The organism is Priestia sp. FSL H7-0729, assembly GCF_038005685.1.
In the GTDB taxonomy this organism is placed as follows: domain Bacteria; phylum Bacillota; class Bacilli; order Paenibacillales; family Paenibacillaceae; genus Paenibacillus.
The window spans coordinates 1-55,350 of the sequence record NZ_JBBOTQ010000020.1; the positions used below are offsets into that span (position 1 = coordinate 1).

The window sequence follows — 55,350 nt, forward strand, 5'->3', positions numbered from 1 at the left end:
CCAATAAAGTATTGAAAAGAGCGATAAGCTCATTTTGAATCTGACGAGATTAAAATCTCTTTTGTGCTCCAGCCGATCCAAGCCAAGGCTTGTTTCAAACTTTCGCGTTCATTCTGCAAGCAGAATGTTTACTCACTCGTTGTTCAGTTTTCAAAGATCAAACATTCAATTTAGTGCTGTTTTTCATGTTGTCGTCGTTTCAGCGGCGACTTTTATAATATATCATGTTGAAGTTCTCTTTGCAAGCATTTTATTTCGATTATTTTCAATCGATTCATTTTCATGCTTGTTTTAGCGAACCGCTCATAAAAAAGGAACGAAAATTAATTTACCATATGAATTTAGAAAGGTCAACCCTTTTTCGACAAAAAGTATGACCCCCATCAACATTTTCACACTTTCATGATTCAGAGGTACAGCCCCCGCTATTAAGAGCCGCACCTCACTTCAACAACTGTGAATCGAATATATGACCAGCTTCAGCATTAAGGCTTCGACTTTTTCAGCTTCCCACCTCTTGCATACTTGGACAACTCTTTTGGCGGGGCAAAGCGTGCATACATACGGAACACAGTCTTATATCGGCTCGCGATAGCATATTTGATCTCTTGGTCAAGACGATTATCACTTAGATCGAAAAGCATCTCATCTAGTTCTTTACGCAGCACATAGTCTAGTTCTTTGCATTCCTTCTCGTTAAACAACATACCCAGCATTAGAGTTCTCCTTTTTGTGCATAGCCTCTTTATCACACACTTACACAAGTTTCATACAGTCCCCGTGCAATCGCTTTTTGTGGGTGCTACTGGAACCTGTTTTATTGTTATGGTCAACTTTCTGAATATTTATGAATGCCAACAATCACAAAATTTTATCCTCTCACCAGAGTATACGTAAGTGTGCTTTCAATGATTGCTGCAACAAGAAGCAAGATAACAACCCAGAAGGAAGCTGTTAACGTCCTGTTCATGAATGCTCTCCACCGGATACCCAACGTATTTCGTTTGTCACTTCCAAGTTGTACAAGACTTTTAATTACCAGACCACCAAACTTCAATCCAAATGCGCAAGCAATAATAATGACGGGAATCTCAATAATGCCATGCGGAAGCAAGCCTTTAACCACAATATCATAGAAGCTCGCTCCATAATTCATGGTGGTGTGCACTACAAACCCAAGAACCATCCCATTGATCAGCAGGAAGATGACTGGCAGAATACCGAAGAATATACCGGCATAGATGACAAGCACACTTTTGATCGCATTATTGAAAAAGATAAACAGGAAGAAATTCCATTGCACATTGCCCCCCTGCTCCAGCCGTTCACTGACTTCACGTAATCCTCCAATTTGATTCAACAACAACTCTTCCAGTGGCCCTGTACTTACCCATCCTGCCCCTATTCCAACGGCAAACAATACCACAGCCCATATTAATGCATTGCGAATGGAACCAAGATCTTTAAGAAATGTACTGAATTTTAACATAATAACCTCCTGTAGAATCTAAAATGATGGACAAACAAGGTGCCGTTAAGAATAACTGGGGAGTACGAGCATACATTGGAGAGTAAACAAGCATTTCTTATGGGAGAGGGGCGCTTATTGAAATGAACTCGTTCTATGTATTTAGCGGCAAAAAGATTAAACGGTACCTGATTGTCCTCGTTGCTGCCATCTTTGCGATCGGTATTATTTATCTGGAGAGAGGCAATGTCTCCGTATTCTCGGAGGAAGCACCATCAGCCGTCTACAGCGTTCCAACAGAGAAGAAGGTAATTGCACTTACCTTTGACATTAGCTGGGGAGATAAACGAACAGAGCCGATTCTGAAAGTTCTTCAAGAGAATAAGGTGCAGAAGGCAACCTTTTTCCTTTCCTCCCCTTGGAGCAAGACACACCCCGAAATTGTTACTGCCATCAAAGAGGCAGGATATGAAATTGGCAGCCATGGTCACAGACATGAGAACTACAGCAGCCTGACCGAGGAAGAAATTCGCAAAGAAATTTCGACAGCTCATAGCATTTTAACCGATTTAACGGGAAAAGAACCGAAATTACTGCGTCTGCCCAACGGGGACTTTGACAAGCGTGTGCTTCAGGTAGCCAATAGTCTGAATTATCAGGTTGTTCAGTGGGATACCGACTCTTTGGATTGGAAAAACCCCGGTGTACAGACCATTGTTGATCGCGTAGTAAGCAAAGCACATCCAGGAGACATCGTACTGCTGCATGCAAGCGATTCTTCTAAACAAACTCATGAGGCACTTCCAGTCATTATCGACAAATTAAAAAATCAGGGCTATGAATTCGTAACCGTATCTGAATTGCTTAACCATTCCAGTGTCGAGGGTAAGGAAGTTCGTGATCAAGCCATCGGTCAGTAATTGGAAAATTGCTCATGGCTACAGCTCCAGTACGAATGTACAGAGTGTAAAAGTTGAAAAGAGCTAACCAGGTTAGCTCTTTTTGGTATGTTTTATACTAAACGAAAGTTATGCTCGACTTTCTTGCAACTGTTCGGCCTCTCCACTTACGCTACGCTTTGTCGATACATCCACCAGCCTATGCAATATCAGCATTTGGTATGCATTACATAAGAGCAAGGGAACCACAATAAATATGGTTGCAGCATTTACATCAATACGTAATACACCGATCGTCTCCACAATGGTGACGGCAATCATGAAAAAGAGTGTAGGTACAAGCGCGGAGATATGCGTCAGCTTTACTTTAACGTAAGCGGTAACAATTGCAGCTGCCAAAATAATGATACCTAACACTATATCCGATATACGCTCCCGGTCTCCCCCAACAAACAGACGTAAAAACATCACGTCAAACAGGGCTAACACCGTTAATACAACTTGCACGATCTGCCAACCGCGCTTTGGGAATACACCTTTACCCATGTAATTCAATATCAGATATGCAAAGAAACCCATTTGTGAATACACGCTGATCATAACCCCTGATCCAAATAGGATCAAAAGATAAAGAAGAAAATCATTCAATCCATTTGTTTTCTCCCCGTTCACCAGCATCATAATCAATCCTGTACCTAATGCTCCCGCGGCCCCAATAAGCAAGGCTGTCCAAAACAGGAAAAACCATTTACGTAAATTCAAATGTTTTCCACCCCCGAGTGTTTATTTTACCAACCTTCTCAGCAAAAAACCATCATTGCTCAACATATTTCGCCCTTTCCCATCACATACTACATCCAGTATCTAATCAAGGAGGGATTGTAAACATGAAACGGCCTTTGTGGCAGCTATGCTGTGTCGTACTGGGGCTATCCGTCATGCTTGCCGGCTGCGGTTCAGATCAGAGTTCTTCGCCTCCTCAGGGCAGTTATAAAGAGATGAAAACAATGGTTGTAGATATTTTGAAAAGTGATGAAGGCAAGAAAGCAGTGGAAGAAGCTCTTACAGGTCAAAGCTCATCCAGCGGAAGCAGCGGTTCAGAAGAAGGTGGCGGTTCGGGTGGTGCTTCGGGATCCATTGGTATGAAAATGTTAATGCCTGTGCAATCTTCGGAACAAATACGTATTGCAGTAAAAGATACCATTACAGCTCCTGAATATAAGAAGGAATTCGAAAAAATCATGACCGATCCGCAGTTTGCAGGTGAATTTGCCAAAGTGATTAACGCACAAAGTAAACAACTTCATATGCAACTGATTAAAGATCCCACCTATCAAAAGTCTGTTGAAGCCATCATGAAGTCACCTGAAGTATCCAAGATGTTCATGGATATGACGAAGACTCCGGATTATCGTAAACAGACGATGACTGTCATGCAGGAAGTGATGCAAAACCCATTGTTCCGCATGGAAGTACTCACTTTGCTCAAGAAGGTAGTTCAGGACGAGTTGCAACCCAAAGTAGAAAGTGGGGGTAAACAAGAGCAAGAGCAAGGCGGACAGCAAGACGGCCAAGGTGGTAGTGATGGCGGAGATGGTGGAAGCAGTGGAGATTCGGGCGACGGCGGATCTTAAAGAAGGTGTTAATAGGCACCACACATACTGAAAAGCCTGCATCCAAGTGGACGCAGGCTTTACTTGTAGATAACACTTATAACATTAGAATTTGGATTCAATGGACCGGGCCACTTCATCATAGATAGCCCCGATACGTGAATCTGCTTTGTAGACAGAAGGTGAGAAATCTGGCTCGGAAGGATGATTATCCGGCGTGCCTAATGGAATCTGGGCAAGCAAGCTTGTATGCAGACTTTCCGCAAGTCTTCCCCCGCCTCCACGACCAAAGACATAATCCTTCTCACCGCAACTGCCACACTCATAATAAGCCATGTTCTCAACCACACCAAGTAACTCATGATCAGTCTGAATAGCCATTGCACCCGCACGTGCTGCAACAAAAGCTGCTGTTGCATGCGGCGTAGTAACGATAATTTCCTTGCTCTGTGGCAACATCTGATGCACATCCAAAGCGACATCTCCCGTACCTGGTGGCAAATCCAATAACACATAATCCAACTCGCCCCACTGGACATCCGTAAAGAATTGACGCAGCATCCGACCGAGCATGGGTCCTCGCCAGATCACTGGATTGTTTTCCCGAATGAAGAAGCCCATCGACATGACTTTGACTCCGAAACGTTCAACCGGTTGGATAACACCATCTTCAACAACCGGATATTCTTCAATCCCCATCATATCAGGTACGCTGAAGCCATAGATATCCGCATCAATTAAGCCCACTTTTTTGCCTTGACGTGCCAAGGCTGCAGCGAGATTAACGGTTACCGTTGATTTACCAACGCCACCTTTACCGCTGGCCACTGCAATAAAACGAACACCTGATTCGGGACTTAACAGCTTATGTCCATCCAGGCCCGCTGCGTGTCCTTTTACGAGCACTTCGTCCCGATCCGGCTCTTCATCGGGTTGTCCCATATTCAGGCTCTCACGATCATGCTCAGAAGCTGCACGCACACGAATATGTACATCCTTAAGTCCGTGCTGGGACAACAGATTACGCGCTGCATCACTCAAGGCTGTTGTATTCTCAGATCGGTTTTCCAGTGTCACTATGGTCAGAGCCACATGATTTTCTTTCACCATAATATCTCGAACCCATTCAAGTTCGGTCAGACCTACTCCCAATTGTGGTTCTTGTAATGGCCGTAATAGTTCAAGTACCTGTTCTCTTGATAACATCAGACAGCACCTCAGCTTTATCTATTGGCATGTAATTAGGTATGCTGATCCAATTATATCATTACCTTTCTTATTCTGACTAACTTTTAGGCCGTTCTCCTGAGGAATATCTGAGAATCCCATTATAGATCGAAGCAGCTACCTTACGTTGATACGCTTCGTCAGCAAGCATACGTGCCTCTTCCGGATGAGAAAGGAAACCCACTTCTACCAGCGCTGAGGGGATCTTCAGAGCCTGTAACAGATAAACCGTATTCACCGTTTTGGCGATTCGATCTGTATTCTCCAGATTACGAACCATCTCTTGTTGAAGCAGATTAGCCAAACCTTCGTTATCCGGATGGTTAGGTGTATAGAAAACCTGCGCTCCACTCCATCGGTTGGATGGAACACTGTTCATGTGAATGCTGATAAAGAGATCTGCTTGTTTATCCTCTATGCGACGTACTCTTTGTTTCAGATCTTCCGTCTTGCGTTTGGAATATCCCTTGGTGTCCGATTCTGCCAAATCGGTGTCTATCTCTCGTGTCATAACCACTAGGGCCCCTGCCTGTTGCAAATAATCTCTCACATACAAGGCGATAGACAGGTTGATATCTTTTTCAATAACTCCCTGCTTACTTACGGCACCTCCATCTGGACCTCCGTGTCCTGCATCAATGGCAATGACTTTACCCGCCATCGGCAAACTCCAATAACCTGATGTCTTTGCGGAAGGCAGTTCATAGGACATTACCGCCACTAACATGGCCAACAGACAGAGGCTCAGCATGACCCTTTTGATTGTTTTTAACCTAATCCAGACTACAAAGTGCTTCCCCATATTTTTACGCATAAAAAAACCACCTCGTCCCTATAAATGACTCTAATCATCTATATGGGACAAGATGGACAAATATAACCGTTAGGACCGGACTTGCTCTGCCATTCCTTCAATCAGTACCTCAGCTACCTCAGGACGTGTAAATTCAGGTGGAAGGCACTGTCCGTCACGGAGCAACCCGTGTACTTTGGTGCCGGAAAGCGCCATATGCGAACCATCGCATGGAAAATAGCTTCTCGTGGGCCTGCATACCGCATAGCAGCAGGGAACACGCCAAAGAACGCACCAAAACCTCAACACCAATCAGATCCAAATCGGATATCGTCCAGTTCTTAATACGAAAAAGGATAAGTTCTTAATGTCTTACAACAATTGCTCCCTCCTTGTACGGTACGTTGAACCAGCGTACCTCCATGAGGCAGAATCGATGTCATCTTGACAGCTCCTTGTATATCTATTATTTATGAAGTCCACATTCCGTTTTATCATTACCAGACCAGCGTCCAGCACGAGGGTCTTCACCAGGCATAACCTGACGTGTACAATGCTCACAACCAATACTCGGGTAGTTCTGGTCATGAAGAGGGTTATATACAACGTTATTGTCGCGGATATATTGCCATACATCCTCCGTCGTCCAGTGTGCAATTGGATTAAATTTCATCAGGCCAAATTTAGAATCATATTCAACCTTCTTGGAGTTAGCACGAGTTGGTGCTTGATCTCTACGAATACCTGTAATCCATGCATCATATTGAGAAAGAATACGTGTTAACGGTTCAACTTTACGAATGTTACAGCACCCATTGGGATCAGACTTCCACAACTCTTCACCGTGTTGAGCTGCCTGCTCTTCCGGAGTAATCTTAGGTGAAACGCGCACAAATTCGAGATTGTAGTTCTCCTGCATCTTGTCACGTGTTTCGTATGTTTCTTTGAAGTGAAAATCAGTATCCAGATAAAAAATATCTGTCGATGGGCTGATCTTCTGCAACATATCTACAAGTACAACATCTTCTGCTCCAAAGCTACAAGCAAAAGTAATATTAGGAAATGTTTCAATTGCATACCGAATAATATTCTCTGGACTGGCATGTTCCAGTTCCTCTGCCTTCGTCCGTGCCAATTCTTCTTTCTCCAACAAGTTCATCTGTGATTTTCCCCCATTCTGCATTTCAATGAAACTCAAAGCCGACTAATCTAATATGAATTATGTTAAGTATAAATCTTTCATTGCGGCTGTCAATGCCTGACATATGGTAAAATAAATCCGTTTTTACTTATTGTTGATCATTGCTCGCACACAATATTTTGGTCTAATTTATCCCTCTCTCTCTAAATGAGATAAAAACAATGATGTTGATCCAGATCATTAGGCAATTAAAAATACATCTCTTAGCCTTGAAAACCATGGCTGTTGCTGGGTTTGGACAGTTCATGGCGATAATAACTGCATCAACAAATCACTGATCGATTGAAAGTGAAGGAAGAACTGAAGAAGTTTTATGAGAGTAGGGTTGCGACAATCAGCCAAAGATATGTAAGATACTTTTATCAATTCCATAAGAAATACTGATAAGGTTGGCAGCTAAGAAAAAATTGCTAATACAATAAGTCGAGTGCATTTAAAAATCCAGCTTGAGCTATAATAGATGATTTTGTAGGGAAGTATTATGGAACGCATGGTGAGCGATGGATAAGGGCAAATCAATGATCTAAACGAATAGAGAGGTTAAATGAGATGCATTAACGCTTATAATATAGCACTGTACTGAATTACATCATAAGAAAATATAGGTGCACTGAAGGGGTAATGTACAAGCATGAGAAGAGACATGAGGAATATGGAAGCTCTTGCACACAGATCTAAAGTCTCAGACTGAATAGTCATGTATATATAAAAAAGCCTTTGACCGAGGCCAAAGGCTTTTAATATTAACGTTTGGAGAACTGAGGTGCGCGACGAGCCGCTTTAAGACCGTATTTCTTACGCTCTTTCATACGTGGGTCACGAGTCAGGAATCCTGCTTTTTTCAGGGATGCACGGTATTCCGGATCTGCTTTAAGCAGAGCGCGGGAGATACCATGACGGATTGCGCCGGCTTGACCGGAGATTCCGCCACCATGAGCAATAACAAGAACGTCATAGTTGTTCAGCGTTTCTGTCAAGTTCAGTGGTTGTTTTACGATCAGTTTGAGTGTTTCCAAACCGAAGTATTCATTAATATCACGTTTATTGATGACAATGCGTCCTTCACCCGGTACAAGGCGAACACGTGCTACCGAATGTTTACGACGACCTGTCCCATAGTATTGTACTTGTGCCATGAAACTGTCCTCCTTTTAATTAACCGCGAAGTTCGTAAACTTCTGGTTTTTGTGCTGCATGTGGATGCTCAGTGCCTCTGTACGCTTTAAGTCTCAACTTCATTTTCTCGCCCATGCGAGTTTTTGGAAGCATACCGCGAACAGCCAATTCCAACATACGCTCAGGTTTGTTTTTAACCATCTCTTCAGCTGTAGTTACTTTCAAACCACCTGGGTGCATGGAGTGACGGTAGTATTTTTTACCTTGCATTTTCTTACCAGTCAATACGATTTTCTCAGCATTGATGATAACAACGAAATCGCCAGTGTCCACATGTGGAGTGAATTGTGGCTTGTGTTTGCCGCGAATCAAAGCAGCTGCTTCGCTCGCCAAACGTCCGAGGGTTTTGCCTTCAGCATCAATGATGTGCCATTGGCGCTCAACTTCGTTAGGCTTCGCCATGTACGTAGTACGCATGAAAAGTTCCTCCTTAAAATGTTCAAAATCATCATTTTCATTTATCTTCGTTCGTTAAGTTATAACTTTAGGTGTTGATGGATTGTAAATTTGATGTGAACCTCTTAATTGGGGCTGTGGGAAAGCCATTAAGAAAACACAACTTTTATATTACATGATAGGCGATTAAATCGCAAGTGTTAATTAAGCTTCACTCACCATATTTAATCTTTTTTGTATTCAAGATCCCAGAGCATTAAACCACAGCTAACTGCAGTAGGTCCTGCAGCAGATCGATTACATGCAGCAATCATATTCGGTACATCAGAGGCTTTCCGTTTGCCCTCTCCGATCTCCAGCAGTGTTCCTACAATAATACGAACCATATGCTGCAAAAAGCCGTTACCACTCACATAAATGTGAATGACACCCTGATCACGCGGATGGTCCCTGCACATTGATCGGTCCACTTCAACCCATGCTTCGTATACCGAACGGACATGATTTTCTTTCTGAGACTTGCGTGAAGCAAAAGAAGTAAAATCATACGTCCCTATGAAATGTCGTAAGCCCTCCTGCATTGCCATAATATCAAGCTTCGCATGATGATGATACTGCAGCCTTCTGTTGAATACATCCGGAAATTGATTCGCATTGACTGTATAACGATACGTTTTCTTTTTCGCTGCATAGCGAGAATGAAAATCAGCCGAAACTTCAATCGCATCAATAACGATAATATCAGAGGGTAATCTCGAGTTGAGTGCAATACACCAACGTTCAATCGGGATCTGGGACTCCGTAGGAAAATTGAAGATCTGTCTGCGAGCGTGAACGCCTGCATCTGTTCGGCCTGAACCTGTAATCTTAACAGACTCACCGGTCAAAGCACGAATTGCATCTTCAAGATGGTCCTGAATGGTATTCCCACCAGGTTGTACTTGGAAGCCGTAATAGGCAGTGCCATCATAAGTTAACGTCATACATAAGTTCCGCATTATTACCACACCTTTGTTCCATACTATACATATCCCTATCCCGAACAGCAAAAGAAGCCCCTTACGGAGCTTCTATTACAGCACGAATTCCGAAATGAAGAGAAAAAAAGGGTTAATCCAGAATCGCTGATTCTGTCCCCTTTCCTCATCTCATCTGTTTTACGCGCGGTCTACCAGTTCCAAGTAAACCATTGGAGCTGCGTCACCACGACGAGGTCCCAGTTTCAAGATACGAGTGTATCCACCTGGACGCTCAGCGTAACGACCGGACAATTCGCTAAACAGTTTTTGGATTGCATCTTGCTCACCATCGATAGTTTCGCGGCGAACATAAGCTGCCACTTGGCGACGGGCATGAAGATCTCCCTTTTTCGCTTTAGTGATCAGTTTTTCAGCAATAGAGCGAACCTCTTTTGCTTTCGCTTCAGTTGTCTGAATGCGTTCGTATAAGAACAGGTCGGTTACCAGGTCACGGAACAAAGCTTTACGTGCGCTGGAATTACGGCCCAACTTTTGGTATGCCATTGTTTTCCCTCCTTCACTTCAAGCACTCGGCTGTCTATTCTTCTGTACGGAGTCCCAAACCAAGTTCCTCAAGCTTCTCTTGAACTTCTTCCAAAGACTTGCGTCCGAGGTTACGGACTTTCATCATGTCTTCTTCCGTTTTCGTAGTCAGCTCTTGCACGGTATTAATACCGGCACGTTTGAGGCAGTTGTAGGAACGAACAGAGAGATCCAGCTCTTCGATCGTCATTTCGAGTACTTTTTCTTTTTTGTCTTCTTCTTTTTCGACCATGATCTCTGCATCTTTCGCTTCGTCTGTAAGACCCACGAAGAGCATCAGATGCTCAGTCAAAATTTTAGCGCCGAGGCTTACAGCCTCTTCAGGACGAATACTTCCATCAGTCCAAACTTCCAACGTGAGCTTGTCATAGTTGGTCACTTGACCGACACGCGTATTTTCCACAGCGTAGTTAACGCGACTGATCGGGGTGAAGATGGAATCGACTGGGATGACGCCGATCGGCTGGTCATCGCGTTTATTCCGATCTGCCTGGACGTAGCCGCGACCGCGATTGGCAAAAATACGCATGTGAAGTCTCGAACCTGGTCCGAGCGTAGCAATGTGAAGATCCGGGTTAAGGATTTCCACATCGGAGTCAGCACGGATATCTCCAGCCGTAATTGCTCCTTCGCCTTCAGCATCAATCTCGAGCACTTTCTCCTCATCCGAATGAATCTTAAGCGACAAAGCTTTCAGGTTAAGAATAACCTCCGTAACATCTTCCATTACGCCAGGAACTGTAGCAAATTCATGCAGAACGCCATCGATTTGAACCGAAGACACTGCCGCACCCGGCAGTGACGAGAGCAAGATTCGGCGAAGCGAGTTTCCAAGCGTCGTACCGTATCCGCGCTCAAGCGGTTCTACTACGAATTTCCCATAGGTGCCATCATCGTTGACGTCTACCGTCTCAATTTTCGGCTTTTCGATTTCAATCACTGCAATACCCCTCCTTCAAAACGTCGGTCCTCTATGAAACATTTACCTTCTCTTGCGAAAACATGTAGTAGTATGCCTAAACAACCATTATTAGCAGATTGTGCCGGAAATATACCACACGCAGGGGCAAATCTCATTAGACACGACGACGTTTTGGAGGACGGCATCCGTTATGCGGGACTGGAGTTACGTCTTTGATCAGGTTAACTTCAAGACCAGCAGCTTGCAAAGAGCGGATCGCTGCTTCACGGCCTGCGCCTGGTCCTTTAACCATAACCTCAACGGCTTTCATCCCATGTTCCATTGCAGCTTTGGCAGCAGTCTCAGCAGCCATTTGTGCAGCAAACGGAGTCGATTTACGGGAACCTCTGAATCCGAGGCCGCCTGAGCTTGCCCACGAAATTGCATTTCCGTGAGGATCCGTAATAGTAACGATAGTGTTATTGAAAGTGGAACGGATATGCGCCACGCCAGATTCAATATTCTTACGGTCACGACGTTTAGTACGTACGACTTTTTTCGGTTTAGCCATTTTCTCTTATCCCCCCTTATTATTTCTTCTTGTTCGCTACTGTACGACGAGGACCTTTACGAGTACGAGCATTCGTTTTCGTACGTTGTCCACGAACAGGCAGACCACGACGATGACGAACTCCACGGTAACAACCGATCTCCGTCAAACGTTTAATATTCAAAGAGATTTCTCGACGCAGGTCACCTTCTACTTTGACCTCTTTATCGATACTTTCACGCAATTTGCTGACTTCATCTTCCGTCAAATCACGAACACGAGTGTCCGGATTGATGCCTGTTGTGCTCAGAATTTTCTGGGAAGTCGTTTTACCGATTCCGAAAATATAAGTCAAGGCGATCTCAACGCGCTTATCACGTGGCAAATCCACACCAGCTATACGTGCCATTTTACGCTACACCCCCTTCTTTAACCTTGTTTTTGTTTGTGTTTCGGATTTTCACAGATAACCATAACATTCCCTTTGCGGCGAATGACTTTGCATTTTTCGCAAATCGGCTTGACCGAAGGTCTTACCTTCATGTGAATTACCTCCTCAAAGTTTTGCTTAGCAAAACCCTCTTCGTAAGCATTGACCTTGTTCTACGATTGTAAAACCGGCTTCGAAGCTTTCGCAAGTTTTGCCGGGCAAAACCCGCTCATAAGCTTCACAGTTCATTGCAACTGTCTACTACTATTTACGGTAAGTTATACGACCTTTTGTTAAATCATAAGGCGACAACTGAACAACTACTTTGTCTCCAGTCAGGATACGGATAAAGTGCATCCGTAGTTTTCCGGAAACGTGAGCGAGAATTTGATGACCGTTCTCAAGCTCAACCTTGAATGTTGCATTCGGCAGCGGTTCAAGAACCGTACCTTCCACTTCAATGACATCTTCCTTGGCCATTAGTCAGTCTCCTTTCTCTTCAGTTTGAATGTTGGTGGATTCCAGAAATGAATGAACCGCGTAACGGAGCTTTCCATTTGTCACCCGACCACTCTCGTTTAAACTGTTTACAACCTCGCTGCTAATCATGGGCTGGAGTTCAAGATGAAGAAGATTCTTCTTCTTGGGTTGATCAAACTTACGTTTGTCTCCATCCGCAATATATACGAACTTACTGTCCGCTATAGCAACAATTACTGCGGCTTGGTCCGCATTGCGGCCTTTACGGATCTTCACAAGTTGACCGAGCTGCGGATTAGACTGATTGTTCATGCCTTATCACCTACGCATTCAGTTTCGTGAAAATTTCCATACCATCAGGTGTAACTGCTACGGTGTGTTCAAAGTGGGCACATAACTTTCCATCAACCGTGACGACAGTCCAGTTATCTTCCAACGTTTTCACATACCGTCTACCTACGTTAACCATCGGCTCTATGGCCAGCACCATGCCCGCTTTAAGCCGTGGTCCCCGATCGGGAAGACCATAGTTCGGAATCTGTGGTTCTTCGTGCAGATCTGCGCCTATGCCGTGACCGACATATTCACGAACTACGGAGAACCCTTCATCTTCAATATATTTCTGAATCGCATGAGATATTGTAAACAAGCGAACGTCCGGTTTTACCAGCGCCAGACCTGCGTATAACGAAGCCTCGGTAACGTCCAGAAGACGACGGGCTTCTTCGGAAATACGGCCGACTGGATAAGTCCAGGCGGAATCTCCATGATACCCCTGGTACTGCGCGCCAATGTCAAACGTAACGATATCGCCCTCGTTCAACTTGCGTTTGCCGGGAAATCCATGTACCAATTCTTCATTTACTGAAGCGCACACACTGGCAGGGAAACCGTTATAACCTTTGAAAGACGGCACAGCCCCTTGACTGCGGATATATTGATCAGCCATATGGTCAAGTTCTCCAGTCGTAATACCGGGAGCGATATGCTCTGCCAAGAGACGATGCGTTTCCGCAACAATTCTCCCTGCTTCCCTCATCAAGCCCAGTTCCGTTTCGGACTTACCAATGATCATCAATTAACCTCTCAGTAAGGACACGATTTCTTGAGAAACTTGATCGATATCCTGTTCTCCGTTCATTTGACGAAGAAGACCTTTAGTCTCATAGAACGTGAGGAGTGGTGCTGTTTTGTTGATATACTCGTCCAGTCGCGTACCTACACTCTCTTCATTATCATCAGAGCGTTGATACAACTCACCGGCGCATTTATCACAAATACCTTCCTGCTTAGGCGGATTGAATACCACATGATAAGTGGAACCACAGTTTTTACAAATTCGACGACCCGTCAAACGAGCGAGCAATTTGTTGCGATCCACTTTCAGGTTGATTACATGATCGAGACCTGAGTTCAATCGATCCAGAATGCCATCGAGCGCTTCTGCTTGTGAAAGGGTTCTTGGAAATCCATCCAAGAGGAAACCTTCTCTGCAATCCGGCTGCTGCAAACGTTCTTCAACGATGCCAATGGTAACATCATCTGGTACAAGCAATCCTTGATCCATATATTCCTTGGCTTTCAGGCCAATGGGAGTTCCCTGTTTGATCGCGAGACGAAATGCATCGCCTGTTGAAATATGGGGAATACCGAACTCTTTCACGATGACGTCTGCTTGCGTTCCTTTTCCTGCCCCCGGAGGGCCCATGAATAGGATGTTCACGTTATGTCACTCCCTCCAAGACTACCCTACATCAACAAACAGCACAATAGGTGCCGGCAAGTAAATCTTCACTCGACCGGTACCTATTGCCTATTTATTGATAAAACCTTTGTAGTGGCGTTTGATCAATTGGCTTTCGATTTGCTTCATCGTATCCAGCGCAACACCGATAACGATCAGGAGGGATGTTCCTCCAATTTGCGCAGATTGAGGCAAACCAGAAAGTGCCCCTAAGAATACAGGCAGAACGGAAATGACTGCCAAGAAGATGGCTCCGGCCATTGTCAAACGAGTCATGACACGGGTCAGATATTTCTCGGTTGCTTTACCCGGGCGAATGCCTGGGATGTAACCGCCGTTCTTTTTCATATTGTCAGCCATCTGCTGTGGATTCATCTGTACGAAAGTATAGAAGAATGTGAAACCGAAGATCATCACGACATACAGTAACATACCCAGAGGTTTGTGTGTAGTCAGGTTTTGTCCGATCCACTGTGCCCAGAGGCGATCTGCCCAGAAGTTGGCGATGATCGTTGGGAACATCAACAGCGATGAAGCAAAGATGACAGGGATAACACCTGCTGCATTAATTTTCAGCGGGATATGTGTATTCTGTCCACCGTACATTTTGTTACCTACGACACGTTTAGCGTACTGCACAGGAATTTTCCGAATCGCCTGCTGAATGTAAATGACCCCTATGATGATCAACACAATTACAATTGCGATGATTACACCTTTAAGAATATTCATAAACAGTTGGTCAGGTTGGATGAAGTCAGATTCGATCGTTTGTTTGATAATATTAGGCACCGTAGATAGGATACCCGCAAAGATCAAGATCGAAATCCCGTTTCCTATGCCCTTCTCGGTGATTTGCTCACCAAGCCACATCAGGAATGAAGTACCGGCCGTAAGTACAATCGCAATCAAGATATAATCTGCAAATGTAGCGTTAGGCACCATCTCTGTATTATACAAGCGGTTGAATCCGATCGACGTACCAAACGCTTGAATCAATGCCAGCCCGATGGTTAAATAACGGGTTAACTGTGCAGATTTCTTCTTACCTTGTTCACCTTGCTTTGCCCACTCCGCTAATTTAGGAATAACGTCCATGGAAAGCAACTGTACTATGATAGACGCAGTGATGTAAGGCACGATCCCGAGCGCAAATATCGAGAACTGGAAGAGCGCTCCACCCGAGAACGTATTGAGAAGTCCAAAAACTTCTTTACCCGCAGAATTTGTCGCTTCGAACACATCTTTGTTAACTCCCGGCACGGGGACAAAGGAGCCGATGCGGTAAATGATCAGTACAAAAAGGGTAAATAATACCCTTTTGCGCAGATCTTCAACCCGCCAGATATTCTTTAGGGTCTTGAACATTAAATCACCTCAGTTGTACCGCCAGCAGCTTCAATTTTCTCAATAGCAGATTGAGAAAACTTGTTAGCTTTAACAGTCAGCTTCACAGTGACATCACCGTTACCCAGGATTTTGATTCCGGATTTAGCGTTTTTAACTACGCCAGTCGTCATCAAGAATTCTGGAGTTACTTCAGTACCCGCTGCAAAACTGTTCAGGTCTTCAGTATTCACAACTGCATATTCTTTGCGAGTTGGGTTTACAAAACCACGTTTTGGCAAGCGACGATACAATGGATTTTGTCCACCTTCGAAGCCTGGACGAACTCCACCGCCAGAACGAGAATTTTGTCCTTTGTGACCGCGACCTGATGTTTTACCTGTACCACTACTTGGACCGCGACCAACACGTTTACGTTCTTTGCGGGATCCAGGAGATGGTGAAAGCTCATGTAACTTCATCGTTCGTTGCACCTCCTTAAAGATTTGTGGGATTAACCCGTTTTTAAGCTTCTACTTCTTTAACAGCAACCAAGTGGCTTACTTTGTTAATCATACCACGGATGGCAGGATTATCGTTTTGAACCACTTTGCTATTGATTTTGCGCAAACCCAATGTTTTCACAGTTGTTCTTTGCGTCTCCGGACGTCCGATCAAACTGCGGACGAGGGTAATTTCTAATTTAGCCATGAGAATTCCCTCCTTAACCCAGAAGCTCTTCGACGGATTTTCCGCGCAGTTTAGCCACGTCTTCAGCACGCTTCAAACGGGACAAACCTTCCAAAGTCGCATTGACCATGTTCATGGAATTCGAAGAACCCAGAGATTTTGTCAAAATGTCACCTACACCAGCAAGTTCGAGAACCGCACGTACAGGACCACCAGCGATAACACCAGTACCTTCAGATGCTGGTTTCAACAGCACGCGTCCTGCGCCGAACTTACCTGTTACCAAGTGAGGAATCGATGTTCCTACGAGTGGAACGTGTACAAGGTTTTTCTTAGCGTCTTCAATACCTTTGCGAATTGCATCAGGTACTTCGCCCGCTTTACCGATACCAGCTCCAACCCAGCCGTTGCCGTCGCCGACTACAACCAGTGCGCTAAAGCTGAAACGGCGTCCGCCTTTTACTACTTTAGCTACGCGATTAATATTTACAACTCTTTCAGTCAGTTCCAAAGTATTCGGATCTACACGCAAGTCGTTAACCTCCTTTTGAAAAATATCTTAAAACTCAAGTCCTGCTTCACGAGCCGCTTCAGCCAAAGCTGCGATACGACCATGGTACAGATATCCGCTACGGTCAAATACGATGTTGGAAACACCTTTGTCTTTCGCACGTTTAGCAACGAGTTCGCCAACTTTACGAGCTGATTCAACAGATGCACCATTTTTGATGTCAGTGCTCAATTCTTTGTCTACGGTAGACGCGGAAGCGATTGTTACACCAGCAACATCATCGATGATTTGAGCATACATATGTTTACCAGAACGGAATACGTTCAAACGAGGACGTGCTGCCGTTCCTTGGATTTTCTTACGAACACGAAGGTGTCTTTTCAGACGAGCCTTATTTTTATCTGGTTTCGTAATCATCTCAAAGATTCACTCCTTTCAGGTTACCTCGCTGGCTTCAAAGCAGAAGCCACGGGGTATATTAGAAACACACGAAGCAAGCAAGCCGAAAGCCGCGCAAAGGCGGTAAGAGAAATCTTATTTCTTCTTACCGGCTTTACCTTCCTTACGGATGATACGCTCGCCTTCATATTTGATACCTTTACCTTTGTACGGCTCAGGTTCACGTACGGAACGGATTTTAGCAGCGTAAGCACCTACGCGCTCTTTGTCGATTCCGCGAACGATGATTTTCGTATTCGAAGGTACTTCGAATTCGATTCCCGCTTCCGGTGTAATTTCAACCGGGTGAGAGTAGCCAACGTTCAGAACGATTTTATCTCCGGATTTGCTTGCACGATATCCGACCCCAACCAATTCCAGAGATTTTGCGAATCCTTCAGTAACGCCGCTCACCATGTTGTTTACAACGCTACGCGTTGTGCCGTGCAAAGAACGGTGAGTTTTGTTATCGGAAGGACGCACAACTGTGATTTCGTTATTTTCAACTGTAACCTTCATGTCTTTATGAAGCTCACGAGTCAAAGTTCCTTTTGGTCCTTTTACCGTAATAACGGTGTTGTCCAGGGTGATGTCTACACCACTTGGTACTGTGATTGGTTTGCGACCAATACGAGACATATGTTGCACCTCCTATCTTGTGACGTTATATTACCAAACGTAGCAAACGACTTCTCCGCCGGATTTCGATTGACGAGCTTCTTTGTCCGTCATGATACCTTTAGATGTCGAGATGATCGCGATTCCCAGGCCACCAAGTACACGAGGTACTTCGTTGCTTTTCGTGTAAACACGAAGACCAGGTTTACTGATTCTTTTCAGACCAGTGATAACGCGCTCGTTATTTTGACCGTATTTCAAGAAAACACGGATAATCCCTTGTTTGTTATCATCGATAACTTCAGCGTCACGGATGAAACCTTCACGCTTCAGGATGTCGGCGATTTGTTTTTTCATTGTCGAAGCAGGCATTTCTACCGTTTCGTGACGAACAGTGTTCGCGTTACGAATACGAGTAAGCATATCTGCAATTGGATCAGACATAGTCATTGTGAGTTAACCTCCTTCCCGTTCAGGACTTTTTACCAGCTTGCTTTTTTCACGCCAGGGATCTGGCCTTTATAAGCTAATTCACGGAAGCAAATTCTGCAAATTTTGAACTTTTGCAGGACCGAATGTGGACGTCCGCAACGCTCACAGCGTGTATATGCACGTACTTTAAACTTTGGTGTACGTTGTTGTTTAACTTTCATCGAAGTTTTTGCCACTTAGCCTGACACCTCCTAAATAATTTCGGAGAAAAGGGAGTCCTTCCAGACACCCGGAAACGTTATGCCAACATTACTTAACGAAAGGCATTCCCATTTGCGTGAGCAATTCGCGGGACTCTTCGTCTGTTTTCGCCGTTGTTACGATGACAATATCCATACCGCGGACTTTATCAACTTTATCATACTCGATCTCTGGGAAGATCAATTGCTCTTTCAGACCCAGTGTGTAGTTACCACGTCCGTCGAAAGCTTTGCTCGATACACCGCGGAAGTCGCGGACACGAGGAAGCGTAACGTTGAACAGTTTATCGAGGAAGAAGTACATACGCTCGCCGCGCAATGTTACTTTCACGCCGATAGGCATATTCTCACGCAGTTTGAATCCTGCGATAGATTTTTTTGCACGAGTGATTACAGGTTTTTGACCTGCGATCAGTTGCAAATCGTTTACTGCGGAATCCAACACTTTCGAGTTTTGGACAGCTTCGCCCACACCCATGTTGATAACGATTTTCTCGATTTTCGGCACTTGCATTACCGTTGTATAGTTAAACTTCTGCATCAAAGCAGGAGCGATTTCTTGCAGGTAACGTTCTTTCATTCTTGATGCCATGAATCATAGCCCTCCTTTCTCATTCGGTTCAATTAGTCGATAATTTCTCCGGAACGTTTAGCAACGCGCACTTTCTTTCCGTTATCCAAAACTTTGTAACCTACACGGGTTACATTTCCGCTCTTCGGATCGATGTGCATTACGTTGGAAACGTGAATCGGAGCTTCCTTCTCGATAATGCCGCCTTGCGGATTTTGCTGGTTAGGCTTCTGGTGTTTTTTCACCATGTTAACACCTTCCACAAGGACGCGGTTCTCACGAGGATAAGCAGCGATGACACGGCCTTTTTTACCTTTGTCTTTACCGCTGATTACCATAACCGTATCTTCCTTTTTAACGTGAAGTTTGTTGTTATGGGATTCCAGAACTTTTTTCACTCTTGGCATTTCGTACACCTCCTGTTTCTAACATCACGAGATTAAGCTTTAGATAACTTCTGGAGCCAAGGAAACGATTTTCATGAAGTCTTTATCGCGAAGTTCGCGAGCAACTGGTCCGAAAATACGTGTTCCACGTGGGCTTCTGTCGTCTTTTACAACAACCGCTGCATTTTCATCAAAACCGATGTAGGAACCGTCTTTACGACGTACAGAACGTTTCGTACGAACGACAACCGCTCTAACTACATCACCTTTTTTGACAACGCCGCCTGGTGTTGCTTGTTTAACAGAACAAACGATCAGATCACCGATTTGAGCTGTACGACGTCCCGTACCGCCGAGTACGCGGATACACATCAGTTCCTTCGCACCGGAGTTGTCAGCCACAGTCAAACGTGTAAATGGTTGAATCATTTAGTATTCCTCCTTTCAGCAGTGCTGCTGAGCATTAGATGATAACCGCTTTTTCTACGATTTCAGTAAGTCTCCAGCGTTTATCTTTCGAAAGCGGACGAGTCTCCATGATTTTCACCGTGTCACCGATTTTCGCAGTGTTTTCTTCGTCATGTGCTTTGAATTTTTTAGTAACCTTGATGCGTTTATGGTACAAGTTGTGTTTTTTGTAAGTTTCTACAGCAACAACAATCGTTTTGTCCATTTTATCGCTGACCACTTTACCAGTTTGCACTTTACGTGCGTTACGTTCTTCGCTCATTGTTGGCCTCCTTCCTGATTACGGACGGATTGTCCATCCTATCCCTAATTAACCGATTCCCAATTCTCTCTCACGGATAATGGTTTTAGCACGAGCTATTTCTTTCCGCACATCACGGATGCGAGTCGGGTTATCCAGCTGACCGGTAGCTAATTGAAAGCGGAGGTTAAAGAGTTCTTCTTTAAATCCGGCAATCTTTTGCTCGATTTCAGCAGAGGTTAGGTTGCGAAATTCACTAGCTTTCATTTGCTTCACCACCCAATTCTTCACGTTTCACGAACTTCGTTTTGATTGGCAGTTTGTGAGCGGCAAGACGCATTGCTTCGCGAGCAATTTCCTCCGGTACACCAGCAAGTTCAAACATGATCTTACCTGGTTTCACTACTGCAACCCATTTTTCTACGTTACCTTTACCGCTACCCATCCGAACCTCGAGAGGCTTTTGAGTGATTGGTTTGTCTGGGAAGATTTTGATCCAAACTTTACCACCACGTTTGATGTAACGAGTCATCGCAATACGAGCCGCTTCGATCTGACGGTTCGTAATCCAAGCCGGTTCCGTAGCTTGCAGACCGTATTCGCCAAAGTTCAGAGTCGTTCCGCCTTTAGCTTGGCCTTTCATATGTCCACGTTGTTGCTTACGGTGTTTTACGCGTTTTGGTACCAACATGATTAGTTGCCTCCTTCCTTAGCAGCTTGTTTCTTAGCCGTAGGAAGAACCTCTCCACGATAGATCCATACTTTTACGCCGATACGTCCGTAAGTAGTATGAGCCTCTGCTGTACCATAGTCAATGTCAGCACGCAGTGTGTGCAGTGGAACAGTTCCTTCGCTGTAGCCTTCAGAACGTGCGATCTCAGCACCGCCAAGACGTCCGCCTACTTGAGTTTTGATACCTTTAGCACCGGAGCGCATAGTTCTTTGAATTGCTTGTTTCAGAGCACGACGGAAAGAAACGCGACGTTCCAATTGTTGTGCAATGCTTTCAGCTACAAGAACAGCGTCCAAGTCTTGATTCTTAATTTCAGAAATGTTGATGTGTACTTTTTTACCGCCAGCAATTTTCGTAATTTGGTTACGAAGATTTTCAACTTCCGAACCACCCTTACCAATAACCATACCTGGTTTAGCAGTGTGAATCGTTACGTTTACGCGGTTAGCCGCTCTCTCAATTTCCACACGAGATAAAGCGGAGTCTTTCAATTTATTTTTCAGGAATTCACGAATTTTCACGTCTTCCATCAAAAGATCACCGAAGTCTTTGCCTGCATACCACTTAGATTCCCAGTCACGGATAATTCCGACACGGAGTCCGACTGGATTTACCTTTTGGCCCACACATTTCCCCTCCTTCTACTTCTCAGATACCACCAAAGTAATGTGGCTAGTACGTTTGTTAATACGACTTGCACGTCCCATTGCACGAGGGCGGAAACGTTTCATTGTCGGTCCTTGGTTCACGTAAGCTTGCGAGATAACCAAGTTATTAACGTCTAAAGAATAGTTATGTTCCGCATTCGCAATAGCGGAGTTAAGCAACTTCTCAACGATAGGAGAAGCGGATTTCGGAGTGTGACGGAGAATGGCAACCGCCTCACCTACTTGCTTGCCGCGAATCAAGTCAACAACGAGTTGAACTTTACGAGGAGCAATCCGGATAAACTTAGCATGTGCTTTTGCTTCCATTGTGTAACCTCCTCTCAAACATTAAAGATGTTCATTTATCTTCTTGTTTTCTTATCATCATCAGTATGGCCTTTGTACGTACGGGTTGGAGCGAACTCACCCAGTTTGTGTCCGACCATGTCCTCAGTTACATACACTGGCACGTGTTTACGACCATCGTAAACGCCAAATGTGTGTCCGATGAATTGTGGGAAAATTGTAGAACGACGGGACCAGGTTTTGATTACGTTTTTCTTACCTGAAGCTTCCATCTCTTCTACCTTTTTGAGCATGTAGCCATCAATGAATGGCCCTTTTTTCAAACTGCGACCCATGTGGAGATCCTCCCTTCAAACGTAGCTATTATGCATCCGCAGATGCCTCACGAAGTTATGCACAGTGTGTATTACTTCGTGCGGCGGCGAATGATGTATTTATCAGAAGCTTTATTTTTCTTACGCGTTTTGTAACCAAGAGTAGGTTTACCCCATGGTGACATTGGCGATTTACGTCCGATTGGAGCACGACCTTCACCACCACCGTGTGGGTGATCGTTAGGGTTCATTACTACACCACGAACCTCAGGACGTTTACCCAACCAACGGCTACGACCGGCTTTACCGATTTTGATGAGCTCGTGGTCTTGGTTACCAACAGATCCGATTGTCGCACGGCAAACTTTCAAAATACGACGAACTTCTCCGGAAGAGAGACGAACGGAAACGTATTTTTCTTCTTTACCAAGCAATTGAGCTTCTGTACCAGCAGCACGAACCAATTGTCCGCCTTTACCTGGTTTCAACTCGATGTTGTGGATAACGGTACCTACTGGAATGTTTTCAAGTGGCAGTGCGTTACCGATTTTGATGTCTGATTCAGGTCCAGAGAATACTTGATCTCCAACTTTCAAACCTTTAGGAGCGATGATATAACGTTTCTCACCATCAGCATAGTGAATCAGAGCGATATTGGATGTACGGTTCGGGTCATACTCAATCGTAGCAACGCGGCCCGGTATTCCATCTTTAGTACGTTTGAAGTCAATGATACGGTATTTACGTTTGTGTCCACCACCATGGTGACGAACTGTAATTTTACCTTGGTTGTTGCGGCCTGCTTGTTTGCTCAACGGGGCCAACAACGATTTCTCCGGCTGATTTGTGGTGATTTCCTCAAATGTAGAAACGGACATGTTCCGTCTTGCCGGGGATGTTGGTTTATACTTTTTGATTGGCACTGGGTTTCCCTCCTTACTTCAAAAATTCAATTATACTGTTTCAAAGAACTCAAGCGTTTTGCTGTCTTTAGTCAACGTCACAAACGCTTTTTTCCATTCGCTAGTATATCCGGAATAACGTCCGTACCGTTTCGGCTTAGCTGGAACACGAAGCGTGTTCACGTTTTTCACTTTTACGTTGAAAATAGCTTCTACGGCCTTTTTGATCTCGGTTTTGTTTGCACGGATATCGACTTCAAATACATATTTCAAGTCATTCATCATGTCAGCAGTACGTTCCGTAATAATCGGACGTTTTACAATATCACGAGGATCCTTCATTACGCGAGCACCTCCTCTACCTTCTGAACTGCTTCTTTCGTAATGATCAATTTGTCGTGCGAAAGCACGTCAAGAACATTAATACCGTCAGCAGCTACGAATTTCACGCCTGGAATATTCCGTGCGGAAAGAGCTACATTATCATCATAGCTAGGAGCTACGATCAAAGCTTTACGTCCCACTTTGAGGTTACTCAAGATGGCAGCGAATTCTTTAGTTTTAGGTGTGCTCAACGTGAGAGCGTCCAAAACGATAATGTCATTGTCAATCACTTTGGATGAAAGGGCCGATTTGATCGCCAAGCGACGAACTTTCTTAGGCAGTTTGTACGCATAGCTCCGTGGTGTTGGACCAAATACGATACCGCCGCCTTTCCATTGTGGTGAACGAATTGAACCTTGACGAGCGCGACCTGTACCTTTTTGTTTCCAAGGTTTACGTCCACCGCCACGTACTTCAGAACGTCCTTTTACTTTGTGGGTACCTTGACGAAGGGAAGCGCGTTGCATAAGAACTGCATCGTACAGAACGTGTTGATTCGGCTCAATTCCGAAAACCGCATCGTTCAATTCAACTTCGCCTACTTGGCTACCATCTACATTGTAAACTGATACTTTTGGCATTTTGTGTTCCTCCTTTCTTCAGTGGTTATTTTTTCACCGTTTCTTTAACTTTAATGAGACTGTTTTTCGGTCCAGGAATGGAACCTTTCACGAGCAACACGTTACGCTCAGCGTCTACTTTAACTACTTCAAGACGTTGGATTGTAACAGTATCATGCCCCATGTGTCCTGGCAGGCGTTTGCCTTTAGGAACGCGGTTAGCTTGGATCGAACCCATCGAACCCGGGCCACGGTGATAACGCGAACCGTGTGACATAGGTCCAGTGCTTTGTCCCCAACGTTTGATTACGCCGGCAAAACCTTTACCTTTAGAAACACCCGTTACGTCAACGAATTCGCCTTCAGCGAAAATGTCAGCTTTCAGTTCTTGGCCAACTTCATATTCAGCGATGTTGATACCGCGAACTTCACGAACGTAGCGCTTAGGGGCAGTGTTCGCTTTTTTAGCGTGACCTGCTTCTGGCTTGTTAGCATTTTTCTCTTTCTTATCGGAGTAACCGATTTGAATTGCTTCGTAGCCATCGTTCTCAATGTCTTTCTTTTGCAAAACAACACAAGGGCCTGCTTCGATAACCGTTACTGGAACAACGTTACCTTCAGGAGTAAATACTTGAGTCATTCCGAGTTTTTTTCCTAAGATTGCTTTCATGTTGACACCTCTTTTCCTCTATACATGGTCTTTGTTGTAACTTGTATTACAATTTAATTTCGATATCTACACCGGACGGCAGATCCAAGCGCATCAAGGCATCCACAGTTTGTGGAGTTGGGTTAACGATGTCGATCAAACGCTTATGTGTGCGTTGTTCGAATTGTTCCCGAGAATCCTTGTACTTGTGCACCGCACGAAGAATAGTAATGATTTGTTTTTCAGTAGGAAGCGGAATCGGACCGGATACACCAGCACCCGAACGTTTTGCTGTTTCAACAATTTTCTCCGCGGATTGATCAAGAATTCTGTGGTCGTAAGCTTTCAAACGAATACGAATTTTTTGCTTTGCCATTTTAGTCCCTCCTTCTATCGCCCAATTTTTTATCGGACATACTCCGTGAAAATTTTCTAGCCACTCTCCCATGGCAAAGGGGCCGGGTGTGCCAGTAACCTCTCACATCATCGCAACGTCACAGAACAACATTCATTATTATATAGAAAAGATAGGCGTATTGCAAGCATATTTAAGAAAAACATTTAAACTTATCTTTTCTGATGAAATGACTTCGTTTATTGTAGTGTTTATCTTCAATATCCAGGCTGCCTTGCCAATCCTTCTAAACTCGTAAATGATGTTTATTTCGTATGACGCAGGTTCCGAAACTTTACACATAATAAAAGAGTTCCTTATCCGATGTCGGATAAGGAACTCTTCCGAAGCTTCGTTACAATACAATGTTACTCGTTCCAGTACACTGTTGCATATGCTTTATTCAGCGTAAAGCTGAATTATTTTTGGATAGATGCTACGGAACCGGCACCTACTGTACGTCCACCTTCACGAATGGAGAACTTAGTTCCTTCTTCAATCGCAATTGGGGAGATCAGGGAAACAGTAACAGTGATGTTATCACCAGGCATTACCATTTCAGTACCTTCAGGCAAGTTGATGATGCCTGTTACGTCAGTTGTACGGAAGTAGAACTGTGGACGGTAACCAGTGAAGAATGGTTTGTGACGTCCGCCCTCTTCTTTAGTCAGAACGTAGATTTGAGCTGTGAATTCTGTGTGTGGCTTAACAGAACCCGGTTTAGCCAAAACTTGGCCACGCTCGATGTTGTTACGGTCAACACCACGAAGAAGTGCTCCGATGTTGTCACCAGCTTGAGCGGAATCCAGCAATTTGCGGAACATCTCAACGCCTGTTACAACAGATTTTTTAGTTTCTTCAGTGATACCAACGATTTCGATCTCTTCGCCGACTTTAACAGTACCACGCTCTACACGGCCAGTAGCAACAGTACCACGACCAGTGATGGAGAATACGTCCTCGACAGGCATCAAGAAAGGCTTGTCAGTTTGACGCTCAGGCAGTGGGATGTAAGTGTCGATCTCTTTGAACATCTCAACGATTTTTTGAGCCCATTCGCCATCTGGGTTTGCCAGTGCTTCACGAGCAGATCCACGAGTGATTGGAGTATCATCACCTGGGAACTCATATTCGTTAAGAAGGTCGCGAACTTCCATCTCAACCAATTCCAACAACTCTTCGTCTTCAACCATGTCACATTTGTTCAAGAATACAACAATGTAAGGTACGCCTACTTGACGAGAAAGCAAGATATGCTCACGAGTTTGTGGCATTGGGCCGTCAGCTGCGGATACTACCAAGATAGCTCCGTCCATTTGTGCCGCGCCAGTGATCATGTTTTTAACATAGTCGGCGTGACCTGGGCAGTCAACGTGAGCGTAGTGACGAGTGTCAGTTTCGTACTCAACGTGTGATGTGGAGATTGTGATACCGCGCTCGCGCTCTTCTGGAGCTTTGTCGATTTGGTCGAATGCGATTGCTGCACCACCGTAAGTTTTGGACAATACAGTTGTGATTGCAGCAGTCAGAGTTGTTTTACCATGATCGACGTGACCAATAGTACCGATGTTAACGTGGGGTTTATTACGTTCGTATTTAGCCTTTGCCATTTGAACGTGGCCTCCTTAAAATTATAATTTTATGTTTTCACTGAATGAAGTGCTCCGAATTAAATTCTTATGCACTTGCATCCAGTGTGAGAAAACTACTCGGTGCCTTTTGTTTTGGCAACGATTTCTTCAGCGATGCTCTTAGGAACTTCTTCATAGTGAGAGAGTTCCATGGAGAACACGCCGCGTCCTTGAGTACCGGAACGAAGAGTTGTAGAGTAACCAAACATTTCAGACAAAGGTACCTTAGCACGGATGATTTGAGCTCCACTACGGGAATCCATACCTTCGATGCGGCCACGACGGGAGTTCAACATACCCATTACGTCACCCATGTACTCTTCTGGAACTGTTACTTCTACTTTCATGATAGGCTCAAGCAGAACTGGTTTACACTTGTCTTTAGCCGCTTTAAGCGCCATAGATCCGGCAATTTTAAATGCCATCTCATTGGAATCGACATCATGGTAAGATCCGTCTACAATTGTAGCCTTAACGTCAACAAGCGGGAAGCCCGCGATAACGCCGTTTTTCATTTGCTCTTCAATCCCTGACAGTGCAGGTTGAATGTATTCTCTTGGAACGGAACCACCGACAACCTTACTTTCGAACTGGCTGCCTGTACCCGGCTCGAGAGGTTCGAATTCAACCCATACGTGACCGTATTGACCACGACCACCGGATTGACGTACGAATTTACCTTCAACGCGCGCTGGAGCACGGAATGTTTCACGGTAAGCTACTTGTGGTTTACCCACAGTAGTTTCAACCTTGAACTCACGACGCATACGGTCGATGATGATATCAAGGTGAAGCTCACCCATACCTGCCAAGATTGTTTGACCTGTTTCTTCGTCAGTATGAGCACGAAGAGTTGGATCCTCTTCAGTCAACTTACCGAGAGCAACACCCATTTTATCTTGGTCAGCTTTGGTTTTAGGTTCAACGGCGATTTCGATAACCGGATCAGGGAAGTTCATTGACTCCAGGATAACCGGATTTTTCTCATCACATAGTGTATCACCTGTGCCCGTATCTTTCAAACCTACGGCAGCTGCAATGTCACCGGAGTAAACTTCAGTGATTTCTTGACGGCTGTTCGCATGCATTTGAAGGATACGACCGATACGCTCACGTTTGTTTTTAGTGGCATTCAATACATATGAACCGGATTGAAGAACACCGGAGTATACGCGGAAGAATGTCAATTTACCTACGTAAGGGTCAGTCATGATTTTGAATGCCAATGCGGAGAAAGGCTCTTCATCAGAGGACTTACGAACTGCTTCAGTTCCATCTTCAAGATGACCTGTAATTGATGGTACATCTGTTGGAGCTGGCAAGTAGTCGATAACAGCATCCAACATCAGTTGAACACCTTTGTTACGATATGAGGATCCACAGATAACTGGGAAGATCTTAACATCTACAACACCTTTACGGAGAGCGCCTTTGATCTCTTCAATAGTGATTTCTTCGCCTTCCAGGTATTTCATTGTCAAATCTTCATCCAATTCAGCAACGCGCTCAATCAACTCGTTGCGAAGTTCTTCAACTTGATCTGCAAATTCTGCAGGAATGTCGGTCTCTTCGATATCTTGTCCAAGATCATCTTTGTACATATGAGCTCTTTGTGCAACGATATCGATGATACCTTTGAAATCATTTTCAGCGCCGATTGGAAGTTGAATCGCAACAGCGTTCGCTTGAAGGCGATCACGCATGTCGGATACAACGTTCAGGAAGTCAGCACCGATGATATCCATTTTGTTTACATATGCGATACGAGGTACACCGTACTTGTCAGCCTGTCTCCATACAGTTTCAGACTGAGGCTCAACGCCTTCTTTCGCACTGAATACACCAACTGCTCCGTCCAATACACGAAGGGAACGTTCAACTTCAACAGTGAAGTCAACGTGTCCCGGGGTATCAATAATATTAACGCGGTGGCCTTTCCAAGCAGCGGTAGTCGCAGCGGAAGTAATCGTAATTCCGCGCTCCTGTTCCTGTTCCATCCAGTCCATTGTCGCAGCGCCTTCGTGTACTTCACCGATTTTGTGCGTACGTCCTGTGTAGAACAAGATCCGCTCAGTTGTCGTGGTTTTACCCGCATCAATATGAGCCATGATCCCGATATTACGTGTATTTTTTAAGGAGAACTCTCTAGCCATGAAATGGGTCTCCCTTCAAAATAGAAGTTTTTTATTGTGAACTGAATCCTACCAACGGTAGTGAGCAAACGCTTTGTTCGCTTCAGCCATTTTGTGCGTATCTTCACGTTTTTTAACGGAAGCGCCTGTGTTGTTGGAAGCGTCGATGATCTCAGCCGCCAAACGCTCTTCCATTGTTTTCTCACCGCGGTTGCGGGAGTAGTTCACGAGCCAACGTAGTCCCAGAGCAGTACGTCTCTCTGGTTTTACCTCGATTGGTACTTGGTAGTTGGCACCGCCGACACGGCGAGCTTTAACTTCCAGGACTGGCATGATATTCTTGATTGCTGCTTCAAATACTTCCATCGGGTCATTACCCGTACGTTCTTGAATCAACTTGAACGCATTATACAGAATGCTTTGAGCAACACCGCGTTTTCCGTCGAGCATGATGCGATTGATCAAACGAGTAACCAACTTGGAGTTGTATACCGGATCTGGCAACACGTCTCTTTTCGTAACTGGACCTTTGCGTGGCATGGATATCCCCCTTTCTTTCTTGTTCAGCAGACCCTGTACCTTCCAGACCTAAGCCAGAAGACTTTCAGGTTCTCTGCTTATAATGGTTTAGGCTTTTTTAGCTTTTGGACGTTTTGCACCGTATTTCGAACGAGCTTGCATACGGTTGTTTACGCCTGCAGTATCGAGAGCTCCACGAACGATGTGATAACGAACCCCTGCAAGGTCTTTAACTTTACCTCCGCGGATCAATACCACACTGTGCTCTTGAAGGTTATGTCCGATTCCCGGGATATAAGCAGTAACCTCGAGACGGTTCGTCAAACGAACACGGGCATACTTACGAAGTGCAGAGTTTGGTTTACGTGGAGTCATTGTACCTACACGAGTGCAGACACCACGTTTTTGTGGGGCACTGATGTTAGTAGATTCACGTTTCAAAGCGTTGAATCCTTTTTGCAAAGCTGGAGATTTTGACTTCTCAACTTTAGCTTGACGTCCTTTACGAACCAGTTGATTGATAGTTGGCATTTGATTGCCACCCCCTTCCTCAAATATTCATGTTTCTTTATAAACCTCTTTACGCTAAGTCCACAGACCCAGGCGGTTCATAAAAAGACAAATGAAAAGTTTTTGCCTTGGAGAATCCCTAAAAGTTCTCGGACAAAAACGTTCCTTACACTATCATTTTACGACAGCAGCCATGGCTGCTCCCACTCCAATCCCGCAAGCTTTGCCGAGATTTTTCATTGTATCCACTTTCGTGCACTTCACATTGTGTTGTTCACACAAAGCAATGATTTTGGAAGTGAGCTGCGGATCACTATCTTCTGCGACATAGACTTCGGAAGCCATACCTGTCTGCACCATCCGCATGGTCTGTTTGGTACCTATTTTGACATGAGCATCTTGCAAGGCTTTTTCATTAGACATTGTGCATTCCTCCGAATAGAACCATGTACAATCAGCTGCCCACGCACCTTTGATATATTAGCATCTAGCGCAAGCATTGTCAATGCTAATCCTAAAACATTTTTTTAAAAAGTTTACGTACATCAGGATTCGTCCGCTTGTATTATACAAGCGCCCGCCTCCTGACGCACCGAACTTTTAATCCCCTCTATATGAGGAGCAATCTATTTAATCAACCGAAACGGGCTCAAGTTCTTCTACTGAAGATTGGCCATCTTCTGGCTCAGCAAATTTGATACTGCGGTAACGGTGCATACCTGTACCTGCAGGAATCAATTTACCGATGATTACATTTTCCTTCAGACCGAGCAACTGATCGACTTTACCTTTGATCGCTGCATCTGTCAGTACACGTGTAGTTTCTTGGAACGAAGCCGCGGAGAGGAAGGAGTCTGTTTCCAGGGATGCTTTTGTAATACCGAGCAGGATTGGTTTAGCAACCGCTGGCTCTTTATCACTAAGAATCGCAATTTTGTTAGCTCTTTCGTACTCATGCGTATCAACGAACGATCCTGGTAACAGCGTTGTATCACCTGCATCTACGATGCGGATTTTACGCAGCATTTGACGGATCATAACTTCAACGTGTTTGTCATTGATTTCTACGCCTTGGTTACGGTATACGCGCTGTACTTCCTGCAAAATGTAGTTTTGTACACCACGTACGCCTTTAATGCGCAGCATTTCTTTTGGATCGATGGAACCGTCTGTCAACTCGTCACCAGCTTCAATTTCCATGCCTTCGCTTACGCGCACACGGGAACCGTAGGTAACAGAGTACACTTTGGACTCCGCTTCACCTTGAATTTCGATTTCACGACGATCTTTCGCTTCGCGAATCTCTTTAACCACACCATCAATCTCACTGATTGTTGCTTGACCCTTAGGATTACGGGCTTCAAACAACTCTTGGATACGTGGCAAACCTTGCGTAATATCGTCTCCGGCTACACCGCCGGTATGGAACGTACGCATTGTAAGCTGTGTTCCTGGCTCACCAATGGATTGTGCCGCAATAATACCAACTGCTTCACCAATCTCCACATGTTTACCTGTCGCAAGGTTACGACCGTAACACTTCTTGCAGACACCATGACTTGCACGGCAGCTGAGTACGGAGCGGATTTGCAATTTGGTGATTCCCGCTTTGATGATCGCTTCTGCTTTGTCGGAGTCAATCAATTCATTGCGACCTGCAATGATTTCTTTAGTCTCCGGATGACGAACTGTCTCGAAGCAGTATCTGCCTTCAATACGGTCGTAGAGATCTTCGATAACCTCTTTACCATCCTGGATACGACTTACCGTAAAGCCTTTATCTGTACCACAATCATCATCACGCACGATTACGTCTTGGGCTACGTCTACGAGACGACGAGTCAGGTAACCTGAATCGGCTGTACGCAGGGCTGTATCCGCCAAACCTTTACGCGCTCCGTGAGTGGAGATAAAGTACTCGAGTACTGTCAGACCTTCACGGAAGTTGGATTTGATTGGGAGTTCGATAATTCGACCAGATGGGTTGGCCATCAGACCACGCATACCACCCAATTGGGTAATTTGCGATTTGTTACCCCGTGCTTTGGAGTCTACCATCATCATGATCGAGTTGTAACGATCCATGGACTTCATCAAAATTTCAGTGATGTCATCTTTGGATTTTGACCAGATGTCAATGATACGGTCATAGCGCTCTTCATTCGTAATCAGACCACGACGGTACTGATTCGTAACGATTTGTGCTTTATCCTCAGACTGTCTAAGAATTTCAAACTTCTCAGGCGGAACGATAACATCAGATACCGCAACCGTAATACCGGCACGAGTAGAATATGTGAATCCAAGTTGTTTGATTTTATCCAGAATAACGGCGGTTTCCGTTGTGTGATAAATCTCAAAACAACGTGCGATGATGGAGCCGAGGTATTCTTTGCCGACACCGCCAGCCAGAGGAGCATTCATAATAGCTTCTCTTAGATCAGCACCTTTTTCATATACAAATGAGTGATCTGCAGTACCCTGGTACAGGTTTGCACGAGTCGCGTCATTGATATATGGGAAGCTTGCTGGGAAAATTTCATTAAAGATAATTTTACCGATGGTTGTCAGCAACATTCCTTCTTGCTGCTCTTCCGTAAAGCTTGTTTTACCAAGCGCCTTAACCGGAATAGCTACACGCGCATGCAGACCAGCAGTACCACGTTGGTAAGCTGATACAGCTTCGTTAACTGTACGCAAGATCATACCAGTGCCCTTTTCTTCCTTGTTGTCCATAGTGAGGTAATAAGAACCAAGCACCATATCCTGGGAAGGAGTAACAACCGGTTTACCGTCTTTAGGGTTCAAAATGTTACCTGATGCAAGCATCAGGATACGTGCTTCCGCTTGAGCTTCAGCGGACAACGGAACGTGCACGGCCATTTGGTCACCGTCAAAGTCGGCATTGTATGCCGTACATACGAGCGGGTGAAGACGAATTGCTTTACCTTCAACGAGAATCGGTTCAAATGCTTGAATACCGAGTCTGTGAAGCGTAGGGGCACGGTTCAACAGAACCGGATGCTCCTTGATCACTTCCTCAAGAACATCCCATACTTCAGGACTTACACGCTCAACTTTACGTTTCGCGCTCTTGATGTTGTGGGCAAGCCCTTTATTTACAAGCTCTTTCATAACGAAAGGCTTGAACAATTCAAGTGCCATATCTTTTGGCAGACCACACTGATACATTTTCAGATAAGGTCCAACAACGATAACGGAACGACCAGAGTAGTCAACCCGTTTACCGAGCAAGTTCTGACGGAAACGTCCTTGTTTACCTTTCAGCATGTGGCTGAGGGATTTCAATGGACGGTTACCAGGACCCGTTACGGGGCGACCGCGACGACCATTATCGATCAATGCGTCAACAGCTTCCTGCAACATCCGTTTTTCATTTTGCACGATAATATCTGGCGCGCCCAGATCAAGCAGACGTTTCAGACGGTTATTCCGGTTGATTACACGGCGATACAAGTCATTCAGGTCAGACGTTGCAAAACGTCCACCGTCCAACTGTACCATTGGACGAAGTTCCGGTGGGATAACAGGAAGTACATCCATGATCATCCACTCTGGCTTGTTGCCAGAGTTACGGAATGCTTCGATAACTTCCAGACGTTTGATTGCACGATTACGACGTTGTCCTTGCGCAGTCCGGAGCTCTTCTTTCAGGAACTCGAGCTCTTTGTCTATGTCAAGATCTTGAAGCAGTTTTTTAACCGCTTCTGCGCCCATGCCAGCCTGGAAACCATAACCGTATTTCTCACGGTAGCTGCGGTATTCCTTCTCGGACAACAGCTGTTTTTTCTCCAGTGGAGTTTCTCCTGGATCAGTTACAACATATGATGCAAAATAAATAATCTCTTCAAGAGATCTTGGAGACATATCCAGAGCAAGACCCATACGGCTCGGAATACCTTTGAAGTACCAGATATGCGATACCGGAGCAGCGAGCTCAATATGGCCCATCCGTTCGCGACGTACCTTCGCACGTGTTACTTCAACGCCACAACGATCACAGACAACGCCTTTATAACGAACGCGTTTGTATTTACCGCAATGACATTCCCAGTCTTTTGTAGGGCCAAAAATCTTTTCGCAGAACAGCCCTTCTTTTTCCGGTTTCAACGTACGATAGTTGATCGTTTCCGGTTTTTTCACTTCTCCGCGGGACCAAGAACGAATTTTCTCTGGGGAAGCAAGCCCGATCTTCATGTATTCGAAATTGTTGACGTCCAACAAGGAGCAACCCTCCTTAACCAATTCCTGTAATCTAGGTTACGCCCTCTCCGGCCGAAGCCGGAGCAAGACGCGAGCCTGATGAAAAACGCCGGTCATCATGCGCTCGAAGCGAATTATTCCGCTCCGACCTCTGTACCCTCAAGGTTGAGGCTGAGCTTATCGCTCGCAGCGTCATCTTCATCGTCCATTTCTCTCATTTCAATCTCTTGCTCATCTTCACTCAAGATCTTAACGTCCATACCCAAGCTTTGCAGCTCTTTGATCAATACTTTGAATGATTCAGGAACACCTGGTTCTGGAACATTCTCGCCTTTGACGATGGATTCATACGTTTTAACCCGACCAACAACATCATCGGATTTAACTGTCAAGATTTCTTGCAGTGTATAAGCTGCACCATAAGCCTCAAGGGCCCATACTTCCATCTCCCCGAAACGCTGTCCACCGAATTGGGCTTTACCACCCAATGGCTGTTGCGTAACAAGTGAGTAAGGACCCGTGGAACGGGCATGGATTTTATCATCAACCATGTGTGCCAATTTGATCATGTGCATGACACCAACGGTAACTTCACGTTCAAACTCTTCCCCTGTACGACCATCGTACAAGACAGTTTTACCATTACGTTGCATTCCTGCTTCTTCCATCGTATCGAAGACATCATACTCCTTCGCTCCGTCGAATACAGGAGTTGCTACGTGAATACCCAGTTGCATCGCTGCCATACCCAAGTGAACCTCAAGTACTTGACCGATATTCATCCGGGAAGGTACGCCCAGTGGGTTAAGAACGATCTGAACCGGTGTACCGTCTGGCAGGAAAGGCATATCTTCTTCCGGCAAGATGCGGGCCACGACCCCTTTGTTACCGTGACGTCCGGCCATTTTATCGCCCTCGGAAATTTTCCGTTTTTGAGCAATATATACACGAACGAGTTGGTTAACACCTGGAGGCAGCTCATCACCGTTTTCACGGGTAAATACTTTCACGTCTACTACGATACCGTCAGTACCATGTGGTACACGCAAGGAAGTATCACGTACTTCACGTGCTTTCTCACCAAAGATCGCATGCAAGAGACGTTCTTCTGCAGTCAACTCTGTCACACCCTTAGGTGTTACTTTACCAACCAGAATGTCGCCAGCGCTAATCTCGGCACCGATGCGGATAATACCGCGCTCATCCAAGTTACGCAACGCTTCTTCCCCAACGTTAGGGATGTCACGTGTAATCTCTTCAGGTCCGAGCTTGGTATCACGCGCTTCTGACTCATACTCCTCGATATGGATGGATGTGTATACATCTTCCTTAACGAGTTTTTCACTGAGCAAGATCGCATCCTCGTAGTTGTAACCTTCCCAAGTCATGAAGGCAACAACGACGTTACGTCCCAGAGCCAATTCACCCATTTCCGTTGAAGGACCATCAGCGAGGATATCGCCAGCTTTGACAGCTGCACCTCTTTTGACAATCGGACGCTGGTTAATGCATGTTCCTTGGTTCGAACGCATAAATTTGTGTAATTTATATTTAACGATATCGCCTTTAACTTCCTGACCGTCCACTTCTTCAACACGACGGAGCCAAATCTCGTTCGCAGAAGAACGTTCAATAATTCCGTCATAATCGGAGACAATACATACACCAGAGTCTTTTGCAGCTTTGTGCTCCATACCTGTTCCTACAAGTGGTGCTTTAGGAATCAAGAGTGGAACCGCCTGCCGCTGCATGTTAGATCCCATGAGTGCACGGTTGGAGTCATCGTTCTCAAGGAACGGGATAAGCGCTGTAGCGACGGATACAACCTGTTTAGGAGATACGTCCATGTAGTCAACTCGCTCACTCGGCATCGTAAGGATGTTATCCGACTGTTTGTTGTAACGTACAATGATCGCTTCTTCTTCAAACGTACCGTCTTCGTTCAACTTCGCATTCGCTTGCGCGATAACATAGTTGTCCTCTTCATCCGCTGTCAGGTAATCAATCTGCTCGGTTACAATACCTGTCTTCGGATCAACCCAACGATATGGAGCTTCAATGAAGCCATATTCATTCACACGGGCGAACGTAGACAAGGAGTTGATCAAACCGATGTTTGGTCCCTCTGGAGTCTCGATTGGACACATACGGCCATAGTGGGATGGATGGACGTCACGTACTTCCATACCTGCGCGCTCACGCGTCAAACCACCGGGTCCGAGTGCGGACAAACGACGTTTATGCGTCAACTCACCCAGTGGGTTCGTTTGATCCATAAACTGTGACAATTGAGAGCTACCAAAGAACTCTTTAATCGATGCAATAACAGGACGTATGTTGATCAAAGCCTGTGGTGTAATGACGTTAGCATCCTGAATGGACATTCTCTCACGAACCACACGCTCCATACGGGACAAACCGATACGGAACTGGTTCTGCAGGAGTTCACCCACCGAACGCAAACGACGGTTACCCAGATGATCGATATCATCCGTGCTACCAATCCCCTGTAGAAGGTTAAGGAAGTAACTGATGGAGGAAATGATATCCGCCGGTGTCACGTTTTTAACGGACTTGTCAATGTTTGCATTGGCAATCAGTTTAACCACTTTACCATCTTCAGTTGGTGAGAACACATCAATTGTTTGCATAGGGATATCATTGGCATCCAAAACGCCGTTACCCACGTGATACGTGCGGAATCCAACGCTTTTCTCCAGATACGGCATGATTTCATCCAACAAGCGACGATCAACCATTTGACCTGCTTCGGCAATGATTTCACCTGTTTCAGCGTCAACAAGTGACTCAGCCAAGCGTTGGTTAAACAAACGGTTTTTGATGTGGAGTTTTTTATTCATTTTGTAACGACCTACATTAGCCAGGTCATAACGTTTTGGATCAAAGAAACGTGCTACGAGCAAGCTTTTCGCATTATCCAATGTTGGTGGCTCGCCCGGACGAAGACGCTCATAGATCTCAATGAGTGCTTTCTCTGTGGAATCCGTGTTGTCTTTGTCCAGTGTGTTGCGGATATATTCGTCATTACCGAGCAGATCCAGAATCTCAGCATCTGTGCCAAAACCAAGTGAACGCAGGAGAACCGTAACCGGTATTTTACGTGTACGGTCGATCCGGACGTAAACAACATCCTTCGCGTCCATCTCCAGTTCCAACCAAGCGCCGCGGTTAGGAATAACTGTAGCGGTATACGTTTTTTTGGCGTTTTTATCTACTTTGGTGCTGAAGTAAACGCTAGGAGAGCGAACCAACTGGCTGACAATAACCCGTTCCGCACCATTAATAATAAATGTGCCCGTGTTGGTCATCAGCGGGAAATCTCCCATGAATACTTCCTGCTCTTTGACTTCGCCGGTTTCCTTATTAATGAGCCGGACTTTGACCCGAAGCGGTGCTGCATACGTAACGTCACGCTCTTTCGCGTCGTCTACTGTATACTTCGGTTCACCGAGACTGTAATCGATAAATTCCAAAATCAAGTTACCTGTAAAATCCTGGATCGGCGAGATATCCTGGAACATTTCGCGCAACCCTTCCTCCAAAAACCAATCATATGATTTTTGTTGGATTTCAATCAGGTTCGGAACTTCGAGTATCTCGTTAATTCGTGCATAACTGCGCCGAGTGCGTCGACCATATTGAACAAGATGTCCTGCCAACTTAAACTCACCCCTCAATGTCTACTCACTTTAAAAATTTCGTTGCGAACCTCTGTTTGTAACCTTATAATGGTACACATACAGAGCAAAGCAATGCATCCGCAAATAAAGAAAAGCCCTTACTCGAAATGTCGTTCGAAAAAAGAGCAACTTTGATCGGCGGATGTCTTTCCAAATCATGCTTATCCCCAGTTTGCCCAAAATGTACATATTATACGCCAAACGTAGGCATAATAAGCCCGTTCGGCGTAAAAAAAGGTTGACATTTTTAGATAGCTAAAGCCAAGTAGGGCATCTTAATACTGACATTTTACAATAATACCACGGCCTGAATTTCAAGTCAATAGTCCTATTGCAAAAAAAATGATCCCCTGCTTACTTTACAAACTCGGATTCAACTATTAGTAGAACCTTCTTCCGACTTCACCGCTTTGAAGATTCGATAGCCTTTATCCTTCGTCACTTCTTCCACTCTTCCAAACAAAGATTCCAATTTCGCTTTTGCTGATGGAGCCCCTTGTTTCTTCTGAATGACAATCCACAACGAACCGCCTACCTTCAGATGGCGATGTGCCTGTTCGAAAATAGTATGAACTGTCTCTTTCCCAGCCCGTATAGGTGGATTGGTTAAGACAACGTCAAAATCTTGCTTTTTCACTTCAGCCAGTAGATCACTCTGCAGAACCGTAACATTGTTAATTCCGTTCGCTTTTGCATTCTCCCTGGAAAGTTCAACGGCTCTCTCGTTGATATCGATCATGGTGACATGCCCATCCGGCACAAGTTTGGCTGCTGTAAGACCCATCGGCCCGTATCCACAACCCACATCGAGAACATGAGCCCCTGATGGCAACTCTATCGCATCAATCAATACTCTGCTGCCATAATCGATTCCGTTTTTGGAAAACACACCGGCGTCTGTCACGAATCTCAGACTGAATCCACGAAGAACCGCTTCAGTTGCTCTACGATCATGCGCTACTTGCGGTTTGTCCGAATAATAATGATTGGACATGCCCTCACTCACTTTCCATTTACAATTACAGCAACAAACCCCTTGATATAAGTCAAGGGGTTTGTTGTTTTGTTCATCTAGCTTATAAAAGCTAAATTATTTAACTTCGATTGTAGCGCCAGCTTCTTCAAGCTTAGCTTTAACCGCTTCTGCTTCTTCTTTAGCAACTTTTTCTTTCAATGCTTTTGGAGCGTTGTCAACCAGTTCTTTTGCTTCTTTCAGGCCAAGACCTGTGATTTCGCGAACTGCTTTGATAACGTTGATTTTGGAAGCACCAGCGTTAGTCAAGATTACGTCGAACTCGGATTGCTCAGCTTCAGCAGAAGCTACTGCACCTGCAGCAGCTACTGGAGCTGCAGCAGTTACGCCGAATTCTTCTTCGATTGCTTTAACAAGATCGTTCAATTCCAGTACAGTCATGCCTTTGATTGCTTCCAAGATTTGCTCTTTACTCATGAGTGAACCTCCATATATAATATTATTTTTTTTAATTCAATTGCTGCCTAAGCAGCGTTCAGATCAAGTTGCTTACGCGCCTTGTTCTTCTTTTTCTGCAACTGCTTTAACCGCAAGCGCGAAGTTGCGCACTGGCGCTTGAAGCACGCTGAGGAGCATGGAGAGGAGTCCATCGCGGGATGGCAATTCTGCCAATGCCTTAACTTCTTCTACTCCGATTACGCGACCTTCTACGACTGCACCTTTCAATTCCAGAGCATCGTTCTTTTTCGCGAAGTCGTTCAGAATTTTAGCTGGAGCCACAACGTCATCTACGCTGAATGCAATTGCAGTAGGACCTGTAAGAACACTATCGAGTTCTGCCAGTTCTGCTGCTGCAGCTGCACGGCGAAGCAACGAGTTTTTCAGCACTTGGAATTCGATCCCTGCTTCACGAAGTTGCTTACGCAACTCAGTTACTTGGGCAACGTTCAATCCGCGATAGTCAACAACAACAGTTGTAACGCTCTCGCGCAATTTTGCTGTTACTGCATCAACGGACTCTTGTTTTGCTTGAATCACTTTTGCGTTTGCCAATCTGTACACCTCCTGATCAAATTTATCCCATTAAGAAAAGCCTCCGTAGAATCACGAAGGCTTGATATATACTCATCATCGATTTGCATCGTTCTAAGTTCTATAATCACACCTCGGCAGGAAATTAAGCCAAATGGCACCTACTGTCTACGGCAAGCATATTCAAATGTCAACGGTCAGTCACTCGGACTCACAACTTTTATATCTTATCAAAAACAGGACAAGCCTGTCAAGAGATATTATCTAAAAGCTGCTGCGTTCACGCGTGCGCCAGGGCCCATCGTCGAAGAAAGACTAACATTCTTCAGATAAACACCTTTTGCTGCCGCTGGTTTAGCACGATTCAGAGCTTCCATGAGAGCTTTGAAGTTCTCATTAAGTTGCTCAGAAGAGAAAGAAGCTTTACCAATCGGTGCATGAATTTGACCTGCACGATCCAGACGATATTCGATTTTACCGGCTTTAATTTCTTGAACAGCCTTAGTTACATCGAAAGTTACCGTTCCGGCTTTAGGGTTAGGCATCAGACCTTTACCGCCGAGCAGTCGGCCCAATTTACCTACTTCACTCATCATATCTGGTGTCGCTACGCAGACGTCGAATTCGAACCAGCCTTGTTGGATTTTGTTGATCATGTCTGCATCACCAACATAGTCCGCGCCAGCCGCTTCCGCTTCTTTCGCTTTGTCACCTTTTGCAAATACCAATACGCGTTGTGTTTTACCTGTGCCGTGTGGCAAGACAACAACACCACGTACAGCCTGGTCTTGCTTACGAGGGTCTACACCCAAACGAACTGCTGCTTCGATTGTTTCATCGAATTTTGCAGTGGCTGCCTTTTTCACAAGCTCTACAGCTTCTGAAGGCTCGTAAGTTGCTTCGCTATCAATCAGCTTAGCAGCTTCCAGGTATTTTTTACCGTGTTTAGCCATGTTTTATTCCTCCTTTGTGGTGTTAGCGGATATACCTCCCACATCAACCGGTCGCGAATCGACCGGTTTTACGAAGCCATGTTTCTTATGAAAATTAGTCTTCGATGGTGATACCCATGCTGCGGGCAGTACCTTCGACCATACGCATAGCGGACTCAACGTCTGCTGCATTCAGGTCAGGCATTTTTGTTTCTGCGATTTGACGTACCGCATCACGTTTAACTGTAGCAACTTTTTTCTTGTTCGGTTCGCCGGATCCTTTTTCAACTTTAGCTGCCACTTTCAACAGAACTGCTGCTGGTGGAGTTTTAGTGATGAAAGTAAAGGAACGGTCCTCGAATACAGAAATTTCAACTGGAATAATCAATCCCGCTTGATCAGCTGTACGAGCGTTGAATTCTTTACAGAATGCCATGATGTTGACACCTGCTTGACCCAAAGCTGGACCTACTGGTGGTGCTGGGTTTGCTTTACCTGCTGGGATCTGCAGTTTTACCATTTTAATAACTTTTTTCGCCATGATTGACACCTCCTTGCAAAATAGTGGTTAACGGGCCTTACAGCCCTCCCACAAGAAACTTGAAGAGACTATATCTTCTCCACTTGTGTATATTCCAACTCAAGCGGTGTTTCCCGTCCAAACATGTTCACGTGCACTTTCAACTTGCTTTTGTCTACCAAAATTTCTTCCACGGAGCCCACGAAATTCGCAAAAGGACCGACTTTAATACGTACGGATTCCTTAATATCGAACTCAATTTTCGGCTTAGGTTCAACCATACCCATGTGCTTCAGAATTTGTTCCACTTCTTCAGGCAACAAAGCAGTTGGTTTGGACCCAGAACCTGTCGAACCGACAAATCCTGTAACACCTGGTGTGTTGCGAACAACATACCAAGAATCATCCGTCTGTACCATTTCCACCAAGACATAACCGGGGTAAACTTTACGCATAACGGTTTTTTTCTTACCGTCTTTGTTTACCACTTCTTCTTCCATAGGAACAAGAACGCGGAAAATCTTGTCTTCCATGCCCATAGACTCGACGCGTTTTTCCAAATTGGCCTTGACCTTGTTCTCATACCCTGAATAGGTATGAACGACGTACCATCTTTTTTCCATATCAAGCCACCGGAACCCTTCTTAAATAATCGCTTCGATCACAAAGGAGATGCCAATGTCAATGACCCAAAAAAACAGCGTCATAACCACAACAGTACCAAGTACGATCAATGTGTAGTTGGTCAGCTCTTTACGATTAGGCCAGCGAACTTTTTTAAGTTCAGCCCAGCTTTCTGAGAAAAAGGAAATCAGAGATTTGAAACTTCGTTTCACGCCGACACCTCCAAAAACTATCTGGTTTCGCGATGAGAAGTCTGCTCGTTACAAAACTTGCAAAATTTCTTCATCTCCATGCGGTCGGGGTGATTACGCTTGTTTTTTGTCGTAGTGTAATTTCTTTGTTTGCAGTTAGTACAAGCCAAAGTAATAATTACCCGCATGATGTACACCTCCCGAAGACTTCCACATTCAAGCAGAGTCTCTAAATTGATCCTGAAAAAAAGCCATAAATTTAGGCCTACCTAAAACACTTTATCACAAGGGTATAACCATGTCAATGAAAGAATAGCCTTTCATTCATTGGGTATTACTTCCGTACAACGTACATTCGTTTCTCATCTCTTTTTTTTCTCTTCTCCTGCATGGACCGAGCGATTACTAGTATGAACATTCTTAGATTTTATAAACTTGAGACACTAAAAAAAGACTCAAACACCGAGCCTTTTCCGTCAACGACAACATGTGTTTAATTATCTCGAACTTCCAGGTACTTTTCAAGTTTGCGCTTGACGCGCTGAAGTGCGTTATCAATGGACTTCACATGTCTGTCCAAATCAACTGCAATCTCTTGATAAGATCTCCCGTCCAGATACAACATCAATACTTTACGTTCCAGATCACTCAGAATCTCGGACATTTTATCTTCCAGGCCGACAAACTCTTCCTGATTGATGATCAATTCTTCCGGATCACTGACCTGGGTTCCACAAATCACATCGAGTAACGTACGATCAGACTCTTCGTCATAAATTGGCTTGTCCAGAGATACATAAGAATTAAGTGGAATATGTTTCTGGCGTGTTGCTGTCTTAATCGCCGTGATGATCTGTCTTGTAATGCACAGTTCGGCAAAAGCCTTGAACGAAGCCAGCTTGTCCCCTTTGAAATCTCGAATAGATTTATAGAGGCCAATCATTCCTTCTTGAATAATATCTTCCCGGTCTGCCCCAATCAGAAAATAAGATCTTGCCTTGGCGCGTACAAAGTTACGATACTTGTTAATCAAAAACTCTAACGCTTCGCTTTCGCCTTCTCGGAAAGCTTCTACAATGTCTTCGTCACTTTGGTAATCATACTTAGATAACATGATATCTTTGAGGTCGACACTCACAGACAATCCCTCCGGCTGCAACGCAAGGTACCCCGTTACTCTACTCTATGAAATATAGGATCAGTATATATGATGGTACCTTACACCGTCAACCACGCTCTGCCTAAAAAAGAACATCAATAACATAAATGTCAAGAGTTGCAATATTCTAAATTTTGTAAAAACACTCTGTTATTCACGGCGCCATCGCTCAAACTCTTTCAATACATCCGGACTTAACTTGCCCCCAAGTGTATTACGTGTGGTCTTGGCCTGATCTTCTTCCAGTCGTTTCTTTAATTCTTTTTCGTTCTGCTCAACTTCAATAAGCAATTCCCTTGCAGATACGCGTAGCGCTCCCTGTCCAAAAATAACATGTTGCTCTACCATATCGCTCGTAGCCACATAGATTTGGCGTCTTCGCATGCTTAGTTCCCGAACGAGTCTCTCAATGCATTCGTCTGCCGTCTCTTTTTCCTTTGTAAAATAGATCTGCACTTTGCTCTGTGTAAAGGATTTACCGAGTCCAGGCACGAGGTAGGCGTCAAATACAACAATGACTCTCCGGCCGGAGAAAGCCTGATAGTCAGCAAGACGAAAGAGAAGCCTGTTGCGTGCCTCTTCAAGCCCACTTTCCGCCAGTTTGGTTAATTCCGGCCAGTCGCCAATCATGTTGTACCCGTCTACAAGAAGCACATCACGGGAATCAGCCATACCTTCTATTCCTGCGCTTGACGTGAGCGGAGCACTTCATACATGACAACACCCGCTGCCACGGAAGCATTCAGGGAATTAATCTGACCTTGCATCGGTAATTTGATCAGCACGTCACATTTCTCGCGAATGAGTCGTCCCATTCCTTTATTTTCATTGCCGATAACCAATGCCACAGGGCCAGTAAAGACGCCGTTACCAAAGACACCTTCATGTGCCGTAACATCTGTCCCTACAACCCATACACCTTCCTCTTTAAGGCGATCGATGGTCTGGGCAAGATTACTTACACGAGCCACTGGTACGTACTCCACGGCGCCAGCAGACGTTTTGGACACTGTTACCGTTACCGCTGCCGAACGACGTTTGGGTACAATGACACCATGTGCACCCGTGCAGTCTGCAGTCCGCAAAATCGATCCCAAGTTATGAGGATCTTCAATCTCATCCAGCAGAATCAGGAAAGGATGCTCATTCTTCGCTTTTGCTGCGGCAAGAATGTCTTCTACCTCCACATAAGCGTAAGGCGCTGCTTGTGCAACTACCCCCTGATGCTGAATGCCTGGTACCGTTTGATCCAGCTTACGCTTGTCCACGTGTTGAATGACTATCCCTAGTTTTTTGGCTTCCGAGATAATAGGTTGAGTCAGATGTTTCTGTGCTGTATCGGCAATCCATATTTTATTAATGGTCCGGCCTGAACGCAGCGCCTCCGTTACGGAGTGTTTACCGGCAATCCATTCTTCTTCCATCGTTGTTCGATCCTCTCTGTAATGCGTTGTTTTGTTGAAATTTCTATTTTTTTGTCGGCGTTGGCGATTGTTGTTCCGCGTGCTCAATGCCAAGCCCGATCAGTTCAATCATGCGATCATGATGACCACTGCTGTAGAGGTAACCAATGAGACATTCAAAAGCCGTGGCATGTCTGTACTCCAACACATCGGCATTTTTGGGTACACTACCCGACTTGGCATTCCGCCCTTGCCGGACGATATCACGTTCTTCCTCTGTCAGTTCAGCCTCAATCGTTGTAAGTATGCGGCTCTGTGCCTTCGCTGATACCAACCCTGTTGCACTACGGTGCAGATGATTGGGACGCATGTTGGGCTTCGACAACAGATATTGACGAACAGCCACCTCATATACCGCATCACCAATATAGGCCAGTGCAATAGGTGGAATCAACCTCGCGGGTCTGGAAGGAGGATACGGGAACCAGCCTCCTTCTGTGACCTGCTCCTGTTGTTTTGGTGTAGTTGGATGTCCTTCGCTCATTTGCGCCGCCATCTCATACCCTGCGCCGTATCTTCAAGCAAAATGCCACGTGCAGACAATTCATCGCGAATTTCATCCGCTCTTGCCCAGTTTTTGGACTTGCGCGCTTCCACACGCTCTTCAATCAGGCGTTCCACTTCCTCATCCAGCAGTTCTGGCTCTGCATCAGTATAGATGCGCAGCACAGCATTCAGTTCACTAAACAATTCGAGGAGCGCACGGATGTCTGCCGCATTAACTACTTCTTGCTGCAACAGTTGGTTGGCTTCACCTGCCCACTCAAACATAGCAGTGATCGCATCAGGAGTATTGAAATCATCCTGCATCTTCTCGTGGTACTGCTGACGAATTTGGTCGAGTCTTGCCGCAAACTCTGCTGTGATATCCTGATCTACAGTTACCGCGTTCAGACGATGGTTCAGGTTACCTACAGCATTCGCAATCCGGTCCACACTGTTCTGTGCCTGCTCCATCGTATCATCCGTAAAGTTCAATGGGTTACGATAGTGGGTAGACAACATAAAGTAACGAATCGCTTCGCGTTTATATTGATTCCGCAAATCTTTAACCAGAACACCGTTACCGAGTGATTTCGACATCTTCTCGTTATCAATCCGGATGAATCCATTATGCATCCAGTAGTTCGCAAGTGGTTTACCTGTTAATACCTCGGATTGGGCGCATTCGCACTCATGGTGCGGGAACTGCAGATCCTGTCCACCTCCGTGAATGTCCAGTGTATCTCCAAGGTACTCCCTAGCCATGGCGGAGCACTCAATATGCCAACCTGGTCGACCATCGCCCCAAGGACTGGACCAATAGATCTCACCTGGTTTTGCAGCCTTCCAGAGCACGAAATCTTCGGGATGCTCTTTGCGCTCGTCCACGCCCACACGGATTCCGAATTGCAGCTCCTGTAAATTTTGCTTCGATAGCTTGCCATACTCGCTGAATTTACCTGTACGGTAATAGACGTCACCGCCATTTTCATACGCAAATCCTTTTTCAACCAACTCACGGATAAAATCAATAATGAGCGGCATGTTTTCCGTTACTCTCGGGTTGCTGCTTGCCTTGGGAATACCCAAACCCTCTAGGTCTTCATAGTAGGCTGCAATAAACTTCTCCGCGACATGAGGAACGTCCGTTCCAAGTTGTTCCGCTTTGCGAATCAGCTTATCATCCACATCCGTGAAGTTCACCACATAGTTTACATCATGTCCTGTCTGTTCCAGGTATCCACGAACCGTGTCGAAAAAGATAACCGGCCGTGCATTCCCGATGTGAATGTAGTCATATACCGTTGGTCCGCAGACATACATTTTTACTTTCCCTGGCTCTTGGGGAACAAATTCCTCTTTGGTACGACTCATCGTATTATAAATCTGAAGCGTCATGGTCACTTATCCTTTCATCCTATACTGCCTTTAGTTATTGTATCACGTATCACGCACAGTCTCATTTTCACGGGCATTCTGCAGTGTACGTACTTCTTCCTGCAATCGTTCGAGTTCTTGTTGCATACTTCGCAAAGAGTCAACGACCGGATCAGGCAACTGTTGACTGAGGCGATCTACCCGTCGGCCATCCTGTTTAACAATTCTGCCCGGTATACCTACCACGGTACTATTGGAAGGGACCTCCTTAAGCACAACGGAGTTTGCACCAATGTTGCATTGATCCCCCACGCTAAATGAACCCAGCACTTTGGCTCCCGATGAGATAACCACATTATTGCCAATGGTCGGATGCCTCTTTCCTTTTTCTTTCCCTGTTCCGCCGAGGGTAACCCCCTGATAGATAACAACATCATCGCCAATCTCACATGTTTCCCCAATAACGACGCCCATTCCATGGTCAATAAACAACCGATTTCCGATCGTAGCTCCAGGATGTATCTCAATTCCTGTCATGAATCGACTTACCTGTGAAATGAACCTGGCGAACGAGAACCATCTTCGTTTGTATAAAAAATGTGCCATCCGGTGTGCCCATATCGCGTGCAGCCCTGAGTAGGTAAATACCACTTCAAACCATCCCCGGGCTGCCGGATCGTTCTCAAACACCGCCTGGATATCTGATCTGATCTTCTTGAACATGCTCGTTCCCCTCTTGTTCAGGTTCCCGTCCTCCGGCTTACCGGACGGCGCGTTCCTTGGTAGTGTACTGCACACTCGCCTAAACAAAAAACGCCCCTGCAGCATTTAGCTGCAGAGGCGTTTATCGCGGTCCCACTCTGCTCGGTTCATTCTCAAATAGAATGAGCCCTCAAGCGGTTTGGTAACGGAAACCAATCGTCACAACCTATCCTAACGTTTTCCGATGTCATGATCGACAAAGGCGGGGCTGGATTCGGCTGTGCAGCTCACGGGTGCATTTCGACTGATGGGCAGTGGATGGCTCACAGCCACCGCAACCAAAGAAATCTTTCTTTGCTGCGGGACCATCCTCTCTGAATCTGTCCGGGTCAGTCTACTTCTCCCGATCTTTGCTGTTCTATTAGATAAATCATATCAATTATTCGTTGTGTTGTTATTATAGCGAAAAGGCCTCAGACTGACAACAGCCTACTGCGTAATCCATACATCATAGGACTGTATACAGATTCCGAGTAACCGGAATGTGCCCCAATAAGCTTATTTTACTTGCGCAAGCAAGCGTTCAATCACCGTATCACGTCCCAGAAGCACAATCGTTTGGTTCAGATCCCGTCCATGCGTCTGGCCAGTCAAGGCTACACGAATTGGCATAAAGAGCTGTTTGCCCTTAAAGCCGGTTTCTTTCTGTACTTCCTTGATCAATGCAGCCATTTTGCTTGGCGTGAACTCTTCACTTGTCTGTACTTTATCCGCAAATGCCTTCAGCACGGTCGGCACTTGCTCTTCAGCGAGAATCGCGGCACCTTCACTTTCCAGCTCAACCTCCGAACGGAAGAACACTTCCGACAATTCTACGATATCGGATGCCGCATTCATCTGTTCCTGATAGAGATGGACAAGGGTATGCGCCCACTCTTTTTGCTCAGCGGACAGATCCCCAGGAAGGCGTCCTGCTTTTTGCAGATGCGGAATGGCCATCTCGGCAATACGTTCCGGATCAGCATGTTTGATATAGTGGTTGTTCAAGTGAGCCAGCTTGTGTGTGTCAAATACCGCCGGGCTCTTGGACAGGCGTTTCGTATCAAAGATGGAGATCAGTTGCTCTTGCGAGAAGATCTCTTCTTCCCCTTCCGGCGACCAGCCGAGCAGGGAAATGAAGTTAAACATCGCTTCAGGCAAATAACCGAGCTGATCATACTGCTCAATAAACTGAATAACGGATTCATCCCGTTTACTCAACTTCTTGTGATTTTCATTCACGATCAGCGTCATATGACCGAATTGCGGTGGCTCCCAGCCAAGCGCTTCATAGATCATCAGTTGACGCGGCGTGTTCGAGATGTGGTCTTCCCCACGCAGCACGTGGGAGATCTTCATCAAGTGATCATCCACAGCAACGGCATAGTTGTAGGTGGGAATGCCATCCTTTTTCACAATGACAAAGTCACCGGATTCCTTGCTGTTGAACGAGATTGTACCTTTAACCATGTCATCAAACGTATATACGCGCTCTTCCGGTACACGGAAACGAATACTCGCTACGCGACCTTCCGCTTCAAACGCACTAATTTGCTCTGGAGTGAGGTCACGGTGTTTGCCCGAATAACGCGGTGTTTCTCCACGTGCTGACTGTTCCTCACGCTCTTGCTCCAATTCTTCTTCGGTGCAGAAGCAAGGGTAAGCCAGCCCTTTATCCAGCAATTCCTGTGTATATTTACGATAGAGGTCCAGACGTTCCGTTTGACGGTATGGTCCGTATTCTCCGCCCACATCAATACTTTCATCCCACTCGATTCCAAGCCATTTCAGGTATTTCAGCTGACTTTCTTCACCACCGGCAATGTTCCGTTTCACGTCCGTATCTTCAATACGAATGATGAATTTACCGTTATTATGTTTGGCATATAGATAGTTAAACAGCGCCGTGCGGGCATTCCCGATATGCAGGTGTCCCGTTGGACTCGGCGCGTAACGCACACGAATTTCCGTGCTCATATGATCCCCTCCGTCACTAATTGATTGATGATATCACACACGTACAAGGCAAACCACGGACTGAGCGGCAATGCCCTCTCCCCGTCCCGGGAATCCCAGTTGCTCTGTTGTGGTTGCTTTCACGTTCACCTGTGTTACATCCGCTTCCAGTGCCTTGGCAATCACCTCAGCCATCTGCGGGATGTAAGGAGCCATTTTCGGCTTCTGGGCAATAATCGTTGAATCGATATTTCCCAGCTTATATCCGCGATCCTTCACAAGCTGCCATACATGCTCCAGCAATTTCAGGCTGTCGGCATCCTTGAATTCCGGATCGGTATCCGGGAAGTGCTTGCCGATATCCCCAAGTGCCAGCGCACCCAAAATGGCATCACTAATCGCGTGCAACAGCACGTCTGCGTCCGAGTGACCCAGCAGTCCTTTTTCATAAGGAATCGTTACTCCGCCAATAATACACGGGCGTCCCTCTACCAGCTGATGTACATCAAATCCCTGTCCTACACGTATCATCGCTTCTTCTCTCCCCCCAGCAAAAACGCAGCGTATTGCAAATCTTCCGGCGTTGTTAATTTGATATTGGTATAATTTCCTTCCACAACCTTGACCGACATTCCCTGACGTTCAGCCAGCATGGCGTCATCTGTTCCCAGAAATCCGTCCCGCTCGGCTGATTCGTAGGCGGAGAGCAGGGAAGAAAGACGAAAAGCCTGCGGGGTTTGAATGCTCCACAGACTGCTGCGGTCTGGCGTCGCCGTAACGACTCCTTCCGCATTCACTTGTTTGATCGTATCCTTCACGGGAACCGCCAATACAGCTGCTCCACCACCGGACATGGCAGCCGCCATGCATCCCTTGATCTGCTCATGGTTCACAAAAGGACGTACCCCGTCGTGAACGAGAACCCAATCTGTCCCTAGTGCCTCAAGGCCTTTATGGACAGAATGTTGTCTCTCTTTCCCTCCGGGGATAACACGGACACGTGAATCCAGTTGGTATTCTTTTACCCAATCCTGGCAGCGTTCAACATCTGCGGCTCCTGTGACCAGCACCATCTCGCGGATCTCGTCCAGCGCAGCAAATACCTCAAGCGTATGTATGAAAACGGGCTTGTCCTGCAGCAACAAAAACTGTTTGCTCTCGGTTGTCCCCATCCGGGTTCCGCGACCTGCTGCCACAATGACAACGCCCCACCCTTTATCCATGCCGCAATCCCTGCCTTGTCTGTCAGTTTATCGTCCAAAGATATACAATATCGTTCAACGATACACTACCCATCATACCGCTTTATTGGGCTTTTTCCAACAGTTTCGGCTTGGCAAAAATCATTCGTCCCGCTGAAGTCTGCAGCACACTGGTCACCAACACTTCCATCATCATGCCAATATACTCGCGTCCGCCCTCCACAACGATCATTGTGCCATCATCCAGATAGGCTACACCTTGACCATGCTCCTTGCCATCCTTGATGATCTGCACCATGATCTCCTCACCCGGCAGAACAACTGGCTTAACCGCATTGGCGAGATCATTGATGTTCAACACAGATACACCCTGGAGTTCGCACACTTTATTCAGGTTAAAGTCATTGGTGACCACTTTGCCCTGAAGCACTTTAGCCAGTTTGACCAGTTTGCTGTCCACCTCGGAGATTTCCTCGAAATCCCCCTCGTAGATCAGGACTTTTACATCGAGTTCCTTCTGGATTTTGTTTAAAATGTCCAATCCACGCCGTCCTCTGTTCCGCTTGAGCAGATCCGATGAATCGGCAATATGCTGCAGCTCCTCCAGAACGAATTCCGGGATTACGATTGTACCTTCAATAAATCCGGTTTTGCATATATCAGCGATACGCCCATCGATAATAACACTGGTATCCAGAATTTTATGTTCTTCCATCCGTCTATCCTCGTCCACCTCGGGATGACCCCATCGCCCAGACATCCAGAAGGCCCCCAGATCGTCTTTCTTCGCCATGGCAAGGGTGTAGCCGGAATAAGCACTAATCACCGTCAGTGCCACTTGCAGCACCTCTCCTGCCGTTCCCATCCATCCCACAACAGGGTATAGCAACAAAGCCACCAGCAAGCCAGCAACGGTACCTGCGGCACCTGCAGCCAGTTCATTCATAGGTACTTTTGCCAATGAATTGATTCCACTATGCAGTCTGTCTGCCATCAATGTTCCACCAATATTACATACAGCCATAAACATTACAGCTCCCAGCAGCGTCGATACACCAGCTCCCAGTAATCCTGCTGACTGAATCCACTCAGTCATCCATGGGACCGATTTTCCTGCCAGATGATATGCCGTGTAGCCGAACCATGCACCGCACAATCCTGTAAAAGTTAAAATGCCTTTTTTCCACATTAGTCCCTGCACCTCCTTCAATGTATCTTGATCTTTATATCCAGTATGATCCAATTCCAGAATTGCTAATCCCATCCGCAAGAACTTTTTGGAAATGTTGCAATCGTCAGTTGAAAGTAGGTAAATTATTGGCATATAATGAATTCAATTCATATCCCGAGGTGAGTGGCAAAATGAGTACGCTAAGTTTACAGGCTTTCCAGGATCAAGTTTCTGAACTGTTGCTGCGTCATCGCAGTCTGATTGATGTACTATCCAAAACGGGACAAGCCGGAGCGTCTGTTAACCGTGCCGTGTCCAAAGCCATTACCGAATGCGGCTGCATCGAGCTGCACGCCACCAAGCAGAAATATGCCCCGGAGAGCGATATCGCTCAAACCAAGGGCCTGCTGGAAACGCATGTGGAAGGTGAATTGTGTGAGAACTGCAGAGAGGTCATTAGCTCTGAATTGGGGCGTAACCTGTTCTACATGTCGGCTCTATGCAATCTGCTGGACATTAACATGGAAGAGGTCGTAAATCACGAATCACAGAAGTGTTCAACGTTAGGGATGTTTAATCTGTCGTAAGCAGATATGTATGTCGTTCGCAAGGGTTTCTTTTACCGTAAATAGATATGAATACACAAAAAGCACGTATTCTCCAGTTCAGGAGAGTACGTGCTTTCTTTGTATAGTGTCTGTCCCCAAGGCTACTTAACGATCCGAAGGCCGGGAAGATTTCTCATCCTTACGCTTTTTCGCCCGATTACGTGAGGCTGCTGTGCGCACATTATGTTTCATTCCATACAAGGCGTATAACACCAACGGAATAAAGATCAATTTGGATAACTGCTCCGGGAAAATAACGGCTACAGCTATGGCAAATAACACAACCCATGGTGCAATCCAGATTGCCTTACGCGGCAACCCGACCTTTTTGAAATTGGGATATTTAAGCGAACTGACCATCAGATACGATAACAGCAAAGTAGCGATCATCATGCTGACCGGACCAATATCCTTATTGAACAAGGACAATGTAGCCAACACTCCGCCGGCTGCCGGTATCGGCAGACCTGTGAAGTACCCGGGGATTCCCGGACGAACATTAAACCGAGCCAGACGAATGGCTCCACAGATTGGAAAAGCCGCTGTTGCGATCCAAGCAAGAATTGGCATCGAATCTTGAAACGACACCATAAATATGATCAGGGCAGGTGCTGCACCAAAGGAAACCATGTCTGACAAGGAATCCAATTCTTTGCCGAATTCGCTTTGCGCATTGAGTGCACGTGCCACTCGGCCATCCAGACCATCCAGCAGCATCGCTACAATGACCATAATGGCAGCCAAACTGTAATTTCCATCAATCGCAAGCAAAATTGCCATCATTCCAAGAAACAGATTACCCAAGGTAAAGAGATTCGGAATGAATCTGGTTAGCATTGTTGTTTCACCTCATCCATTTCAAGCCTTCATATAGGCAACCCTTACATCTGTCTGTCGATAAACATCTGCTCCTGCAAACGTTTGAGGCCTTCCTTAATGGTCCGGGCACGAACTTCACCAATACCGTCCACTTCGTCCAGTTCTTCAATTGTAGCCATAATCACATGAGGTAGTTGTTCGAATTGATCCACCAGGTTATGGATAATGACATTAGGCAGACGAGGGATCTTATTTAATACCCGGAATCCGCGAGGTGCAACCGAATCCTCTGAAGTAGCCGCTGATGATGGGTAGCCAAGCAGACGGACAATATGGTGAGCATCCAGCAATTCATCGTCCGACAATCTTTTCAATCCAACGATAATTTCACGAATTTTGTCATCACTGTCGTCACGGGCATAGTCTTTATACAGCAACCAGGCTTCCTCTTCTGTTGTACCCACAAGCTCTTCCATTTGCATGGAGATGAGTCGTCCCTCATTCCCGAGTTCATGAATGTATCGTTTGATTTCCGTTTTGATCCGCATCACCATTTCGGTACGCTGAATCACATTGACCACTTCGGGAATCGTCACCAGTTCCTCAAATTCAGAGGCACTCAGATTCGTAAGGGATTGTGTTAATACAGCTTTATATTTCTCCAGGGTTTGAATTGCTTGATTCGCTTTGGTCAAAATAACCCCGATTTCCTTGAGGGAATAACGAAGTGTTCCCTGATACAAGGTAATGATATTACGGCGCTGTGATATGGATACGACCAATTTACCCGTTTGCTTCGCTACACGCTCTGCCGTCCGGTGACGAATCCCCGTCTCTGATGAAGAGATCGAAGAATCCGGGATTAATTGGGTATTGGCGTATAGAATACGCTTCAAATCCTCGCTAAGAATAATGGCTCCATCCATCTTGGCAAGTTCGTACAGATAGTTCGGGGAGAAATCACAGTTAATCGAGAATCCCCCATCCACCACTTCCATTACTTCAGGGCTGTATCCTACAACAAGCAGTGCGCCCGTTTTGGCGCGCAGCACATTTTCCAGACCTTCGCGGAAAGGTGTACCTGGTGCGATCAGCCTTAACAATTCATTCATATTATCCAGTTGGCTCGAATCTTTCATCTTGTTATGCCCCCTAATCTAAAGCAACCGCTAGTGCATCTGCCACGGTATTCACACCGATCAGTTGTATCCCGCGAGGATGTTTCCAGCCCTTTAAGCTTTTTTCTGGTAAAATGACTCGCTTGAAGCCCAACTTCGCGGCTTCCTTAACTCGTTGTTCGGCCCGAGATACCGCTCGAACCTCGCCTGTCAGACCGATCTCGCCAAAGATAACGTCATCCGGCTTGGTCGGTACATCTCTCAAACTGGATGCAATGCTGACAGCAACCGCCAAATCTACAGCGGGTTCATCCAGTCGCACTCCCCCAGCTACGTTCAGATACGCATCCTGAGTCTGTAAAAACATGCCCATCCGTTTCTCCAGCACGGCAATGATCAGATTCAATCGATGCAGATCCACCCCTGTTGCCATACGGCGGGGAGAAGGGAAATGAGTCGTCGAGATCAATGCCTGCAATTCCACAAGCAGAGGTCGTGTGCCCTCCATACTGGCAACTACCGTAGAACCCGCTACACCCAGTGGCCGTTCCGACAAAAAGAGTTCAGACGGGTTGCCCACCTCACGAAGTCCATCCTCGCCCATTTCAAAAATGCCAATCTCATTGGTGGAACCAAAACGGTTCTTCACCGCACGCAATAAGCGATACGTATGATGCCGTTCTCCTTCAAAATAAAGCACGCAATCCACCATATGTTCTAACATACGTGGACCGGCAATGGCACCTTCTTTGGTAACATGCCCCACAAGAACCGTTGCAATGCCTCTGCCTTTGGCAATCCGCATGAACCTTGACGTACATTCCCTTACCTGTGCTACACTACCAGGCGCACTGGTAACTTCGGGAAGATATACCGTCTGAATGGAGTCGATGACAAGAAAATGCGGCTGGATCTGATCCACCGCTTCCTCTACACGTTCCATATTGGTTTCACACAGCACATACAACTCGGCTGAGAGTGCCCCGAGACGATC

Annotated in this window: 71 protein-coding genes, 1 pseudogene and 1 other annotated feature (1 of these 73 only partly in view); of the genes and pseudogenes, 3 read left to right on the top strand and 69 right to left on the bottom strand. The window is 45.6% G+C overall.

All coding sequences use genetic code 11. The features are described 5' to 3' along the window. Window positions 1–485 precede the first annotated feature (485 nt). Entirely contained in the window at window positions 486–716 is a 231-nt protein-coding gene (locus MHH93_RS26155) for a hypothetical protein (RefSeq protein ID WP_017692114.1), read from the bottom strand. A gap of 155 nt (window positions 717–871) precedes the next feature. Next, a complete protein-coding gene (locus MHH93_RS26160; RefSeq protein WP_500056431.1) occupies window positions 872–1,489 on the bottom strand; it encodes a stage II sporulation protein M in 618 nt (205 codons plus the stop codon). Between the two features lie 122 nt (window positions 1,490–1,611). Here MHH93_RS26160 and pdaB point away from each other — a divergent pair, with 122 nt between their 5' ends. After that, on the top strand, window positions 1,612–2,388 hold the full coding sequence (gene pdaB, locus MHH93_RS26165) for a polysaccharide deacetylase family sporulation protein PdaB (protein ID WP_500056432.1): 777 nt from the start codon (window positions 1,612–1,614) through the stop codon (window positions 2,386–2,388). Between the two features lie 108 nt (window positions 2,389–2,496). Here pdaB and MHH93_RS26170 read toward each other — a convergent pair whose 3' ends face one another. Beyond that, on the bottom strand, window positions 2,497–3,129 hold the full coding sequence (locus MHH93_RS26170) for a KinB-signaling pathway activation protein (RefSeq protein ID WP_500056434.1): 633 nt from the start codon (window positions 3,127–3,129) through the stop codon (window positions 2,497–2,499). Between the two features lie 125 nt (window positions 3,130–3,254). Between MHH93_RS26170 and gerD the strand changes: the two genes are divergently transcribed. Then, a complete protein-coding gene (gene gerD / locus MHH93_RS26175) occupies window positions 3,255–4,001 on the top strand; it encodes a spore germination lipoprotein GerD (RefSeq protein WP_500056436.1) in 747 nt (248 codons plus the stop codon). A gap of 84 nt (window positions 4,002–4,085) precedes the next feature. On the opposite strand, the gene salA is transcribed toward gerD, so the two are convergent. From salA to MHH93_RS26490, 63 genes and pseudogenes are all read right to left on the bottom strand, one after another. Beyond that, window positions 4,086–5,186: an iron-sulfur carrier protein/transcriptional regulator SalA gene (gene salA / locus MHH93_RS26180; RefSeq protein ID WP_500056437.1), complete on the bottom strand. Its 1,101-nt coding sequence runs from the start codon at window positions 5,184–5,186 to the stop codon at window positions 4,086–4,088. A 79-nt stretch (window positions 5,187–5,265) separates the two neighbouring features. Beyond that, window positions 5,266–6,021, bottom strand: coding sequence for an N-acetylmuramoyl-L-alanine amidase CwlD (cwlD, locus tag MHH93_RS26185; protein WP_278298126.1), 756 nt, complete (start codon window positions 6,019–6,021; stop codon window positions 5,266–5,268). A gap of 69 nt (window positions 6,022–6,090) precedes the next feature. Beyond that, a pseudogene (locus tag MHH93_RS26190) lies at window positions 6,091–6,290 on the bottom strand (hypothetical protein); the annotation flags it as partial. A 176-nt stretch (window positions 6,291–6,466) separates the two neighbouring features. Next, window positions 6,467–7,159 carry a phosphoadenylyl-sulfate reductase gene (locus tag MHH93_RS26195; RefSeq protein WP_500056438.1) on the bottom strand — a complete coding sequence of 231 codons (693 nt, stop codon included), beginning with the start codon at window positions 7,157–7,159 and terminating at the stop codon, window positions 6,467–6,469. Between the two features lie 785 nt (window positions 7,160–7,944). Beyond that, window positions 7,945–8,337: a 30S ribosomal protein S9 gene (gene rpsI / locus MHH93_RS26200; protein WP_017692105.1), complete on the bottom strand. Its 393-nt coding sequence runs from the start codon at window positions 8,335–8,337 to the stop codon at window positions 7,945–7,947. Between the two features lie 19 nt (window positions 8,338–8,356). Beyond that, window positions 8,357–8,794 carry a 50S ribosomal protein L13 gene (gene rplM / locus MHH93_RS26205; protein ID WP_024633564.1) on the bottom strand — a complete coding sequence of 146 codons (438 nt, stop codon included), beginning with the start codon at window positions 8,792–8,794 and terminating at the stop codon, window positions 8,357–8,359. A gap of 203 nt (window positions 8,795–8,997) precedes the next feature. Next, window positions 8,998–9,771, bottom strand: a complete 774-nt coding sequence (gene truA / locus MHH93_RS26210) for a tRNA pseudouridine(38-40) synthase TruA (RefSeq protein WP_500056439.1) — start codon at window positions 9,769–9,771, stop codon at window positions 8,998–9,000. A gap of 159 nt (window positions 9,772–9,930) precedes the next feature. Beyond that, window positions 9,931–10,296, bottom strand: a complete 366-nt coding sequence (gene rplQ, locus MHH93_RS26215) for a 50S ribosomal protein L17 (RefSeq protein ID WP_017692102.1) — start codon at window positions 10,294–10,296, stop codon at window positions 9,931–9,933. Window positions 10,297–10,330: 34 nt separating this feature from the next. Further along, window positions 10,331–11,275, bottom strand: a complete 945-nt coding sequence (locus MHH93_RS26220; RefSeq protein WP_017692101.1) for a DNA-directed RNA polymerase subunit alpha — start codon at window positions 11,273–11,275, stop codon at window positions 10,331–10,333. 136 nt (window positions 11,276–11,411) lie between these two features. Further along, the gene (rpsK, locus tag MHH93_RS26225) at window positions 11,412–11,807 is read right to left on the bottom strand and encodes a 30S ribosomal protein S11 (protein WP_017692100.1); all 396 of its coding nucleotides are present in this window, start codon (window positions 11,805–11,807) and stop codon (window positions 11,412–11,414) included. A gap of 19 nt (window positions 11,808–11,826) precedes the next feature. Then, window positions 11,827–12,195 carry a 30S ribosomal protein S13 gene (rpsM, locus tag MHH93_RS26230; RefSeq protein WP_062329455.1) on the bottom strand — a complete coding sequence of 123 codons (369 nt, stop codon included), beginning with the start codon at window positions 12,193–12,195 and terminating at the stop codon, window positions 11,827–11,829. A gap of 20 nt (window positions 12,196–12,215) precedes the next feature. After that, on the bottom strand, window positions 12,216–12,329 hold the full coding sequence (gene rpmJ, locus MHH93_RS26235) for a 50S ribosomal protein L36 (protein WP_003333770.1): 114 nt from the start codon (window positions 12,327–12,329) through the stop codon (window positions 12,216–12,218). A gap of 151 nt (window positions 12,330–12,480) precedes the next feature. Beyond that, window positions 12,481–12,696: a translation initiation factor IF-1 gene (infA, locus tag MHH93_RS26240; protein ID WP_017692098.1), complete on the bottom strand. Its 216-nt coding sequence runs from the start codon at window positions 12,694–12,696 to the stop codon at window positions 12,481–12,483. A 3-nt stretch (window positions 12,697–12,699) separates the two neighbouring features. After that, window positions 12,700–13,008 (bottom strand): hypothetical protein, encoded by a 309-nt coding sequence (locus MHH93_RS26245; protein WP_500056440.1) that lies wholly within the window; start codon window positions 13,006–13,008, stop codon window positions 12,700–12,702. Between the two features lie 10 nt (window positions 13,009–13,018). Then, window positions 13,019–13,771: a type I methionyl aminopeptidase gene (gene map / locus MHH93_RS26250; protein WP_036607191.1), complete on the bottom strand. Its 753-nt coding sequence runs from the start codon at window positions 13,769–13,771 to the stop codon at window positions 13,019–13,021. A 3-nt stretch (window positions 13,772–13,774) separates the two neighbouring features. Beyond that, on the bottom strand, window positions 13,775–14,419 hold the full coding sequence (locus MHH93_RS26255; RefSeq protein WP_253441165.1) for an adenylate kinase: 645 nt from the start codon (window positions 14,417–14,419) through the stop codon (window positions 13,775–13,777). Window positions 14,420–14,509: 90 nt separating this feature from the next. After that, window positions 14,510–15,808 carry a preprotein translocase subunit SecY gene (gene secY / locus MHH93_RS26260; protein WP_047841120.1) on the bottom strand — a complete coding sequence of 433 codons (1,299 nt, stop codon included), beginning with the start codon at window positions 15,806–15,808 and terminating at the stop codon, window positions 14,510–14,512. Next, complete coding sequence (rplO, locus tag MHH93_RS26265; protein WP_500056441.1) at window positions 15,808–16,248, bottom strand: 50S ribosomal protein L15; 441 nt, start codon at window positions 16,246–16,248, stop codon at window positions 15,808–15,810. The genes secY and rplO overlap by 1 nt, the downstream gene beginning before the upstream one ends. A 43-nt stretch (window positions 16,249–16,291) precedes the next feature. Further along, complete coding sequence (gene rpmD, locus MHH93_RS26270; protein ID WP_017692092.1) at window positions 16,292–16,477, bottom strand: 50S ribosomal protein L30; 186 nt, start codon at window positions 16,475–16,477, stop codon at window positions 16,292–16,294. A gap of 13 nt (window positions 16,478–16,490) precedes the next feature. After that, complete coding sequence (rpsE, locus tag MHH93_RS26275; protein WP_017692091.1) at window positions 16,491–16,988, bottom strand: 30S ribosomal protein S5; 498 nt, start codon at window positions 16,986–16,988, stop codon at window positions 16,491–16,493. Window positions 16,989–17,015: 27 nt separating this feature from the next. Beyond that, on the bottom strand, window positions 17,016–17,384 hold the full coding sequence (gene rplR / locus MHH93_RS26280; RefSeq protein ID WP_017692090.1) for a 50S ribosomal protein L18: 369 nt from the start codon (window positions 17,382–17,384) through the stop codon (window positions 17,016–17,018). 117 nt (window positions 17,385–17,501) lie between these two features. Continuing rightward, a complete protein-coding gene (gene rplF / locus MHH93_RS26285) occupies window positions 17,502–18,044 on the bottom strand; it encodes a 50S ribosomal protein L6 (protein ID WP_017692089.1) in 543 nt (180 codons plus the stop codon). A 30-nt stretch (window positions 18,045–18,074) separates the two neighbouring features. After that, the gene (rpsH, locus tag MHH93_RS26290) at window positions 18,075–18,473 is read right to left on the bottom strand and encodes a 30S ribosomal protein S8 (RefSeq protein WP_017692088.1); all 399 of its coding nucleotides are present in this window, start codon (window positions 18,471–18,473) and stop codon (window positions 18,075–18,077) included. A gap of 32 nt (window positions 18,474–18,505) precedes the next feature. Then, entirely contained in the window at window positions 18,506–18,691 is a 186-nt protein-coding gene (locus MHH93_RS26295) for a type Z 30S ribosomal protein S14 (RefSeq protein WP_013312154.1), read from the bottom strand. Window positions 18,692–18,764: 73 nt separating this feature from the next. Next, window positions 18,765–19,307 carry a 50S ribosomal protein L5 gene (gene rplE, locus MHH93_RS26300; RefSeq protein ID WP_338588647.1) on the bottom strand — a complete coding sequence of 181 codons (543 nt, stop codon included), beginning with the start codon at window positions 19,305–19,307 and terminating at the stop codon, window positions 18,765–18,767. Window positions 19,308–19,339: 32 nt separating this feature from the next. Next, window positions 19,340–19,693 (bottom strand): 50S ribosomal protein L24, encoded by a 354-nt coding sequence (gene rplX, locus MHH93_RS26305; RefSeq protein WP_145053336.1) that lies wholly within the window; start codon window positions 19,691–19,693, stop codon window positions 19,340–19,342. 39 nt (window positions 19,694–19,732) lie between these two features. Next, window positions 19,733–20,101 carry a 50S ribosomal protein L14 gene (gene rplN / locus MHH93_RS26310; protein WP_017692085.1) on the bottom strand — a complete coding sequence of 123 codons (369 nt, stop codon included), beginning with the start codon at window positions 20,099–20,101 and terminating at the stop codon, window positions 19,733–19,735. Window positions 20,102–20,135: 34 nt separating this feature from the next. Next, entirely contained in the window at window positions 20,136–20,402 is a 267-nt protein-coding gene (gene rpsQ, locus MHH93_RS26315) for a 30S ribosomal protein S17 (protein WP_017692084.1), read from the bottom strand. Window positions 20,403–20,450: 48 nt separating this feature from the next. Then, on the bottom strand, window positions 20,451–20,648 hold the full coding sequence (rpmC, locus tag MHH93_RS26320) for a 50S ribosomal protein L29 (protein WP_017692083.1): 198 nt from the start codon (window positions 20,646–20,648) through the stop codon (window positions 20,451–20,453). Next, window positions 20,638–21,072 carry a 50S ribosomal protein L16 gene (gene rplP / locus MHH93_RS26325; protein WP_017692082.1) on the bottom strand — a complete coding sequence of 145 codons (435 nt, stop codon included), beginning with the start codon at window positions 21,070–21,072 and terminating at the stop codon, window positions 20,638–20,640. Before rplP ends, rpmC begins: the two co-directional genes overlap by 11 nt. Window positions 21,073–21,074: 2 nt before the next feature. Then, entirely contained in the window at window positions 21,075–21,740 is a 666-nt protein-coding gene (rpsC, locus tag MHH93_RS26330; protein WP_076334122.1) for a 30S ribosomal protein S3, read from the bottom strand. Window positions 21,741–21,755: 15 nt separating this feature from the next. Further along, the gene (gene rplV / locus MHH93_RS26335; RefSeq protein ID WP_024633583.1) at window positions 21,756–22,088 is read right to left on the bottom strand and encodes a 50S ribosomal protein L22; all 333 of its coding nucleotides are present in this window, start codon (window positions 22,086–22,088) and stop codon (window positions 21,756–21,758) included. Window positions 22,089–22,123: 35 nt separating this feature from the next. Continuing rightward, a complete protein-coding gene (gene rpsS / locus MHH93_RS26340) occupies window positions 22,124–22,402 on the bottom strand; it encodes a 30S ribosomal protein S19 (protein ID WP_062836183.1) in 279 nt (92 codons plus the stop codon). A 71-nt stretch (window positions 22,403–22,473) separates the two neighbouring features. Further along, entirely contained in the window at window positions 22,474–23,304 is an 831-nt protein-coding gene (gene rplB / locus MHH93_RS26345) for a 50S ribosomal protein L2 (protein ID WP_017692078.1), read from the bottom strand. A gap of 30 nt (window positions 23,305–23,334) precedes the next feature. After that, window positions 23,335–23,625, bottom strand: coding sequence for a 50S ribosomal protein L23 (rplW, locus tag MHH93_RS26350; RefSeq protein WP_017692077.1), 291 nt, complete (start codon window positions 23,623–23,625; stop codon window positions 23,335–23,337). Then, a complete protein-coding gene (gene rplD / locus MHH93_RS26355) occupies window positions 23,625–24,248 on the bottom strand; it encodes a 50S ribosomal protein L4 (protein WP_278298120.1) in 624 nt (207 codons plus the stop codon). The genes rplW and rplD overlap by 1 nt, the downstream gene beginning before the upstream one ends. Window positions 24,249–24,273: 25 nt before the next feature. Then, complete coding sequence (rplC, locus tag MHH93_RS26360) at window positions 24,274–24,897, bottom strand: 50S ribosomal protein L3 (RefSeq protein ID WP_053779208.1); 624 nt, start codon at window positions 24,895–24,897, stop codon at window positions 24,274–24,276. Window positions 24,898–24,943: 46 nt separating this feature from the next. After that, window positions 24,944–25,252, bottom strand: a complete 309-nt coding sequence (gene rpsJ, locus MHH93_RS26365) for a 30S ribosomal protein S10 (protein ID WP_017692074.1) — start codon at window positions 25,250–25,252, stop codon at window positions 24,944–24,946. A gap of 437 nt (window positions 25,253–25,689) precedes the next feature. After that, on the bottom strand, window positions 25,690–26,880 hold the full coding sequence (gene tuf, locus MHH93_RS26370; RefSeq protein WP_500056445.1) for an elongation factor Tu: 1,191 nt from the start codon (window positions 26,878–26,880) through the stop codon (window positions 25,690–25,692). Window positions 26,881–26,975: 95 nt separating this feature from the next. Then, window positions 26,976–29,054 carry an elongation factor G gene (gene fusA, locus MHH93_RS26375; protein WP_442034955.1) on the bottom strand — a complete coding sequence of 693 codons (2,079 nt, stop codon included), beginning with the start codon at window positions 29,052–29,054 and terminating at the stop codon, window positions 26,976–26,978. 48 nt (window positions 29,055–29,102) lie between these two features. After that, on the bottom strand, window positions 29,103–29,573 hold the full coding sequence (rpsG, locus tag MHH93_RS26380) for a 30S ribosomal protein S7 (protein WP_018753997.1): 471 nt from the start codon (window positions 29,571–29,573) through the stop codon (window positions 29,103–29,105). A gap of 87 nt (window positions 29,574–29,660) precedes the next feature. Continuing rightward, entirely contained in the window at window positions 29,661–30,083 is a 423-nt protein-coding gene (gene rpsL, locus MHH93_RS26385; RefSeq protein ID WP_017692070.1) for a 30S ribosomal protein S12, read from the bottom strand. Between the two features lie 153 nt (window positions 30,084–30,236). After that, window positions 30,237–30,485, bottom strand: coding sequence for a ribosomal L7Ae/L30e/S12e/Gadd45 family protein (locus tag MHH93_RS26390; protein ID WP_017692069.1), 249 nt, complete (start codon window positions 30,483–30,485; stop codon window positions 30,237–30,239). A 207-nt stretch (window positions 30,486–30,692) separates the two neighbouring features. Then, window positions 30,693–34,307, bottom strand: coding sequence for a DNA-directed RNA polymerase subunit beta' (gene rpoC / locus MHH93_RS26395; RefSeq protein WP_442034952.1), 3,615 nt, complete (start codon window positions 34,305–34,307; stop codon window positions 30,693–30,695). A 113-nt stretch (window positions 34,308–34,420) separates the two neighbouring features. Next, window positions 34,421–37,966, bottom strand: a complete 3,546-nt coding sequence (gene rpoB, locus MHH93_RS26400; protein ID WP_091039164.1) for a DNA-directed RNA polymerase subunit beta — start codon at window positions 37,964–37,966, stop codon at window positions 34,421–34,423. A gap of 394 nt (window positions 37,967–38,360) precedes the next feature. Next, window positions 38,361–38,981 (bottom strand): class I SAM-dependent methyltransferase, encoded by a 621-nt coding sequence (locus tag MHH93_RS26405; RefSeq protein WP_500056449.1) that lies wholly within the window; start codon window positions 38,979–38,981, stop codon window positions 38,361–38,363. 96 nt (window positions 38,982–39,077) lie between these two features. Further along, a complete protein-coding gene (rplL, locus tag MHH93_RS26410; protein WP_062836176.1) occupies window positions 39,078–39,437 on the bottom strand; it encodes a 50S ribosomal protein L7/L12 in 360 nt (119 codons plus the stop codon). A 72-nt stretch (window positions 39,438–39,509) separates the two neighbouring features. After that, window positions 39,510–40,013: a 50S ribosomal protein L10 gene (gene rplJ / locus MHH93_RS26415; protein ID WP_500056451.1), complete on the bottom strand. Its 504-nt coding sequence runs from the start codon at window positions 40,011–40,013 to the stop codon at window positions 39,510–39,512. A gap of 24 nt (window positions 40,014–40,037) precedes the next feature. Continuing rightward, window positions 40,038–40,184 (bottom strand) — a sequence feature (ribosomal protein L10 leader region). A 68-nt stretch (window positions 40,185–40,252) separates the two neighbouring features. Next, window positions 40,253–40,945 (bottom strand): 50S ribosomal protein L1, encoded by a 693-nt coding sequence (rplA, locus tag MHH93_RS26420; protein WP_017692063.1) that lies wholly within the window; start codon window positions 40,943–40,945, stop codon window positions 40,253–40,255. A 94-nt stretch (window positions 40,946–41,039) separates the two neighbouring features. After that, window positions 41,040–41,465: a 50S ribosomal protein L11 gene (gene rplK / locus MHH93_RS26425; protein WP_017692062.1), complete on the bottom strand. Its 426-nt coding sequence runs from the start codon at window positions 41,463–41,465 to the stop codon at window positions 41,040–41,042. Between the two features lie 68 nt (window positions 41,466–41,533). Further along, window positions 41,534–42,067 carry a transcription termination/antitermination protein NusG gene (nusG, locus tag MHH93_RS26430; RefSeq protein ID WP_024633599.1) on the bottom strand — a complete coding sequence of 178 codons (534 nt, stop codon included), beginning with the start codon at window positions 42,065–42,067 and terminating at the stop codon, window positions 41,534–41,536. Between the two features lie 21 nt (window positions 42,068–42,088). Continuing rightward, window positions 42,089–42,280 carry a preprotein translocase subunit SecE gene (gene secE, locus MHH93_RS26435; protein ID WP_017692060.1) on the bottom strand — a complete coding sequence of 64 codons (192 nt, stop codon included), beginning with the start codon at window positions 42,278–42,280 and terminating at the stop codon, window positions 42,089–42,091. 17 nt (window positions 42,281–42,297) lie between these two features. Next, window positions 42,298–42,447 (bottom strand): 50S ribosomal protein L33, encoded by a 150-nt coding sequence (gene rpmG / locus MHH93_RS26440; protein ID WP_072735843.1) that lies wholly within the window; start codon window positions 42,445–42,447, stop codon window positions 42,298–42,300. A gap of 305 nt (window positions 42,448–42,752) precedes the next feature. Beyond that, a complete protein-coding gene (gene sigH / locus MHH93_RS26445) occupies window positions 42,753–43,397 on the bottom strand; it encodes an RNA polymerase sporulation sigma factor SigH (RefSeq protein WP_017692059.1) in 645 nt (214 codons plus the stop codon). A 171-nt stretch (window positions 43,398–43,568) separates the two neighbouring features. Beyond that, the gene (locus MHH93_RS26450; RefSeq protein WP_036607162.1) at window positions 43,569–44,090 is read right to left on the bottom strand and encodes an NYN domain-containing protein; all 522 of its coding nucleotides are present in this window, start codon (window positions 44,088–44,090) and stop codon (window positions 43,569–43,571) included. Window positions 44,091–44,095: 5 nt separating this feature from the next. Then, complete coding sequence (rlmB, locus tag MHH93_RS26455; RefSeq protein ID WP_278298113.1) at window positions 44,096–44,842, bottom strand: 23S rRNA (guanosine(2251)-2'-O)-methyltransferase RlmB; 747 nt, start codon at window positions 44,840–44,842, stop codon at window positions 44,096–44,098. Between the two features lie 43 nt (window positions 44,843–44,885). After that, window positions 44,886–45,365 (bottom strand): Mini-ribonuclease 3, encoded by a 480-nt coding sequence (locus MHH93_RS26460; protein WP_500056455.1) that lies wholly within the window; start codon window positions 45,363–45,365, stop codon window positions 44,886–44,888. After that, window positions 45,362–46,762 carry a cysteine--tRNA ligase gene (gene cysS / locus MHH93_RS26465; protein WP_091020524.1) on the bottom strand — a complete coding sequence of 467 codons (1,401 nt, stop codon included), beginning with the start codon at window positions 46,760–46,762 and terminating at the stop codon, window positions 45,362–45,364. Before cysS ends, MHH93_RS26460 begins: the two co-directional genes overlap by 4 nt. Before the next feature lie 42 nt (window positions 46,763–46,804). Further along, window positions 46,805–47,464 (bottom strand): serine O-acetyltransferase, encoded by a 660-nt coding sequence (cysE, locus tag MHH93_RS26470; RefSeq protein WP_433747620.1) that lies wholly within the window; start codon window positions 47,462–47,464, stop codon window positions 46,805–46,807. Window positions 47,465–48,001: 537 nt separating this feature from the next. Then, window positions 48,002–49,459: a glutamate--tRNA ligase gene (gene gltX / locus MHH93_RS26475; RefSeq protein ID WP_500056457.1), complete on the bottom strand. Its 1,458-nt coding sequence runs from the start codon at window positions 49,457–49,459 to the stop codon at window positions 48,002–48,004. Window positions 49,460–49,492: 33 nt separating this feature from the next. After that, window positions 49,493–49,969: a 2-C-methyl-D-erythritol 2,4-cyclodiphosphate synthase gene (gene ispF, locus MHH93_RS26480; RefSeq protein ID WP_017692052.1), complete on the bottom strand. Its 477-nt coding sequence runs from the start codon at window positions 49,967–49,969 to the stop codon at window positions 49,493–49,495. After that, on the bottom strand, window positions 49,966–50,661 hold the full coding sequence (gene ispD, locus MHH93_RS26485; protein WP_500056458.1) for a 2-C-methyl-D-erythritol 4-phosphate cytidylyltransferase: 696 nt from the start codon (window positions 50,659–50,661) through the stop codon (window positions 49,966–49,968). Before ispD ends, ispF begins: the two co-directional genes overlap by 4 nt. Before the next feature lie 82 nt (window positions 50,662–50,743). Next, the gene (locus MHH93_RS26490) at window positions 50,744–51,829 is read right to left on the bottom strand and encodes a PIN/TRAM domain-containing protein (RefSeq protein WP_500056459.1); all 1,086 of its coding nucleotides are present in this window, start codon (window positions 51,827–51,829) and stop codon (window positions 50,744–50,746) included. Window positions 51,830–52,002: 173 nt separating this feature from the next. On the opposite strand from MHH93_RS26490, the gene MHH93_RS26495 reads away from it, so the two are divergent. Next, on the top strand, window positions 52,003–52,398 hold the full coding sequence (locus MHH93_RS26495) for a nucleoside triphosphate pyrophosphohydrolase family protein (protein ID WP_017692049.1): 396 nt from the start codon (window positions 52,003–52,005) through the stop codon (window positions 52,396–52,398). 126 nt (window positions 52,399–52,524) lie between these two features. On the opposite strand, the gene pssA is transcribed toward MHH93_RS26495, so the two are convergent. The 3 genes in view from pssA to radA are tightly spaced (at most 44 nt apart) and all read right to left on the bottom strand, a layout consistent with a single transcriptional unit that may run on beyond the window. Further along, a complete protein-coding gene (gene pssA / locus MHH93_RS26500; RefSeq protein ID WP_500056460.1) occupies window positions 52,525–53,256 on the bottom strand; it encodes a CDP-diacylglycerol--serine O-phosphatidyltransferase in 732 nt (243 codons plus the stop codon). A gap of 44 nt (window positions 53,257–53,300) precedes the next feature. Continuing rightward, the gene (gene disA, locus MHH93_RS26505; protein WP_062836168.1) at window positions 53,301–54,377 is read right to left on the bottom strand and encodes a DNA integrity scanning diadenylate cyclase DisA; all 1,077 of its coding nucleotides are present in this window, start codon (window positions 54,375–54,377) and stop codon (window positions 53,301–53,303) included. A 13-nt stretch (window positions 54,378–54,390) separates the two neighbouring features. Further along, window positions 54,391–55,350: the 3' portion of a DNA repair protein RadA gene (gene radA / locus MHH93_RS26510; protein WP_036671578.1), read on the bottom strand. 408 nt of this gene lie beyond the right edge of the window; only the last 960 of its 1,368 coding nucleotides appear in the window; its start codon lies beyond the right edge, outside the window; it ends in the stop codon at window positions 54,391–54,393.

What these genes read in the sequence shown, in the direction of transcription:
- MHH93_RS26155 (WP_017692114.1), bottom strand. Translation starts at nt 716, where the DNA reads ATGCTGGGTATGTTGTTTAACGAGAAGGAATGCAAAGAACTAGACTAT.
- MHH93_RS26160 (WP_500056431.1), bottom strand. Translation starts at nt 1,489, where the DNA reads ATGTTAAAATTCAGTACATTTCTTAAAGATCTTGGTTCCATTCGCAAT.
- pdaB (WP_500056432.1), top strand. Translation starts at nt 1,612, where the DNA reads ATGAACTCGTTCTATGTATTTAGCGGCAAAAAGATTAAACGGTACCTG.
- gerD (WP_500056436.1), top strand. Translation starts at nt 3,255, where the DNA reads ATGAAACGGCCTTTGTGGCAGCTATGCTGTGTCGTACTGGGGCTATCC.
- salA (WP_500056437.1), bottom strand. Translation starts at nt 5,186, where the DNA reads ATGTTATCAAGAGAACAGGTACTTGAACTATTACGGCCATTACAAGAA.
- cwlD (WP_278298126.1), bottom strand. Translation starts at nt 6,021, where the DNA reads ATGCGTAAAAATATGGGGAAGCACTTTGTAGTCTGGATTAGGTTAAAA.
- MHH93_RS26195 (WP_500056438.1), bottom strand. Translation starts at nt 7,159, where the DNA reads ATGAACTTGTTGGAGAAAGAAGAATTGGCACGGACGAAGGCAGAGGAA.
- rpsI (WP_017692105.1), bottom strand. Translation starts at nt 8,337, where the DNA reads ATGGCACAAGTACAATACTATGGGACAGGTCGTCGTAAACATTCGGTA.
- rplM (WP_024633564.1), bottom strand. Translation starts at nt 8,794, where the DNA reads ATGCGTACTACGTACATGGCGAAGCCTAACGAAGTTGAGCGCCAATGG.
- truA (WP_500056439.1), bottom strand. Translation starts at nt 9,771, where the DNA reads ATGCGGAACTTATGTATGACGTTAACTTATGATGGCACTGCCTATTAC.
- rplQ (WP_017692102.1), bottom strand. Translation starts at nt 10,296, where the DNA reads ATGGCATACCAAAAGTTGGGCCGTAATTCCAGCGCACGTAAAGCTTTG.
- rpsK (WP_017692100.1), bottom strand. Translation starts at nt 11,807, where the DNA reads ATGGCTAAACCGAAAAAAGTCGTACGTACTAAACGTCGTGACCGTAAG.
- rpsM (WP_062329455.1), bottom strand. Translation starts at nt 12,195, where the DNA reads ATGGCACGTATAGCTGGTGTGGATTTGCCACGTGATAAGCGCGTTGAG.
- rpmJ (WP_003333770.1), bottom strand. Translation starts at nt 12,329, where the DNA reads ATGAAGGTAAGACCTTCGGTCAAGCCGATTTGCGAAAAATGCAAAGTC.
- infA (WP_017692098.1), bottom strand. Translation starts at nt 12,696, where the DNA reads ATGGCCAAGGAAGATGTCATTGAAGTGGAAGGTACGGTTCTTGAACCG.
- MHH93_RS26245 (WP_500056440.1), bottom strand. Translation starts at nt 13,008, where the DNA reads ATGAACAATCAGTCTAATCCGCAGCTCGGTCAACTTGTGAAGATCCGT.
- map (WP_036607191.1), bottom strand. Translation starts at nt 13,771, where the DNA reads ATGATCATTGGTAAGTCCGAAACGGAACTGGGCTTGATGAGGGAAGCA.
- secY (WP_047841120.1), bottom strand. Translation starts at nt 15,808, where the DNA reads ATGTTCAAGACCCTAAAGAATATCTGGCGGGTTGAAGATCTGCGCAAA.
- rplO (WP_500056441.1), bottom strand. Translation starts at nt 16,248, where the DNA reads ATGAAGTTACATGAGCTTTCACCATCTCCTGGATCCCGCAAAGAACGT.
- rpmD (WP_017692092.1), bottom strand. Translation starts at nt 16,477, where the DNA reads ATGGCTAAATTAGAAATTACCCTCGTCCGCAGTTTGATCGGACGTCCG.
- rplR (WP_017692090.1), bottom strand. Translation starts at nt 17,384, where the DNA reads ATGATTACGAAACCAGATAAAAATAAGGCTCGTCTGAAAAGACACCTT.
- rplF (WP_017692089.1), bottom strand. Translation starts at nt 18,044, where the DNA reads ATGTCTCGTATTGGTCGCAAACCAATCACAGTACCAAGTGGTGTAGAC.
- rpsH (WP_017692088.1), bottom strand. Translation starts at nt 18,473, where the DNA reads ATGACTATGTCTGATCCAATTGCAGATATGCTTACTCGTATTCGTAAC.
- rplE (WP_338588647.1), bottom strand. Translation starts at nt 19,307, where the DNA reads ATGGCATCAAGAATGAAAGAACGTTACCTGCAAGAAATCGCTCCTGCT.
- rplX (WP_145053336.1), bottom strand. Translation starts at nt 19,693, where the DNA reads ATGCCAAGAGTGAAAAAAGTTCTGGAATCCCATAACAACAAACTTCAC.
- rplN (WP_017692085.1), bottom strand. Translation starts at nt 20,101, where the DNA reads ATGATTCAACCATTTACACGTTTGACTGTGGCTGACAACTCCGGTGCG.
- rpsQ (WP_017692084.1), bottom strand. Translation starts at nt 20,402, where the DNA reads ATGAGCGAAGAACGTAACGCACGTAAAGTGCAAACTGGTAAAGTGGTC.
- rpmC (WP_017692083.1), bottom strand. Translation starts at nt 20,648, where the DNA reads ATGAAAGCTAGTGAATTTCGCAACCTAACCTCTGCTGAAATCGAGCAA.
- rplP (WP_017692082.1), bottom strand. Translation starts at nt 21,072, where the DNA reads ATGTTGGTACCAAAACGCGTAAAACACCGTAAGCAACAACGTGGACAT.
- rplV (WP_024633583.1), bottom strand. Translation starts at nt 22,088, where the DNA reads ATGGAAGCAAAAGCACATGCTAAGTTTATCCGGATTGCTCCTCGTAAA.
- rpsS (WP_062836183.1), bottom strand. Translation starts at nt 22,402, where the DNA reads ATGGGTCGCAGTTTGAAAAAAGGGCCATTCATTGATGGCTACATGCTC.
- rplW (WP_017692077.1), bottom strand. Translation starts at nt 23,625, where the DNA reads ATGAAGGATCCTCGTGATATTGTAAAACGTCCGATTATTACGGAACGT.
- rplD (WP_278298120.1), bottom strand. Translation starts at nt 24,248, where the DNA reads ATGCCAAAAGTATCAGTTTACAATGTAGATGGTAGCCAAGTAGGCGAA.
- rplC (WP_053779208.1), bottom strand. Translation starts at nt 24,897, where the DNA reads ATGAAAGCAATCTTAGGAAAAAAACTCGGAATGACTCAAGTATTTACT.
- rpsJ (WP_017692074.1), bottom strand. Translation starts at nt 25,252, where the DNA reads ATGGCAAAGCAAAAAATTCGTATTCGTTTGAAAGCTTACGACCACAGA.
- tuf (WP_500056445.1), bottom strand. Translation starts at nt 26,880, where the DNA reads ATGGCAAAGGCTAAATACGAACGTAATAAACCCCACGTTAACATCGGT.
- fusA (WP_442034955.1), bottom strand. Translation starts at nt 29,054, where the DNA reads ATGGCTAGAGAGTTCTCCTTAAAAAATACACGTAATATCGGGATCATG.
- rpsG (WP_018753997.1), bottom strand. Translation starts at nt 29,573, where the DNA reads ATGCCACGCAAAGGTCCAGTTACGAAAAGAGACGTGTTGCCAGATCCG.
- rpsL (WP_017692070.1), bottom strand. Translation starts at nt 30,083, where the DNA reads ATGCCAACTATCAATCAACTGGTTCGTAAAGGACGTCAAGCTAAAGTT.
- MHH93_RS26390 (WP_017692069.1), bottom strand. Translation starts at nt 30,485, where the DNA reads ATGTCTAATGAAAAAGCCTTGCAAGATGCTCATGTCAAAATAGGTACC.
- MHH93_RS26405 (WP_500056449.1), bottom strand. Translation starts at nt 38,981, where the DNA reads ATGTCCAATCATTATTATTCGGACAAACCGCAAGTAGCGCATGATCGT.
- rplL (WP_062836176.1), bottom strand. Translation starts at nt 39,437, where the DNA reads ATGAGTAAAGAGCAAATCTTGGAAGCAATCAAAGGCATGACTGTACTG.
- rplA (WP_017692063.1), bottom strand. Translation starts at nt 40,945, where the DNA reads ATGGCTAAACACGGTAAAAAATACCTGGAAGCTGCTAAGCTGATTGAT.
- rplK (WP_017692062.1), bottom strand. Translation starts at nt 41,465, where the DNA reads ATGGCGAAAAAAGTTATTAAAATGGTAAAACTGCAGATCCCAGCAGGT.
- nusG (WP_024633599.1), bottom strand. Translation starts at nt 42,067, where the DNA reads ATGGAAAAAAGATGGTACGTCGTTCATACCTATTCAGGGTATGAGAAC.
- rpmG (WP_072735843.1), bottom strand. Translation starts at nt 42,447, where the DNA reads ATGCGGGTAATTATTACTTTGGCTTGTACTAACTGCAAACAAAGAAAT.
- MHH93_RS26450 (WP_036607162.1), bottom strand. Translation starts at nt 44,090, where the DNA reads ATGGCTGATTCCCGTGATGTGCTTCTTGTAGACGGGTACAACATGATT.
- rlmB (WP_278298113.1), bottom strand. Translation starts at nt 44,842, where the DNA reads ATGGAAGAAGAATGGATTGCCGGTAAACACTCCGTAACGGAGGCGCTG.
- MHH93_RS26460 (WP_500056455.1), bottom strand. Translation starts at nt 45,365, where the DNA reads ATGAGCGAAGGACATCCAACTACACCAAAACAACAGGAGCAGGTCACA.
- cysS (WP_091020524.1), bottom strand. Translation starts at nt 46,762, where the DNA reads ATGACGCTTCAGATTTATAATACGATGAGTCGTACCAAAGAGGAATTT.
- cysE (WP_433747620.1), bottom strand. Translation starts at nt 47,464, where the DNA reads ATGTTCAAGAAGATCAGATCAGATATCCAGGCGGTGTTTGAGAACGAT.
- gltX (WP_500056457.1), bottom strand. Translation starts at nt 49,459, where the DNA reads ATGAGCACGGAAATTCGTGTGCGTTACGCGCCGAGTCCAACGGGACAC.
- ispF (WP_017692052.1), bottom strand. Translation starts at nt 49,969, where the DNA reads ATGATACGTGTAGGACAGGGATTTGATGTACATCAGCTGGTAGAGGGA.
- ispD (WP_500056458.1), bottom strand. Translation starts at nt 50,661, where the DNA reads ATGGATAAAGGGTGGGGCGTTGTCATTGTGGCAGCAGGTCGCGGAACC.
- MHH93_RS26490 (WP_500056459.1), bottom strand. Translation starts at nt 51,829, where the DNA reads ATGTGGAAAAAAGGCATTTTAACTTTTACAGGATTGTGCGGTGCATGG.
- MHH93_RS26495 (WP_017692049.1), top strand. Translation starts at nt 52,003, where the DNA reads ATGAGTACGCTAAGTTTACAGGCTTTCCAGGATCAAGTTTCTGAACTG.
- pssA (WP_500056460.1), bottom strand. Translation starts at nt 53,256, where the DNA reads ATGCTAACCAGATTCATTCCGAATCTCTTTACCTTGGGTAATCTGTTT.
- disA (WP_062836168.1), bottom strand. Translation starts at nt 54,377, where the DNA reads ATGAAAGATTCGAGCCAACTGGATAATATGAATGAATTGTTAAGGCTG.